General features: G+C 45.6%; 45 protein-coding genes, 1 pseudogene and 1 riboswitch (2 of these 47 running past the window's edge). Of the genes and pseudogenes, 32 read left to right on the top strand and 14 right to left on the bottom strand.

Going from position 1 to position 57671, the window contains the following annotated elements:
* Positions 1–438, bottom strand: the 5' portion of a protein-coding gene (gene mqnE / locus MKY19_RS25465) for an aminofutalosine synthase MqnE (protein ID WP_076285245.1). The gene continues 669 nt to the left of window position 1, outside the view; only the first 438 of its 1107 coding nucleotides appear in the window; its start codon is at positions 436–438; the stop codon falls past the left edge of the window.
* 371 nt (positions 439–809) lie between these two features.
* Between mqnE and MKY19_RS25460 the strand changes: the two genes are divergently transcribed.
* Both MKY19_RS25460 and MKY19_RS25455 read left to right on the top strand, forming a co-directional pair.
* Complete coding sequence (locus MKY19_RS25460) at positions 810–1169, top strand: iron-sulfur cluster assembly accessory protein (RefSeq protein ID WP_042191575.1); 360 nt, start codon at positions 810–812, stop codon at positions 1167–1169.
* A 101-nt stretch (positions 1170–1270) separates the two neighbouring features.
* Positions 1271–1723 carry a GNAT family N-acetyltransferase gene (locus tag MKY19_RS25455; RefSeq protein WP_076285244.1) on the top strand — a complete coding sequence of 151 codons (453 nt, stop codon included), beginning with the start codon at positions 1271–1273 and terminating at the stop codon, positions 1721–1723.
* 67 nt (positions 1724–1790) lie between these two features.
* Here the strand turns inward: MKY19_RS25455 and MKY19_RS25450 are convergent, their stop codons facing one another.
* Positions 1791–2000 (bottom strand): hypothetical protein, encoded by a 210-nt coding sequence (locus MKY19_RS25450; protein ID WP_042191571.1) that lies wholly within the window; start codon positions 1998–2000, stop codon positions 1791–1793.
* A gap of 330 nt (positions 2001–2330) precedes the next feature.
* Here MKY19_RS25450 and MKY19_RS25445 point away from each other — a divergent pair, with 330 nt between their 5' ends.
* Together MKY19_RS25445 and sda are read left to right on the top strand one after the other, a co-directional pair.
* Positions 2331–2993 carry a YheC/YheD family protein gene (locus MKY19_RS25445; RefSeq protein WP_042191569.1) on the top strand — a complete coding sequence of 221 codons (663 nt, stop codon included), beginning with the start codon at positions 2331–2333 and terminating at the stop codon, positions 2991–2993.
* Between the two features lie 314 nt (positions 2994–3307).
* A complete protein-coding gene (sda, locus tag MKY19_RS25440; RefSeq protein WP_036685584.1) occupies positions 3308–3451 on the top strand; it encodes a sporulation histidine kinase inhibitor Sda in 144 nt (47 codons plus the stop codon).
* 131 nt (positions 3452–3582) lie between these two features.
* Here the strand turns inward: sda and MKY19_RS25435 are convergent, their stop codons facing one another.
* A complete protein-coding gene (locus tag MKY19_RS25435) occupies positions 3583–4584 on the bottom strand; it encodes an NAD(P)/FAD-dependent oxidoreductase (RefSeq protein WP_042130891.1) in 1002 nt (333 codons plus the stop codon).
* 304 nt (positions 4585–4888) lie between these two features.
* Between MKY19_RS25435 and MKY19_RS25430 the strand changes: the two genes are divergently transcribed.
* Together MKY19_RS25430 and MKY19_RS25425 are read left to right on the top strand one after the other, a co-directional pair.
* A complete protein-coding gene (locus MKY19_RS25430; RefSeq protein ID WP_042130890.1) occupies positions 4889–6082 on the top strand; it encodes an NAD(P)/FAD-dependent oxidoreductase in 1194 nt (397 codons plus the stop codon).
* A gap of 1 nt (position 6083) precedes the next feature.
* Entirely contained in the window at positions 6084–6362 is a 279-nt protein-coding gene (locus MKY19_RS25425; RefSeq protein ID WP_042191567.1) for a hypothetical protein, read from the top strand.
* Between the two features lie 59 nt (positions 6363–6421).
* Here MKY19_RS25425 and hemQ read toward each other — a convergent pair whose 3' ends face one another.
* Positions 6422–7174 carry a hydrogen peroxide-dependent heme synthase gene (gene hemQ, locus MKY19_RS25420; protein WP_042191564.1) on the bottom strand — a complete coding sequence of 251 codons (753 nt, stop codon included), beginning with the start codon at positions 7172–7174 and terminating at the stop codon, positions 6422–6424.
* Positions 7175–7589: 415 nt separating this feature from the next.
* Between hemQ and MKY19_RS25415 the strand changes: the two genes are divergently transcribed.
* The 3 genes from MKY19_RS25415 (at position 7590) to dnaI (ending at position 10692) form a co-directional block, all read left to right on the top strand.
* Entirely contained in the window at positions 7590–7886 is a 297-nt protein-coding gene (locus tag MKY19_RS25415) for a YuiB family protein (RefSeq protein WP_042130887.1), read from the top strand.
* Between the two features lie 292 nt (positions 7887–8178).
* Entirely contained in the window at positions 8179–9717 is a 1539-nt protein-coding gene (locus tag MKY19_RS25410; RefSeq protein WP_042191562.1) for a DnaD domain protein, read from the top strand.
* Positions 9718–9735: 18 nt separating this feature from the next.
* Positions 9736–10692: a primosomal protein DnaI gene (gene dnaI, locus MKY19_RS25405; protein WP_042191560.1), complete on the top strand. Its 957-nt coding sequence runs from the start codon at positions 9736–9738 to the stop codon at positions 10690–10692.
* A gap of 165 nt (positions 10693–10857) precedes the next feature.
* Here dnaI and MKY19_RS25400 read toward each other — a convergent pair whose 3' ends face one another.
* Positions 10858–11013, bottom strand: a complete 156-nt coding sequence (locus tag MKY19_RS25400; RefSeq protein WP_143759540.1) for a YqzM family protein — start codon at positions 11011–11013, stop codon at positions 10858–10860.
* A 358-nt stretch (positions 11014–11371) separates the two neighbouring features.
* On the opposite strand from MKY19_RS25400, the gene trxA reads away from it, so the two are divergent.
* Positions 11372–11689 carry a thioredoxin gene (gene trxA, locus MKY19_RS25395; protein ID WP_042130884.1) on the top strand — a complete coding sequence of 106 codons (318 nt, stop codon included), beginning with the start codon at positions 11372–11374 and terminating at the stop codon, positions 11687–11689.
* A gap of 121 nt (positions 11690–11810) precedes the next feature.
* Positions 11811–13763, top strand: coding sequence for an excinuclease ABC subunit UvrC (gene uvrC, locus MKY19_RS25390; RefSeq protein WP_339798486.1), 1953 nt, complete (start codon positions 11811–11813; stop codon positions 13761–13763).
* 106 nt (positions 13764–13869) lie between these two features.
* On the opposite strand, the gene MKY19_RS25385 is transcribed toward uvrC, so the two are convergent.
* Complete coding sequence (locus MKY19_RS25385; RefSeq protein ID WP_339798483.1) at positions 13870–15555, bottom strand: CPBP family intramembrane glutamic endopeptidase; 1686 nt, start codon at positions 15553–15555, stop codon at positions 13870–13872.
* A 314-nt stretch (positions 15556–15869) separates the two neighbouring features.
* A riboswitch (cyclic di-AMP (ydaO/yuaA leader) is annotated at positions 15870–16049 on the top strand.
* Positions 16050–16185: 136 nt separating this feature from the next.
* Here MKY19_RS25385 and MKY19_RS25380 point away from each other — a divergent pair.
* The gene (locus tag MKY19_RS25380) at positions 16186–17481 is read left to right on the top strand and encodes a TrkH family potassium uptake protein (RefSeq protein ID WP_339271789.1); all 1296 of its coding nucleotides are present in this window, start codon (positions 16186–16188) and stop codon (positions 17479–17481) included.
* Positions 17482–17494: 13 nt separating this feature from the next.
* Entirely contained in the window at positions 17495–18163 is a 669-nt protein-coding gene (locus MKY19_RS25375; RefSeq protein WP_042191554.1) for a TrkA family potassium uptake protein, read from the top strand.
* Between the two features lie 71 nt (positions 18164–18234).
* On the opposite strand, the gene MKY19_RS25370 is transcribed toward MKY19_RS25375, so the two are convergent.
* Positions 18235–19137 (bottom strand): LysR family transcriptional regulator, encoded by a 903-nt coding sequence (locus MKY19_RS25370; RefSeq protein ID WP_042191552.1) that lies wholly within the window; start codon positions 19135–19137, stop codon positions 18235–18237.
* 401 nt (positions 19138–19538) lie between these two features.
* On the opposite strand from MKY19_RS25370, the gene MKY19_RS25365 reads away from it, so the two are divergent.
* The 7 genes from MKY19_RS25365 (at position 19539) to MKY19_RS25335 (ending at position 27047) form a co-directional block, all read left to right on the top strand.
* Positions 19539–20204: a succinate dehydrogenase cytochrome b558 subunit gene (locus MKY19_RS25365; RefSeq protein ID WP_042130879.1), complete on the top strand. Its 666-nt coding sequence runs from the start codon at positions 19539–19541 to the stop codon at positions 20202–20204.
* A gap of 68 nt (positions 20205–20272) precedes the next feature.
* Entirely contained in the window at positions 20273–22015 is a 1743-nt protein-coding gene (gene sdhA / locus MKY19_RS25360) for a succinate dehydrogenase flavoprotein subunit (RefSeq protein WP_339798481.1), read from the top strand.
* Between the two features lie 75 nt (positions 22016–22090).
* Entirely contained in the window at positions 22091–22855 is a 765-nt protein-coding gene (gene sdhB, locus MKY19_RS25355) for a succinate dehydrogenase iron-sulfur subunit (RefSeq protein ID WP_042130877.1), read from the top strand.
* Positions 22856–23043: 188 nt separating this feature from the next.
* Positions 23044–23835 carry a DUF3891 family protein gene (locus MKY19_RS25350; RefSeq protein ID WP_339798478.1) on the top strand — a complete coding sequence of 264 codons (792 nt, stop codon included), beginning with the start codon at positions 23044–23046 and terminating at the stop codon, positions 23833–23835.
* A gap of 19 nt (positions 23836–23854) precedes the next feature.
* Positions 23855–24799 carry a metallophosphoesterase gene (locus tag MKY19_RS25345; RefSeq protein WP_339798477.1) on the top strand — a complete coding sequence of 315 codons (945 nt, stop codon included), beginning with the start codon at positions 23855–23857 and terminating at the stop codon, positions 24797–24799.
* Between the two features lie 31 nt (positions 24800–24830).
* Entirely contained in the window at positions 24831–25373 is a 543-nt protein-coding gene (locus MKY19_RS25340; RefSeq protein WP_339798475.1) for a GNAT family N-acetyltransferase, read from the top strand.
* Between the two features lie 933 nt (positions 25374–26306).
* Positions 26307–27047, top strand: coding sequence for an NADPH-dependent oxidoreductase (locus tag MKY19_RS25335; RefSeq protein ID WP_339798473.1), 741 nt, complete (start codon positions 26307–26309; stop codon positions 27045–27047).
* 99 nt (positions 27048–27146) lie between these two features.
* Here the strand turns inward: MKY19_RS25335 and MKY19_RS25330 are convergent, their stop codons facing one another.
* Together MKY19_RS25330 and MKY19_RS25325 are read right to left on the bottom strand one after the other, a co-directional pair.
* Positions 27147–27956 carry a histidinol-phosphatase gene (locus tag MKY19_RS25330; protein WP_076300334.1) on the bottom strand — a complete coding sequence of 270 codons (810 nt, stop codon included), beginning with the start codon at positions 27954–27956 and terminating at the stop codon, positions 27147–27149.
* 69 nt (positions 27957–28025) lie between these two features.
* A complete protein-coding gene (locus tag MKY19_RS25325) occupies positions 28026–28928 on the bottom strand; it encodes a LysR family transcriptional regulator (RefSeq protein ID WP_042191539.1) in 903 nt (300 codons plus the stop codon).
* A gap of 253 nt (positions 28929–29181) precedes the next feature.
* Between MKY19_RS25325 and MKY19_RS25320 the strand changes: the two genes are divergently transcribed.
* From MKY19_RS25320 to MKY19_RS25295, 6 genes and pseudogenes are all read left to right on the top strand, one after another.
* The gene (locus MKY19_RS25320; protein WP_042130872.1) at positions 29182–29637 is read left to right on the top strand and encodes a chemotaxis protein CheX; all 456 of its coding nucleotides are present in this window, start codon (positions 29182–29184) and stop codon (positions 29635–29637) included.
* Between the two features lie 28 nt (positions 29638–29665).
* Complete coding sequence (locus tag MKY19_RS25315) at positions 29666–30442, top strand: SDR family oxidoreductase (protein WP_076300333.1); 777 nt, start codon at positions 29666–29668, stop codon at positions 30440–30442.
* 97 nt (positions 30443–30539) lie between these two features.
* Positions 30540–32042 carry a DEAD/DEAH box helicase gene (locus MKY19_RS25310; RefSeq protein WP_339798471.1) on the top strand — a complete coding sequence of 501 codons (1503 nt, stop codon included), beginning with the start codon at positions 30540–30542 and terminating at the stop codon, positions 32040–32042.
* Positions 32039–32785: an ABC transporter ATP-binding protein gene (locus MKY19_RS25305; RefSeq protein WP_339798469.1), complete on the top strand. Its 747-nt coding sequence runs from the start codon at positions 32039–32041 to the stop codon at positions 32783–32785. The genes MKY19_RS25310 and MKY19_RS25305 overlap by 4 nt, the downstream gene beginning before the upstream one ends.
* 1 nt (position 32786) lies before the next feature.
* Positions 32787–34007 (top strand): ABC transporter permease, encoded by a 1221-nt coding sequence (locus MKY19_RS25300; RefSeq protein ID WP_339798467.1) that lies wholly within the window; start codon positions 32787–32789, stop codon positions 34005–34007.
* A 125-nt stretch (positions 34008–34132) separates the two neighbouring features.
* Positions 34133–35280, top strand: a pseudogene (locus MKY19_RS25295) (IS3 family transposase).
* Positions 35281–35423: 143 nt separating this feature from the next.
* On the opposite strand, the gene MKY19_RS25290 reads toward MKY19_RS25295, so the two are convergent.
* From MKY19_RS25290 to MKY19_RS25280, 3 genes are all read right to left on the bottom strand, one after another.
* Positions 35424–35543, bottom strand: a complete 120-nt coding sequence (locus tag MKY19_RS25290) for a YjcZ family sporulation protein (RefSeq protein WP_212567871.1) — start codon at positions 35541–35543, stop codon at positions 35424–35426.
* A 148-nt stretch (positions 35544–35691) separates the two neighbouring features.
* Complete coding sequence (locus MKY19_RS25285; RefSeq protein WP_339798465.1) at positions 35692–36993, bottom strand: aminotransferase class I/II-fold pyridoxal phosphate-dependent enzyme; 1302 nt, start codon at positions 36991–36993, stop codon at positions 35692–35694.
* A gap of 178 nt (positions 36994–37171) precedes the next feature.
* Positions 37172–37789, bottom strand: coding sequence for a pyridoxamine 5'-phosphate oxidase family protein (locus tag MKY19_RS25280; protein ID WP_042191524.1), 618 nt, complete (start codon positions 37787–37789; stop codon positions 37172–37174).
* Positions 37790–37932: 143 nt separating this feature from the next.
* On the opposite strand from MKY19_RS25280, the gene MKY19_RS25275 reads away from it, so the two are divergent.
* The 5 genes from MKY19_RS25275 (at position 37933) to MKY19_RS25255 (ending at position 50284) form a co-directional block, all read left to right on the top strand.
* Complete coding sequence (locus MKY19_RS25275; protein ID WP_339798463.1) at positions 37933–39438, top strand: PLP-dependent aminotransferase family protein; 1506 nt, start codon at positions 37933–37935, stop codon at positions 39436–39438.
* A gap of 110 nt (positions 39439–39548) precedes the next feature.
* Positions 39549–40334 carry an AraC family transcriptional regulator gene (locus MKY19_RS25270; RefSeq protein WP_042191520.1) on the top strand — a complete coding sequence of 262 codons (786 nt, stop codon included), beginning with the start codon at positions 39549–39551 and terminating at the stop codon, positions 40332–40334.
* Positions 40335–40805: 471 nt separating this feature from the next.
* Positions 40806–41549: a 2,3-diphosphoglycerate-dependent phosphoglycerate mutase gene (gene gpmA, locus MKY19_RS25265; protein ID WP_042191518.1), complete on the top strand. Its 744-nt coding sequence runs from the start codon at positions 40806–40808 to the stop codon at positions 41547–41549.
* 170 nt (positions 41550–41719) lie between these two features.
* Positions 41720–42763 (top strand): ABC transporter substrate-binding protein, encoded by a 1044-nt coding sequence (locus MKY19_RS25260; protein ID WP_339798461.1) that lies wholly within the window; start codon positions 41720–41722, stop codon positions 42761–42763.
* A 684-nt stretch (positions 42764–43447) separates the two neighbouring features.
* Positions 43448–50284 carry a glycoside hydrolase family 3 N-terminal domain-containing protein gene (locus MKY19_RS25255; protein ID WP_339798459.1) on the top strand — a complete coding sequence of 2279 codons (6837 nt, stop codon included), beginning with the start codon at positions 43448–43450 and terminating at the stop codon, positions 50282–50284.
* Between the two features lie 73 nt (positions 50285–50357).
* On the opposite strand, the gene asd is transcribed toward MKY19_RS25255, so the two are convergent.
* On the bottom strand, positions 50358–51149 hold the full coding sequence (gene asd, locus MKY19_RS25250; RefSeq protein ID WP_339798457.1) for an archaetidylserine decarboxylase: 792 nt from the start codon (positions 51147–51149) through the stop codon (positions 50358–50360).
* A gap of 86 nt (positions 51150–51235) precedes the next feature.
* Positions 51236–52330 (bottom strand): YheC/YheD family protein, encoded by a 1095-nt coding sequence (locus MKY19_RS25245; RefSeq protein WP_339798455.1) that lies wholly within the window; start codon positions 52328–52330, stop codon positions 51236–51238.
* A 239-nt stretch (positions 52331–52569) separates the two neighbouring features.
* On the opposite strand from MKY19_RS25245, the gene MKY19_RS25240 reads away from it, so the two are divergent.
* Positions 52570–57671: the 5' portion of a WIAG-tail domain gene (locus MKY19_RS25240; RefSeq protein ID WP_339798453.1), read on the top strand. It continues 322 nt past the right edge of the window; only the first 5102 of its 5424 coding nucleotides appear in the window; the start codon lies at positions 52570–52572; its stop codon lies off the right edge, out of view.

Raw genomic sequence — 57671 nt, 5'->3', positions numbered from 1 at the left:
TTTTAAGGTTACCTCAGGGAAACGTTCATTCAAGGCTTTTAAAGAATCCACGTAATACTGGAAAGGAACCTTGTCATTATGACCGCCTACGATATGGAATTCGCGCACACCTGGATGAATATGCTGTTCGACATATTGCACCATTTCCTGACCGGAAAGGGTATAAGCACCCTCTTCTCCATCATCTTTGCGGAAATTGCAGAATGCACAGTGAGATTCGCAAACATTGGTGAAATATAGACTCATGTTTTCGATAAAATATACCCTGTTGTTGTTCTTTGCAAGATTGACTTCATTTGCTAATTGGCCAATCGTAAGTAGGTCGTTACTCTGATATAAATAAACGCCATCTTCTAAATTCAATCTTTCGCCGCCGCGAACTTTTTCAATAATGTTCATCATTCGGGCGTCTGTTTGGGGGGTGAAAAGAGTAGACATATAATAAATTCCTCCTGAAAGTTTTACGGGGTCCATTGCCCGCAGATAATTCCCAGACTTACCCAGACGGTAGCTGTTCATTCATGAAAATAAAGCGGAGGGTTAGCCTCCGTGACAAATTTCCGAATTTTTACTTATGTTTGCCTTCCTTATTATAAACCTCTCTTATAAGGGGATCAACAGCTGGATATGGATGGTTTATTTTGGTGCGGCAGGTCAGGCATAAGGCAGTTGTGACTTGAGGGTAATGGAATAGTCGGTTATACTGAGTTTATTAAGTATATATTTTTAAGAAAGTAATTTTTGACCGGAAGGTCCCTTAAACATAAGTTTTTCTGTTGAAGTAAGTTAATTTATAGGAGGATATGATCATGATTAATATTAGCGAAAAGGCAGCAGAACAATTAAAGGCGATGCTTGCTGAACAAGAAGTGCCGAACATGTTCCTCCGTATTGGAGTAACGCCCGGCGGTTGCAGTGGATTCTCTTACGCTATGGGCTTTGATGATAATGAAACCGATCAGGACGTATATATGGACATCCAAGAAATGAAGGTTGTCGTGGAGAAAGAAAATCTTCGTTACCTTGATGGTCTCGAAATTGATTTTGAAGAATCCGGCATGACAGGTGGCTTCACCATTAATAACCCGAACGCTACTGCAACCTGTGGCTGTGGCTCAAGCTTCCGTACAGCTACGGATGCAGGAAAACCGAACGAAGAGCCTTGCTAATCGCGACGTTACGCCTTCAAGCCCCATGTTGAGTTCTACAACACGGGCTTGGAGGCTTTTTTTATTCTCAATGACAAAAGTCATCACAAGGAGCTCTAAGCATGCTAATTAGGAAATTAAACGCAGAAGAACAACCACCCTTACATTTGTTGTTATTAGCCGATCCTTCCCTAAGTCTTGTTGAAGCGTATTTAAAAAGAGGGCAATGTTTTGTAGCTGAAGTGGAGAATTGCATTATAGGTGTCTATGTTTTGCTACAAACGAGACCTGAGACAGTGGAGCTAGTAAATATAGCCGTTGATGAGAATCAGCAAAGTAAAGGGATAGGAAAGCAGTTGGTCTATCATGCGATTCAGAATGCGAGATTACTTGGTGCGAAGACGATTGAAGTGGGTACGGGGAATTCTAGTGTAGGACAACTGGCTCTTTATCAGAAATGTGGATTTAGAATTACCGGAATCGATAGAGATTTTTTTATCAGACATTACAGTGAAGAGATTGTTGAAAATGGGATCAAGGTAGTGGATATGATCCGTCTTACGCTAGATATATGAGTGACATACAAACAAAAGCCCTCCGATGGAATTCCTCGAGAGGGCTTTTGTTTGTTCCTGCGTACAATTAGGCTGGAATAATAAACTTGTAATTAATCATAAACACGATGAGCCCTGCGGCTCCAAGGGAAAAGGCAATACAGCCAGCACCCAGTGCTCTGCGCCTGTCTTTAATGAATTTAAAGCCAATAGCGCAGATCAGTATAGTCGTTCCAGCCAATACGATGGACATCCCAAGCATGGCCACCCAATATAATACCTCGAAAAACTGAGCCATTCCGAGCCCTCCCCGCGCTGTTTTTTAGCGAGCCTCTAATTCATTATTATATAGTAGGAATTGAAAATGTAACCGCTATTAATAATACAACGATTTTGAAGATTATTCTAGTTATAGTGAACTCATCCATTGCGATTTAGATGTCGAATGTTCAGAAATGAGGTTCTACAAAATCTGCAATCTAACCTGCGAGGTTGAGAATGTTGTCGATACAAGCTCTAAGCCCTTTTTGCTAAGAGCTTCCTCCTACACGGACAATCATACAAGAGGGTGGGGCCTTTTCTGAGTAATGTATAGGGTAGGCTGGAATGTGAAAGGAGGGAAAGGACGATGTCGGGAAGACAATTGGCTAGCAAATGGTTGAAGACAGAAGCATTGCTCAGTGACGCGAGGGTTTCTCATTATATACCAATGACGAGGGTGTATTCGGCTGACTCACTGTTAGCCATGCTCCGGAGATACGGAAATGTTGTTATTAAACCAATAGTTGGCGGTGGAGGATACGGTGTAATTAAAGTGTTTCGGGATAGTCGAGGTTATGGATTTACTTATATGGACAGAACTCGAATTTACAAGGACTTTAGATCCATGAGACGAGCGCTTCATTTCGTCAAGGTTAGACGTAAATATTTGATTCAACAGGGGATTTCTCTCGCCAGAATTGGTGGGCGTCCTATTGATTATCGGGTCAAAGTAGTGAGAAATGGCGGTGTTTGGGAGTTTCGCTCTATGGTGGGAAGATTGGCCCGGCCTGGCCTGTTTGTAACTAATTTATGTAAAGGAGGCACGATGCTTTCTTGTCGAGAAGGACTTCGCAGATCCTTGCCTCGAATTAAAGCCTCAGCGAAGAAAGCAGAAATGCGCAGGCTAACGCTCGTATGTATCGAACTGATGGAGCGGCATTTCCCTGGAATAGGCGAACTGGGTTTTGATTACGCCGTGGATTATTCAGGTAAAATATGGATTCTGGAGGTTAATACAAGACCTCAGTAAATTAACAAAAATTTTAGAATTGACGATAATAGAGTAGTAAGATAAAATTGCGTTTAGTTGCGTTCTTTTGGGGTAAATTATATTGTAATTTATTTACAATAAAAATATATTTTTAGCTGTATACAAGTGGTTCAGTCCTGTGTATAACTATTATCCCCATATTCCACTGTGCAGTTATCACCTTTGTAACGCTTACGCACATATTATACACAGGATTTCCACATGTACTTGTGGATAACACGAACGCTTGTTCGAAAAATGATAGTTTGATATGATAGATTCAGATCCAAATACAGGAAAGGTAGATGAACGTTATGGTTGAATTGTCCGATGAGATGCTTCTAGACTCTTACCATAGAGCGATAGAACTGCAACTAGAGCATGATTTCATCGCTCTTCTACTCGTTGAGATTCGCAAACGAAACTTACACTCTCCAGTTCATGCGGTTCTTCATTAAAAGAGCGCAAAGTATACCTTTGTAGCTGGCTACATATAAATAAACCGCGAGTCACAAACATAAAAGGGTATCCTGATAGGCTAGTATTGATAGGCCTGTCAGAATACCCTTTTTTATTGTGGTAGATAGAATTAAAGTTTCATATTACTACTGTGTCCTGGTGAAAGCTTGGCTTCCGGATCGATGTAGACTTTTGCATTATTCACAGCCGTTGGGGCTTCGCCGAATCCTACAGCAATTAGCTTCAGCTTACCTGGATATGTGGTGATATCGCCGGCTGCAAAGATTCCCGGAATACTCGTTTCCATACGTGAGTCAACGACAATGGAGTTCCCTTCAATATCGATACCCCACTCTGCAATGGGTCCCAGAGAGGAAACAAATCCGAAATTGACGATTACACTGTCGACTTCGATTTCTTGTGTTTCCTTGGTCTTGATATGAGATAAGGTAACCTTAGTAATAAACTCGTCACCATGCAGTTCTGTAATTTCAGTAGGTGTAATTACGTTAACTTTGGAAGCCATCAGATTCTCTACGCTGTGCTCATGCGCACGGAATTTATCCCGGCGGTGAATCAGGGTTACTTGCTCCGCGATCGGTTCCAGCATTAGTGCCCAGTCTACTGCGGAATCTCCACCACCGCTAATCAGAACTTTTTTATCTTTAAAGGCATTTAAATCATTTACAAAATAATGAAGGTTGGCTTTTTCAAACCGTCCTGCGTCTGGCAGTTCTAAACGACGAGGTTCAAAAGCGCCTACACCAGCTGTAATGATAATAGCTTTACTGTGATATTCTGCTACATCAGTTGTAACAACAAAATGGCGTTCGTCCCGTTTCTGAACAGAAATTACTTTCTCCTCCAGCCGGATATTCGATTGGAACATATCCATTTGCCGTGTCAGGTTGTCAACCAATTCTTGTGCAGTTACTTTTGGAAAACCTGCTACATCATAAATGTATTTTTCAGGATAAAGTGCAGCAAGTTGTCCTCCCAATTGGGGCATACTTTCAATAAGTGTTACTGATGCCTGACGCATCCCACCGTAAAATGCGGCAAACATGCCAGCTGGACCGCCACCTATGATTAAAAGGTCGCTCATAGGAACGCCGGATTGCTCTTGTGTCACGGGATATTACACCTCCGAGTTGATATATTCATTTTGCCATACTTGTATTCTTTCTTATTATAAACATTGTGACACATACCTGCAAAGAAAGACTTTAGAACACAATAAGAATGTGACGTTTTTTAGTATTTTAATGTTTGATTAATAGTACACTAAGGTTTACAATGGATATGGTCAATTTAGAAATCCTTTAAGTTTGATTGGAATTTCTTCTAAATATAAGTGTATAAATTCACAAAAAGGACCGTACATTGTTTCAATAAAAAATACAAAGACAGATTTACCTCTTGGAAGGAGCCGGAACATGAGTAGTATTCCCAAAATCGTAATCTTAGGCGCGGGCTATGGGGGTATTTTGACCGCACAGCGCTTACAGAAGGCTTTGAACTATAATGAAGCGGATGTCACGCTCGTAAACCGTCACGAGTACCACTATTTTACTACCCATCTACATATGCCTGCCGCGGGTACAGACAGTATTGAACACACTCGGGTGTCTATTTCTAAACTAATCGATGAATTCAAGATCGATCTCGTTAAGTCATCTGTTCAGGAAATTCGTACCCAGCAGAAAAAGATTATTTTGGAGGATGGTACTCTTTCGTATGACTATCTCGTCATTGCTTTGGGCGGAGAGCCTGAAACATTCGGTATTCCAGGACTTGATAAATACGCACTGACGATCCGGAGCATCAACTCCGTTCGTTTGATTCGTGAACATATTGAGTATCAATTTGCCAAATATAAGAACGAGAACAATGCACAGGAGCATATCAATTTCGTAGTCGGTGGTGCCGGCTTTAGCGGAATTGAATTTGTGGCCGAATTAGCCGACCGCATCCCTGGGTTGTGCAAAGAATTTGACGTTGATCCAAGCATGGTAAATATATATAACATAGAAGCTGCTCCAACAGCTCTGCCTGGATTTGCTCCTGAACTTGTTGAGTATGCGATGAACTTGCTCACTAAGAAGGGTGTTACATTCAAGATGGGCGTTGCGATCAAGGAATGTCTACCAAACGGTGTAATTCTGGCATCAGGCGAAGAGATTAAGGCTTCTACAATTGTCTGGACAGGCGGAATTCGAGGAAACCGTCTGATTGAAGCTGCAGGATTTGAAGCTATGCGTGGACGTGTGAAAGTAGATGAATATTTACGTGCACCAGGCCAAGACAATATCTTCATTATTGGAGACGGCTCCTTGATGATTAACCCAGAAGGGCGTCCTTATCCGCCAACGGCACAAATTGCTATGCAACAGGGAGAGTGCTGTGCACATAATTTGGTGGCTGCGATCCGTAATCAACAACCCAAGAAATTTGCATTCAGCAATAAAGGAACAGTAGCTTCTCTAGGTAAGGGTCAAGGGATTGCTGTAGTTGGCAGCAAAACTTACAAGGGCTGGACTGCAGCTCAATTGAAAAAAGTTGTAGATATGCGCTATTTGTTCATTATCGGTGGGATTCCGCTGGTTCTGAAAAAAGGAAGATTCTTATAAGATGCGTCACTGCAGCGTGCAGGTGCGTGGATTGCTGACCCGAGAAGAATTGGACCGATATAACGGACTGATTGAGGTTGGATCTTATCTGGAGGATCAGAATCAGTACGATCTAGCGTATGTTGTTCAAAAGGAAATTGATCTGCTCATTCTCCCTGGCATTGAACGCTTAAAGGAAAAAGGGCGAGCACGTGACAGGGCTACGGCTGAATATTTGGAAAGTCTGCGTGATGATGAAGATGACAGCGAAGAGGATGAGGAAGCAGGAACTTCGTTATAGCATTTAAAAAGGGTGAGTCTCCATAAAGATCTGGAGACTCACCCTTTTTGTTATTACAATTACAATTTAAGCATTTCTTCAAAAGAATCCTCAGTCAGCAGGTTGCCGACATAGAAAGGTCCGAATTCGCCGTAGCGAGCACTGACTTCGTCAAAGCGCATTTCGTAAACCAGCTTCTTGAATTGTAGCGGATCTTCAGCGAACAGGGTTACGCCCCATTCCCAATCATCAAAACCTACGGAGCCGGTGATAATTTGTTTCACCTTACCCGCATAACCACGTCCGATTAATCCGTGAGAAGCCATCAGCTCCCGACGTTTATCCATATCAAGCATATACCAGTTATCGGCGAGCTCACGTTTCTTGTTCATTGGATAGAAGCAAATATGCTTCGCTTGCGGCAAAACAGGTTTTAGACGTGCGATAACATGCGGATTCTGCATAGGATCACTACCATCGCTGCCCCCCGCAAGGTAATTGCTTAATTCAACAATACTTACGTAGGAATAGGCTTTAGTTGTATATTGAGCAAAAGCGATTTTGTTAAAGGCCGTCTCAAGCTGGTTCAAATCTTCCAAGCTTTCGCGCAAGAACATCATTACGAAATCGGCCTTCTGGCCAACGATGGAATATACCGCTGAGCTGCCTTGTTTGGCTTCTTCGACAGGACTCCATTCTTGCATAAAAGCATGTAATTCTTCCAGAGCAACGGCACGTTCTTCATCATCTGCTGCCGTCCATGCGGTCCAGTTCAGTGAGCGGAAGTCATGCAATGCATACCAGCCTTCCAGTGTCATAGCGGCTTCGTTCATGATCTCACTCCTTAAAAGTTTTACGAAGCATAGGCTCCGCTTGAATAACGTCGCGTAAAACTTGCATCGGAAGCATACGCTTTGTTTTACGAAGCATAGGCTCCGCTTGAAATAACATCGCGTAAAACTTGCATCGGAAGCATACGCTTAGTTTTACGAAGCATAGGCTCCGCTTGAAATAACGTCGCGTAAAACTAGCTACGAAGCTCCTGCATCATAGACTATGTATGATTTATTAATCTATATGCATTGTATCGCAATCAAGTTGCTTAGAGCAAATGATGACATTCCGTTGTAAGAGTATTAGACCTAATTTTGAATAAAGTTCATTGCTTCGTGACATTTTTTCTAGTAAACTTACTACTAGCTCGTATAAGATGTGCGCTTCTTTATAGAAAGGGGTAGTGACGGTAAGATGGGGTTTATTCCAGTGTTTATCCTAACCGTTTTATTCTTTGTGATGATGTTTGGTATTGGATTTATTCTTAACATGTTAATGAAGACAACCTGGTTTCCCGCTTATCTATTCGTACTTATTATTCTACCCGTCGTAGTCTATTCCATTTGGGATAGAAGCGCGATGTCGCTCTGGGAGCATCTCTCCAGTTTCCACTTTGTTGATTACTTAACTGGTGTCGCTGGTCTTGCAGGTGCTATATTGAGTGGATGGACCATTCAAAAACTGCGCTTTGGCGGTTACAAGATGTTTTAAAGATTTAATCGGAAGACCTGCGGCTCTGATGTGAGAGTCGTTTTTTTGAACATATAAGCTTTTAGTTCTACGCTAAGAATCAATTTTGAAATTCAGCGAGAAACGGAACCTTCCTCTTCCAGAGGACAGTGAAGCCGTTTCTTCTTGTTTAATAGAGGTAGATAATCGTATGAAAAAGCTGATTATATAGCGAAAAGAGTCGGAATTGGTAGTTTATTTACATTTCCGGCGACGTTTTTTATGATAGAATAGAATCCTGTATGAATTCGTGAAAACAAGGGGGTATCCGTAGATGCGCATGAGTAACTTACATCATTTCACCGAACATCATCGGTACTGCGTTTCCCGCGAATTTGGTCTTAGTGTTATAGATGGACGTATGCTTAGCTCTGTGTATCAGCCTATGGTAGGAGCTTTTGCAATCAGTTTCTATCGCTTGCTGGTTGAACATGTACCAGCAGATAGCATTGGCTATTCTGGAGTGGAGCAACAGCGCAGATTATTTATGACGCTAGGCGTTGAACCAAATGAGAAAGGCCGCAAATATTTAATAGATCAGGCTTCCCGTTTAGAAGCGGTAGGTCTGCTACAGACCTGTCGAATCTATGTGCCGGAAACCGATGATTACTTATATGAATATGAGCTTATGCCGCCGCTATCGCCAGCTGACTTTTTTGCCACTCAGCATTTGACGTTGCTGTTACGCGATAAAATCGGCAAATTTGCTGTGCTGTCCTTACGGGAACAGTTCTGGAATCGAGAGCCAGAAGAATGGAGTCGCAGATCCATAGGCAAAGAGAATATCTCCGTGCCTTTTTATGATATTTTTCAACTTAATACACATGTCATTGATTATGAGCTGGAGCAGGCACTTGCAGAAGTAGCCACTGTGCGTCAGCCTGGTATGCGTGAATCTGGAGAACAAGCGATTGGATATAGTGATATTATATTGCGTTTTCCAAGGGAATCCGTGAACCGGGCTCATGTAGAAAAACTGCGTTTTGACCATACTCAAATGGGTGTTATTAACTATGTAGCTCATAAGTACGAACTCAGTCCGCAGGATTTATGTCGTCTGCTGGATGAAGATGGCGTGTTCTCACCGGATGGCGAGGTTATTCTGGATGCACTGCAATATAAAGCGAGCCAGCATTTCAGGCAGGATATGAAACGACAAGAAAAGCGTGAAGTTGCTGCTGCTAAGGTTGTTTCCATCCGTTCCAGTGCCTCTGAAGAGAATGATGATTCTATAGCACCACCGGAGCAATCCGTAGAGATGGAGTATTATGTAGAAGTACCACCACAATTTTTGTCCAAATGTGACATCCACCAATATAATATGATGCTGCGGAACGAACCTTATACGCGGCTGCTTCAAACTTTTTTCCCAGGTGCAGTACCCAGTCATTTGATGGATATGTTCGAGAAAATAGATTTGAACTATAAGCTAAGCGGAGAAGTAATCAATGTACTTATTCATTACTTAATGACTATGGTAGCCTCAGGTGGAGAACAGCGAATGAACCGCAATTTTGTGGAGGCTATCGCTTCCAATATGCTGGTTAAACAGGTGAACACCTACGAAAAGGCTGTAAAATATATCAGGGATCAGTCCAAAGTGAAAGGCAAGGGAGCTACAACTAACACGGCGGCAGGATCTCGATCACGTTCATATGCTAAAAATACAGGTCGATCCGCTAAACCGGAAATTCCGATTGTGCTGGACGATGGAAGTGCCGGAACGGTATCGGAAGAGGAATTCGCGGCGATGATGAAGAAAGCTGCAGAAATTAAAGCCAACAAGAAAAAAGGCGTTTCCCAAGCGCCGTAATGAAAGAGAGGTGGAACTATGGAGTCTATGGGCGATGTGCTTCGTTCGATTAACAATCCAACTCTACGGCAGCGTCAACGCGATCTTGAACAGGAGTTATTCAATCATCCGCTTGTGAAGGCATTACAGTCTGAACATCCTGAGTTAGATGATTCGCGACTGCGGCTTCATATGAGCCGCCTGTATCAATATGTAGAGGAAAGCCGCCACTGTGCGAACTGTCCGGGTCTGGAGAAATGTCCGAATGATTTCCCTGGTCACTTTAGCAAACTTACGGTCGAGAGCGTGAATGGTTCGGCGGACTTATATGAGCGCAAGACGGCATGCCGGCTTAAAGTGGCACAGGATAATCAGGATAGCATCCGCAAACGTATCCGTAGCTTTTATGTGGACGAGCGTGTGCTCAATGGCGGTTATGATGAAATAGATATTATGGGCAAGGATCCACGCCGGGTCTCTGCTGTTAATAAAATATTTGATTATATCACGAGCGTTAAAGAAGAGGGTCTGACCTCGCGCGGGATTTATTTACATGGGACTTTCGGAACAGGCAAAACATTTCTGATGTGTTACTTGCTTCATGAGCTTGCTGTTGCCGGCTATACTGGAGTTATCGTATATATGCCAGATTTTATCGAAGATTTGAAGTCGATCATGATGGACGGCCAGAAGATGAAGGAAACCGTAGATACGTTGAAAAATTGCGATTTACTTATTTTTGATGATATTGGTGCGGAGAACTTGAATCCATGGGCGCGTGATCATGTGCTTGGTGCGATTCTGAATTATCGGATGAACCGTAAGCCAACCTTCTATACCTCAAATTATCCGCTCGATGGTTTGGAGAAACATCTTAGCTTTACGAGCAAGGATGGCGAGGAGATTTATAAAGGTCAACGTTTGATGGATCGTATTGCTCCTTTTGTGGATGTTATTCCACTGCATGGGGAGAATCAACGGGGGACGATTAGATAAACTCGAAATATTCATAACCGTAACATTCAAAAGAGCAGCGATTCTCCTTTTATTAGAGGATCGTTGCTCTCTGTTTTTTCTTATTTACTCTCAAAAAAAGAAGCCGCCCCCTAAGTAGCATTCACTACTTTTGAGACGGCCTCTGTTTATATTGCGATGATTCCCTTACTCCGAAATGAACTTAATGATAACCATGCCGAAAAAGACAACGGTCATAAATGCAGTCATTCCGAAAAATCCATTCATTAAATCGCCTAGATCATTGCGGGGTTCTTCGTTGATATGTTCTCGTGGGTCCCGTGCTTGCGCGTTGACATCCATAGCTTCTGCCTCCTTACAGGGACAATGCCTGTATTGTTAAGATGCAAATTGAGTTGACCATTATGAAATAAGTCATTGACATTTAATGCGCTTTCTTAGAGTATACCGAAAGGCTGGGGAGATTGTAAAGAAAAGAGTAACATAAATAAAATTAGTTTGAGAGCAATATAATTGTATGTGATATATAACATATCCCTTAAAGATATGTTATACTGGAATTGTGTCGGTAAGTGGTAATTTGGTTATCATATTACATGAAACAATTTATTAACTTATATTTTCGGAGCAGCTTCCATAAACTAAGCTTTGGTTTAGAGTGGAGTAATGTTTCGTAAAACTTTAGAGGAGGAACAATATCATGGCTATCGTGAACGTGTCTGACCAAACCTTCAGTAACGAAGTGGAAGGTCAAGGTACTGTAGTAGTAGACTTCTGGGCTCCTTGGTGTGGTCCTTGTAAGATGATTGCTCCAATCTTGGACGAATTGTCCGCAGAACTGGGAGACAGCGTGAAGATTGCAAAATTGAATGTGGATGAGAATCCGGAAACGGCTTCCCGTTTTGGCGTGATGAGTATCCCAACCTTGATCTTCTTCAAAGACGGTCAACCGGTAGATAAAGTTGTGGGATTGAACTCCAAAGAATCCCTGAAAAATATCGTAGCTAAACATCAATAATTGTTAAATGCTACTGTTCGGGCCTCGGCCCTGCCGCTCAGCGCCTTCGGTTCATTCCGGAGGCGTTTTGTGTGCTGAATGCCAATTAATTATGGGTCCAATTTAGCTGGAGGGGATCATTTTGGACAATATCCGCAACAAACTGGCTCTATTACCCGACCTGCCCGGGTGCTATCTGATGAAGAATGAAGAGGGCACCATTATTTATGTGGGTAAGGCGAAGGTGCTTAAGAACCGGGTTCGCTCTTATTTTACAGGCAGTCATAATGGTAAAACTCAGCGGCTTGTCGCTAACATTGCTGATTTCGAATATATTGTTACGTCCAGTAACATGGAAGCGCTCATTCTCGAGTGCAATCTGATTAAGAAGCATATGCCGCGTTATAACGTACTTCTGAAGGACGATAAGACATTTCCTTATATCAAAATAACGAATGAAACTCACCCTCGGCTTGAAGTCACACGCCGGGTGATTAAAGATAAAGCAAAATATTTCGGCCCTTATCCTAATGGTTATGCTGCACAGCAAACGAAAAAGCTTCTCGATCGTATGTATCCGCTCCGTAAATGTGGCGTAATGCCAAAGGAAGTCTGTCTTTACTATCACATGGGCCAATGCTTGGCGCCGTGTGAGAAGGAAGTGCAGAAGTCCGAGTATGAGCAGATTACGCAAGATATCGCTGCTTTTCTGAGCGGAGGTCACGATGCGGTTAAGAAGGATCTACAGCAGAAGATGCAGGAAGCTGCTGAGGAATTATATTTTGAACGGGCGAAGGAACTGCGGGATCAGATTATCCATATTGATGCATTGATGGAGAAACAAAAGATTAACACCACAGATACTAAGGATCGTGATGTATTTGGTTATGCGGTAGACAAGGGATGGATGTGTGTACAGATTCTGTACATGAGACAAGGGAAGATGATTCAGCGCCACTCTTCTGTCTTTCCGTTCTATGGGGAAGCCTACAGTGACTTTATGTCTTATGTGACGCAGTATTACAGTGATAATCCTGCTCTGCCGCAGGAGATTCTTCTGCCGGATGTGCTTGACGAGGAAGCAGTGGTTGATAAAGAAGCTAAACCGGCGATTGTCATTGCTGCTCCAGCCGAAGAAGATCTACAAAAGGGGGAAGATACCCCCGAATCGCCTGAAGAAGTTGAGGCCCGTGAAATGGCCGCTGCGGAAGCATCAGCAGCAGGTGTCGTTGATGCTGCAGGTGGCGCCTCTATTCTACAGGAGTGGCTCGGCACCAAAGTGCTAGTGCCACAGCGTGGCCTCAAGAAGCAGATGGTCGGTATGGCCTGCCAAAATGCTACAGTCGCAATCGACGAGAAGTTCCGGCTTATTGAACGAGATGAAGTACGTACCTCTGGTGCTGCAATGAGCTTAGGCGAGAGCTTGGGGCTCGAACGCTTAAGCCGGATCGAGGCGTTCGATAACTCGAATATTCAAGGGACTAATCCGGTTTCTGCGATGGTTGTCTTCATTGATGGCAAGCCCGCACGAAAAGAGTATCGTAAATATAAGGTTCGTACGGTGGTGGGTGCGGATGATTATGGAACGATGCGCGAGGTCATCCGGCGGCGGTATGAACGGGTGCTGAAAGAGAACCTGCCGATACCAGATCTTATCGTAGTCGATGGTGGTAAAGGGCAGATATCCTCAGCTATTGATATTCTGGAGAACGAGCTGGGGTTATTCATTCCGGTCTGTGGTCTCGTCAAGGATGATAAGCATAAGACGGCTCAGCTTTTGGTTGGAGATCCGCCAGAACCTGTCGCTTTGGCTCGGGATAGTCAGGAATTTTATCTGTTGCAACGGATTCAGGATGAGGTGCATAGATTCGCCATCACCTTCCACCGTGAACAACGTGGGAAGTCCATGGTTACTTCTAAACTGGACTCCATACCAGGTATAGGCGAGAAGCGGCGCAAGGCGCTGCTTAAGCATTTCGGATCACTAAAGAAAATTAAAGAAGCCTCCATAGAGGATTTTATATCACTTTCTATTGGCGAAAAGCTGGCTAGTCAAATTCTTGAGGCGCTCAAGGATGAAGAGCCAGCGACATAGGCATTCGAAATACTGGAATGATGTATACGTTAATATAAAAAAGGTGTCACAGCAGTTTTCTGCTGTGACACCTTTTTTTATTATAGGTTATCCACCCGTTACTTCTTTAAATTACAGATGTAGGTTCAACCGGCTTAGGTTCTGATTTCTGCGGTGGATTAAACCGATAGACGATGTAGGCGACTATGAACGGCATTATAATCGCGAAGATACCAGCCCCTACATTCACGCTTTCCTTCATAAAGATCAGCGTAGCGCCCATCAGAATGCTGTCAAACACGACGTGACTGAACATGACGGCAATAAATCCGTAACGAAGGAAAATATAGCTAAAGAGCAAACCAATCACGGTCAGCTCAATAGGACGGGAACTGATGGGGTAGATCGGATACAGCGTATGGCCAAACGCCCAAACCAGCGTGGTGATCAGGCAAGCAATGAACGTGCTTCGGAATACTTTTTTCAACATAGGAATTCCGAAAAAACGATAAATGGCTTCCTCGGATAAACCAGCGAGCCATGCAACGATGGGCAGCAGCCAAGCATATCTCATGTTGTAAGGAGATTGAGTAGCGTCAGTAGTGGACCAGTTCTGCAAGGTAAGTGATAATACAATGAACATAAGGGTCTGCACCCCTAGCAGCACGAATGCCCAGACGTATCCAGCCCGGATACTATCCAGAACATATTTTCCATAGCCAGGCTCTTTAGCACGAGGCCATGGGTTCATCCCCTCTTCTTTTTTCCATAGGCCGTCCCCTCCAACTAAAGAAAAATAGAGCAGGGAGGACATTAGGAGGCTATATAAGGCATAAATGATGAACATTATGACGGAAGTTATCTGAGCCTCGAGTCCTTCGCCTGAGGATTCAGGGAGCATATTATAGGTGCTGATCATCATGATTACAAAATAAGCTGAGCTTAGGAATATTCCACGCTTAAAGGAGGTATGTTCTCTTCTAAGTATGCTGTAGATGAGTGCCAGAATTCCTAAAGCTAAAGTAGGCAAACCGTAGCCGAATAAAGTAAACTTTTCCGCGAGAGAGGTCTGGTCCTTTACATAGGAGGTATGCCAGGCTGGAGCGGTGAATCCTGCTTTAAAGCTGGATACCTGTTCGCCAGTGAAATCGAAATAATAGTGTAGTAAGGATTCGCCGATCTGAACGGAACGATCTGTATACACGAGCCCGTAGTTTCCCGTATTCGATTCAATTTGCAGCTTGGCGGCATTTACATCCCATTCCTGAAGCCAGGGACGGGCAAGATTTTCTTTTTGTGCAAGTGATAAGGTAGTACCCTTGTCCTCTTCTTTTGCACTGGTGGATACATTGTTTGGTAATCCGGTACCTGATCCTTCTGCACCTTGTGTGAAAGCGACAACTCCACCAGTATACATATTGAGGTCAACAGAGATCAGTGGCTCTTGTTCCGCTGAAGGACTAAGTGTTACACGAAAGATGTCAAAAGGATATCGTTGATCCAATTTCTTTTTTGTATAGTCCTCCAAAAGCTTCTCGCGGGACATATAACCATAAAAGGAAGAGTCCGTATCGTACAGTACATTCCACTGATCGGTTGGTGCTTTGGTGTAGTTCAGCTTTTGTTCTGCGAATGATATGGCTTTGTCGCGGGCTTCCGCCTTACTGATGACAGTAGTATCTTCCCCGGCAGGGCTATTTAGCACCGAGGGAGCAATTTGAAACATAATAAATAGAATAAGACCGATAATGCCCGAGATGATGAGCCTCTTGGAGAGGGCACGTTGCTGTAAGGGCTGGCCAACGGGATTCATGTAACGCCTCCTTGTAAACTGACAATGTTATGTTCCATTATAGTATTAGTGCCATGATAGTTACAAAAATCATCGTATATTCTTTTTATGGGTAATAGAGATATTATAGAATAGGTAACTGAATATATACCATGAATTTAAGGTGATTCTTTCTTCATTTTTCATGAAAATCGATGCAATTGCAGGGAAAACACGGAAAAGTGATGAGAAAAGGCACTCTTAGTGGTACATCCTCTCCAAACCGCATTTTTCATATGAATCACCATTAATAGTGTCTTTGTGATTTATCGAAATAACATATATAATTTGTATGCAATTGTATATAGCCGAATTTCAGGTGAAAACGGGGGAACCATAAGAAGTAATGAAAAGATGAGTATACGCCATAGGCGTTGTCTTTATTCATCAGGGGTGAATTTCGTTCTAGGAACGAATAGGGCAGCCTGCACAGTCCGAATCCGTCAGCTAACCTCGTAGGCTAATTTACTGCAGGAACCAAGGGTAGCATTGGTTTTCCAGTGCTTTTTTTGTTGGAATTCTTTAAATTTTGATAAGAGGGTGAGCGTAGTGGCTTCACAGTTTCGCAGGGTTTCTGAATCAAAGTTCCTGAAGCTCTCTCCGCCTCAGATTATGGTGCTTGGTTTTGCATCGATCATTCTGATTGGAGCCTTGCTGCTAATGCTTCCCATTTCGAGTACCAGCGGGAATGCTGTTAGTTTTATTGATGCGTTGTTTACTGCAACATCGGCCACCTGTGTGACGGGACTTGTGGTGCTGGACACCGGGACGACATTCACCATTTTTGGGAAAACCGTAATTATGGTGCTTATCCAGGTGGGCGGCTTAGGGTTTATGACAATGGCGACCTTATTTGCCATGATGATGAAACGCAAAATTTCCTTGCGGGACAGACTGATCCTTCAGGAAGCAATGAACCAAGGCTCAATGGAGGGGATTGTTCGACTGATCCGGAGAGTACTTATTTATTCCTTGGTCATCGAAGGCTGTGCAGCGGTGCTTCTGTCCTTACGCTGGGCGTTTGATATGCCACTGGGAAAGGCCATTTATTTTGGAATATTTCATGCGGTGTCTATGTTTAATAATGCTGGATTTGATATTTTCGGGGATTTCCGGAGTTTAACCGATTATGTATATGACCCGCTAGTGAACATCGTGGTGATGTTTCTGATTGTCTCTGGCGGTATTGGTTTTATTGTCATGTCGGATCTGGTGGAGTTTCGTGTCAAACGTAAATTATCTTTGCATAGCAAAGTTGTACTCTCCACCACTGCAGGGCTTATTCTTATCGGCGCTTTGGTTATTTTTATATTTGAATTTACGAATCAGCGCACACTGGGGAATTTAAATTTCGGCGGCAAAATATTATCGGCATTCTTTCAGTCGGTATCGCCCCGAACCGCTGGCGCCAATACGGTGGATATTGCCGGACTGCGGCAAGCCTCACAGTTCTTTATGGTTATTCTTATGTTTATTGGTGCATCTCCAGGATCAACAGGTGGCGGGGTCAAGACTACAACCTTTACGATTATGATTGGTGCAGTAATCGCGATGCTGCGCGGACGTGAAGATGTTGTACTGTTCCGTTACCGATTGGCGCAGGAGCGTATCTATAAAGCGTTGACGTTAACATTACTCGCTTTGCTATTGGTCCTCACGGTGTCGATGTTACTGTCCACAACAGAGGATAGTAATTTCTTAGCGATATTATTTGAGACGACCTCAGCTTTTGCCACGGTGGGACTAACCATGGGGCTGACACCTGAACTGTCTATCTTCGGCAAGATTCTGATCTGTCTGACCATGTTTGCAGGTCGGCTAGGTCCATTAACATTAGTGTATGCGCTTGGACCTAAACAGGGTAAACCATTGTATAAGCACCCAGAAGGTAAAATAATTATTGGATAGGAGTTAATCCGAAATGAAAGCACAGCAATTTGTAGTAATCGGTTTAGGCCGCTTTGGCTCAAGCCTTGCACTTGAGCTGATGGAAATGGGCTACGAGGTGCTCGGCATTGATCACCATGAGGAGCGTGTGGAGGAAATGAGCGATCACCTGACGCATGCGGTAGTGGCTGATGCTACAGATGAAGGAATTATGCGCTCGCTTGGCGTACGGAACTTTGACTGTGGGATTGTTGCGATTGGCGACAATATGGAACGAAGTATTCTGGCGGCGATTTTGTTAAAAGAGATTGGAGTCAAGCAAGTAGTAGCCAAGGCGATCTCGATCCTTCATGGTCGTGCGTTGTCCAGGCTGGGCGTGGACCGGGTTATTTTTCCGGAGCGGGATATGGGCATTCGTGTGGCACATCAGCTCGTGACACCCAATTTGCTGGATTATATTGAACTGTCCAAGGATTATAAAATCGTCGAGCTAACCGTTCCGTCTTGCATGAACGGGAAAAGCTTGTCAGATTTAAATACAAGAGCGAAATATGGCTGCAGTATTGTTGCCCTGAACCGGGAAAGTGGAATTATAGTGGCTCCAACGGCACATGATCATTTGAGTGAGGGCGACGTTATGGTACTCATTGGTTCTAATGAAAGTATTGATCGATTTGAGGATGAAGTTGTAAACCAAGATTAAATAGATAAGCCCTCCGTCCTTTACATGGGACGGAGGGCTTTTTAAATTAAGGCTGCACGCAGAGGTATGTACTATTTCTCTCGTTCCGTCAGAAACATCTCTTCTGTGACCTGCACGAGGCTGCGGGCCGCTGTGCTCAGGCTCCCATCGTCACGGTAAATCAGACAGGTAGTTCGCTGAGTCTGCTCTAGCTCCTTAATATGCAGAGAGACCAGCCCACCGCCGTTTAACAGCTGCGGACGCAGATAAGACTTGGGCAGTAACGCTGCCACATTGACTGTCGGCAGCAGCCGCACGATGGCTTCGAAGGAGTCAATCTCCATCCGAACGTCTGGATCAATTCCACAGCGCTGGAACAGATCGTCTGTTAGACGGCGGTACCAGGTGCCTTTGGAGAACAGGATCATAGGCAGTCGGGACAGATCATCCATGGTTAGCTTGGTAGATTGATTCAGAGGATGATGCTCAGAAACAACCAGTCGAAGCTGATCCTCAAACAGAGAAATACAGCGCAGTCCAGGTTCTTGAATAGAGGAAGCGATCAGACCTATATCTGACTTTCCTTCACTGACAGAGGAGACAATTTCATGTGTTCGGCCTGTGATTAGCTTCAGCTCCGCAGTTGGGTATTTCTCCATATATGCGTTAACTAGTGGAGGCAGAGTGGTCTGCAGTGAGGTAAGTGACGCCCCTAAGGTGACGAGCTTAGGCTCGCCTTCTTTGTATTTAGACAAAGCCTCCAGAAATTTAGAGCGCTGCTGCCGTTGTTCAAGTGCGTAGGAATAAGTAAGACGCCCAACCTCGGTTAACTCCAGTCGCTTGCCATAACGATTAAATAGCGCGACACCCAGTCGTTCTTCCAGCTTGGAGATTTTACGAGATAGGGCAGGTTGGGACAGATTGAGCTGGCGGGAAGCCCGATTCAAGCTGGAGTGCTCCACAACCGCTGCAAAAACATCTAAATCGTCAAACATATTTATGTTCCTCTCGTAGTGCAATCTATAAACAGTAGTGACGAAATTCATAGCCATGAAGACAATACTTCTTGCTCCATAAGGAAATAAAAGATTTGTCGGAAAATGTTGTTTCTCTAAATGAGAATTATTATCATATAAAATCTATTCTTATGCGTTTATTGTATAACGTTTAATAATTAGATTGCAATTCCCTTATAAGGGAAAAAGGAGTAACATGAAAAGTGACACAAGATATTCACATTTTGTGAAAAAGAAAACAAAGTCCGGGAAACCAAGGATAGCGGTAAATATAGACGTTTTGTCATGACATAGTCTACGTTATCCTGTGTCAAATGTAGTTCCGGCGGTGAATACACAATAATGAAAACGCTGTTTTAATCGGAAAGGGGTTACTTTGTATGAAAGGATTTTATTCCAGAAAGATTCATTCCTTGCTAGGCGTTATCCCGCTTGGAGCTTTCTTCATTGAGCACATGATGACGAATTTTGCGGCTGTAGAGGGTGGCGCTTCCGGTTTCACTGACAGCGTGATATGGCTGAACAGCCTGCCGCTTGTCTTCTTCCTGGAATTGTTCGGTATATGGCTACCTCTGCTGTACCATGGCGTATATGGACTGTATATTGCCTATCAATCCAAGCCGAACTTGAACCGTTTCAACATTGAAAGAAACTGGCGTTATACGCTGCAACGCATTACAGGAATTATTACCTTTATCTTTATAGTCTGGCATTTGTTCCAAACCCGGGTTCAGGTGGCAGTTGGTAGTGTAGAGCATGAAGAGCTGGGCGGTCTGATGCATGATATCGTGACTCAACCACTGATGTTGACACTGTACATTATCGGTATCGTTGCAGCATGCTTTCACTTCTCAAACGGCCTATGGTCTTTCTTGATCAGCTGGGGAATCACGGTAGGACCTCGTTCACAGCGGGTATCCTCTTACCTTTGTCTCGGTATATTTGTTCTTGTAACGTTTATGTTCCTCATTTCGCTAGTCACTTTCCGTGATGCTGAATTTCAAACCGCAGCTTCCATAGCTCAGTCCATAAAGACTTTCATCTAAGTAATTATCCTCTCAGGACTAGATTCCAGAATCCTTTCTGATATTTTCAATAAAGGGAGTGAACTATCATGGCAACAGCAAATATCATTATCGTGGGTGGCGGTCTGGCCGGCCTGATGGCTACCATCAAGGCAGCGGAGTCCGGTGCGCATGTTCAATTATTCTCATTAGTGCCTGTAAAAAGATCACACTCCGTTTGTGCGCAAGGCGGCATCAACGGCGCGGTAAATACGAAAGGGGAGGGCGACTCTCCTTGGGAGCACTTCGACGATACCGTTTACGGCGGTGACTTCCTGGCGAATCAGCCACCGGTCAAGGCGATGTGTGAAGCAGCACCGGGTATCATCCACCTTATGGACCGGATGGGCGTAATGTTCAACCGCACACCTGAGGGATTACTCGACTTCCGTCGTTTCGGCGGAACGAAGCGTCACCGCACTGCATTTGCTGGCGCAACGACAGGCCAACAGCTTTTGTATGCGCTGGATGAGCAAGTGCGCCGCTGGGAGTCCGAAGGTCTTGTAACGAAACGTGAGAACTGGGAGTTCCTCTCGGCCATCGTCGACGACGAAGGTGTATGCCGCGGCATAAGTGCCCAGAATCTCAAGACGATGGAGATTGAGACTTTTCCTGCAGACGCTGTTATTTTGGCTAGCGGCGGGCCTGGTATTATTTTTGGTAAAACAACGAACTCCGTAATTAATACGGGCACAGCAGCAAGTGCGGTGTACCAACAGGGCGTACATTATGCCAACGGAGAATTTATACAGATTCACCCAACGGCTATTCCAGGAGATGACAAGCTCCGCTTAATGTCGGAATCAGCACGTGGTGAAGGCGGCCGCATCTGGACTTATAAAGATGGAAAGCCGTGGTATTTCCTTGAAGAGAAATATCCAGCCTATGGTAACTTGGTGCCGCGCGATATTGCTACACGTGAGATTTTTAATGTGTGTGTGGATCAAGGGCTGGGCATTAACGGTGAGAACATGGTGTATTTGGATCTCTCTCACAAGGACCCGAAAGAGCTGGACGTGAAGCTTGGCGGGATTATTGAAATTTACGAAAAATTCATGGGGGATGACCCGCGTAAAATACCGATGAAAATCTTCCCGGCTGTGCACTATTCCATGGGCGGTATGTGGGTTGATTACAACCAAATGACAAACATTCCTGGTCTGTTTGCGGCAGGCGAATGTGAATACCAATATCATGGAGCGAATCGTCTAGGCGCTAACTCTCTGGTATCTGCCATTTACGGTGGTATGGTTGCTGGACCAAAGGCTGTTGAATACATCAAAGGTCTGAAGAAATCGTCACAAGATATCTCTTCTTCTGTCTATGATAGCTTCCACAAAAAGCAGACGGACAAATATGAGTCTCTGCTAGCGATGTCAGGTACAGAGAATGCTTATGTGATTCACAAGGAACTGGGCGAATGGATGACCGCCAATATGACGGTTGTACGGCACAATCCGAAGCTGGAAGCGACCATTGGCAAAATCAAAGAGCTTAAAGAACGCTATCGCAATATCAATATGAACGATACGTCACGCTGGAATAACCAAGGTGTAGCTTTCACCCGTCAGCTATGGAACATGCTGGAGCTGTCCGAAGCGATGACACTGGGAGCGCTTATGCGCAATGAGAGCCGCGGCGCTCATTACAAGCCGGAATTCCCGGATCGTAATGATGAGGAATTCTTGAAGACCACGAAAGCAGCTTGGACTGCAGACGGTCCGCAAATCACTTACGACGAAGTCGATGTCTCACTGATCCCTCCACGGGTCCGTGATTATTCGAAGGATTAATCTTTCCCAGCAGTGAAACAGCTTGCGAGGCAAGCTTAATGAAATAAAATTAGGCAATTTGAGGAGGGAACCATTATGGCGGAAACTGCTACAGCTCCCAAAAACGTAAAGTTTATCATCACCCGCCAGGACGATCCACAAAGCTCATCTTATGTTGAGGAATTTGAGCTCCCTTATCGTCCGGGTATGAATGTAATCAGTGCTTTGATGGAAATTCAGCGTAACCCTGTGAATGCCAAAGGTGACAGCACCGTTCCGGTATGCTGGGATTCCAACTGTCTAGAAGAAGTATGCGGAGCTTGCTCGATGGTGATCAACGGCAAACCTCGCCAAGCCTGCGCAGCGCTTATAGACAATCTGGAACAACCTGTACGCATTGAGCCAATGAAGACATTTCCGGTGGTGCGTGACTTAGTGATTGACCGTACCCGGATGTTCAACGCACTTAAACGAGTAAAGGCCTGGATTCCAATCGATGGTACGTATGACCTTGGGCCGGGACCACGTATGCCGGAGAAGAAACGGCAGTGGGCTTATGAATTATCTAAGTGTATGACTTGCGGCGTATGCTTGGAAGCTTGTCCGAATGTCAACGAGAAGACGGATTTCATCGGACCCGCAGCCATCTCTCAAGTACGCCTGTTCAATGCTCATCCTACGGGTGAAATGAATGCGGATGAAAGATTGGACGCATTGATGGAAGATGGCGGTATTGACGGTTGTGGTAACTCACAGAACTGTGTGCGCGCTTGTCCAAAAGGTATTCCTCTTACCACCTCCATTGCAGAAATTAATAAGCAGACGACAAAACATATGTTCAAACGCTGGTTAGGTGTGTAATAAGTAGTACCGCCGGATCTTTAATATTGAGCTATCCTCAATGGTGGATTTATATTCGCTGAGGATAGCTTTTTTGTTTATAATTGGTAGGGAATAGGAAATTCGTCTAGCTCAGAAGAATGAATAGCATATGCTATAATATCCATTGTTAACGTACGTTAGGTGTGGAACAACAGGGAGGAATAATCGTGATTTGTCGGGAGCATGATGGAGCAATTGTAATGGTTAAACAGCATGATCACGGGAAGTTAGCTGGAGAGCTTGCCATTTGGTTTAAGGAAGAGCATGTGCCAGAAGAAGGACGCCGGGATGAGGTGCTTTGGGCGGTAGCTGAACATGACCGGGGCTGGATTGATCTGGATGAGACGCCCTTTTGGAACGATGCGGAACACGCGCCTTACAGCTTTATTGATTTTCCTGTAGTGCCGAAGCTGACCTTTTATAAGCGAGGACTTGATGAGATCGAAGCGCGGACACCTTACGGAGCGCTTTTGTGCAGCTTGCATTTTGAACGACTCATTAAGATTTCGGGACTGGATTATCCAGAACTGACTTTATATCAAGAGCATGAAGAGGAACGTAGATCCCGTATTCACCGAGAACTGGAAGTATCCAAACCGATTGGTGAAGATGAGCTGTATTATGATGCCCGTCTTTTGGAATTCTGCGATGACTTATCTCTATATTTGGCTTTAAATGAACCGGGTAGCCCGAAATCTGAGGAGCATCCATGGTGGCGTGAAGGATTCTCTGGCAGTGAAGATTTCAGTTTTACTTCAGGTCGTACGATAACCGTGGAGTGGAAAGATAAGTCAACGTTAGTGCTGGATCCTTTTCCCTTTCAGAAGACGGTGGAAGTAGCCTTTATGCTGAAACGAGTCCAACAATCAGAAATTGCTAAGAGAGGCATCGCACCCGCATACCGTGATACGCCAGAGGAAGAATGTCGAATTATACTGACGGCTCTAAACGAAAGCTGAAGGGAAGGAGAAACTCCGTATGAAGATACAATCGTCTGGGGCTTCTCCCAATAAGAAAAATAATCATTCAGGTAAAGACATCCACTCTAGCGCCTCTGGACGTCAATCTAAGGGCAAGACAACAATGACCCGCCGGCAATTCCTGGTTCGAGGTGCGGCTACTGTAATCGGCGCAGGCTTGCTCACAAGTGGTTACGCTTGGCAAGGGGAGCCCAACTGGATTCAGGTTACTAAGCTGAAGTTGTCCTTTAAAGATATTCCCTCTGCTTTTTCAGGCATGAAGGTTGTCCATTTCAGTGATACTCACCTTGGGTTTAATAAGGATGCCCGTGATCTGGCTCGACTTGCAGAGCGTATCGCTAAGGAGGAACCGGATCTTATATGCTTTACAGGCGACATCGTGGACAGCAACCCTGAGGATCTTGTAGATGCCATACCTGTATTGGCAGAGCTGAATGCTCCACTAGGAAAATATGCGGTGCTAGGCAACCATGATTTCAAGAATACGAAGCGGATTATCGAGTTGTTTACATCTGCTGGGTTCCGGGTGCTAAGGAATGAAACCTATCTTCTAAAAAGAGGCGGGGCAGTTATGGCTGTGACCGGACTGGATGATCTGCTGCATGGCGAGCCTGACCCTGTGAAGGCACTCAAGGGTGTGCCTGCAGGAACCTTTACCGTTCTGATGATGCATGAACCGGATTATGCTGATATAGCACAGGCTCATTCCTTTCACCTACAGCTATCCGGGCACAGCCATGGAGGACAGATTCGCCTGCCGTTTGTAGGTGCGCCATTCACCCCTTATGGGTCTCAAAAGTACATAAATGGATTGTATTATACAGATACCAAGCGCATGCCAGTGTATGTGAATAGAGGTTTTGGCGAAACAGTCATGCCTTTTCGTTTTCTATGTAGGCCTGAATTAACGGTGCTGACATTGCACCATTCATCGGATGAATAGGCTGATATTTTAGCTGCATGGAGGAGAGAGTATGAGCACTTATGAGGCAGTATCGTTCCAGACGCAACAAGGTGTGGCGGTTGACCTTAGGATGATTCCGCCCGAGGATGCCCGTCATTTGCAGCAACTGCTCTCCCACCCAGAAGTGCAGGCTCATATTCAAATACGCACCGGAGCTGGATCAGAACTTGCTCAGGTGGAGAAGCTGGTGAACCGGATGTTATTCGCATTCGATCCTTGCGCATTACATGCGGGTATCTATTTGAAGGAGCGGCAGAAGTTGATCGGTATTGTTGCTTTACAGCATTGGAACCGCCGTGAGGGCAAGGCCACTTTAGGATATATGCTAGACCCGGCGTACTGGGGAGGCGGATTGGCGACAGAGGCGGTTGGCTTATTTTTAAATTACAGTGTTCATACGCTTGGAATCACACGGATCGAAGGGCGCTGCCGAGGAGATAATATTAGATCCGAACGTGTGATGCTTAAGAACGGCATGATGCTGGAGCGAGTGATGCCCAGAGTAGGCTCCTTGGACGATGTAATGAAAGTATTCAGTTTATTGCACGAATGATAATTTTGCAATTGCAAGAATTTACTAGTTGGGATAAGCTGTAGTTAGTCGCAGTTGGAGATTCCCAGGTGCTTCCCATGGCATAGGGGATTACGGAGAGGTGACTGATCATCGTCACCGGGCTTGACCCGGGCTGATTCTTCCCTTTTTCGCGCTGCTGATCCGGCAGGGCGGGGGAGGACGAAGGAGTTATCGTGGGTTAGTCAATAAAGGTCAGTAATGGTCAAACTTTGATCAAAGAAAAATCGAAAGAATGCAGACGGGGCGCGGTGTTGCTCCACCCCCTCACCTTACTATCAGAGGGGGTTCAAAAACCAAAAGTGCCTCTTTCCGGTTCCGTTTTCCTTGATTTTAGGGGTAACGGAATTTTTGATTTTAGGTGTAGGAATAATATTGTTGTTTACAAATTATTGGTCAGTATGCTATATTTTGCTTGTCTTGGCGGACTAGCAAAAAATCTGCCGTTGTCCTGCGTTTCTTCCTTGGTAACGTCAAACTAGTGGAAGAGGCTAACTAGCAGGAAATCGTCTATCTTCCTAGAGGTACCCGACGGGGTGTCAAATGAGCGGAGTAGTTATTCTTAGACGGTTGCAGATTAAGCATTGAGAGTGCCTTATGGGCGCTCTTTTTGCTTTATGAGGGATTAGAGGCGGCGGACAGTGCCTTCGGGTGGTGCCTTGGCTAAGGAGGGGCCTGACGGTGCTGTTCGCCGCCTTGGTCCGGCATGTAGTAAAAGTATTCACATTGTTACACAAATGAAATAATGCCGTTATGAAACTCTAACAGTGTCCGGTTAAACTAAGTACATGACCCCCTTTTAAAAATATACTGCTTTGGGACCCGATGATTCGGGTCCATTTTTTTTGTCAGGACCTAATCCGATCGTTTATGATTAACAAACAGTCGAATGAATTGAGAAGGAGGCGTAACATTTTGAATGATGTAATACAGACGTTAATGAATCACCGTTCTTTCCGGCAGTATTCTGATCTACAAGTGGAGCCGGATAAGCTAAAGATAATGATCGAATCGGCCCAAGCAGCGCCCTCATGGGTTCATGGACAGCAGGTCTCCATTATAGCTATCAAGGATCCTGCACGTAAGCAGCAGCTTTCGGTCTTGTGCGGCAATCAGAAGCATGTAGCAGCAGCCCCCATCTTTCTGGTGTTCTGCATGGACTTCTATAGAGCGAAATTAGCAAGTAAAATGGAAGGCAAGTCTTTTGAAGCGGTAAAAGATGTAGATGCTCTGCTCGTTGGAGCTACAGATGTTGGTATCTCAGTGGCTAACGCGATTGCAGCGGCAGAATCCATGGGACTTGGGATCATCCCTATTGGGGGTGTCCGGCGCAATACAGCAGGCGTTATTGATCTGTTGAAGCTGCCGGAGTACGTATTTCCTATCGTCGGGCTCTGTGTTGGATATCCAGCCGAAGAGACCGCACAGAAGCCGCGGCTGCCGCTGGAAGCGGTGTTTCATGAGGAACAATACAATCCGGCTGTGGAAGGCCTCCTGGAGGCGTATAATCAAACCCACCATGAATATTTGCAGCAGCAGGGATTAACGGAGAGAGATTGGACGAGCACGATTGCTCATTTTTACGATATCAACCCGGAATATGGGGATGCGAAGCGCACACTGAAGCAGCAAGGGTTTACCTGCGACAACCTATAAATAAACGACAATGCACCAAGCGGAGATTGGTTTAACGGAGGGTAACCCTACCCCTAAACCAATAACGCTTGGTGCATTTGTTCGAAATATAAGAAATCTTTATAGTGAAACTTTAATTTTCTCGCGCTGCTTGTAATAAACCCAATGTGTAAAACCTATCGCTTTTAGCTGTGCAGCTACCGCATCTAGGTCTTCTGCGACTCGGGACGGCTTATGCGCATCCGAACCGAAAGTAACCTCAACGCCAAAATGATGTGCACGCTCCAGTATATCTTCTGAGGGATACCAACCGCCAACCAGCTTGGTTCCGCCTGAGGTATTAATTTCGATCGCCACGCCGCATTCACTAATTACTTGCAGACAGTCATCAATTGGCTTTGGAGCAGGGATTTCTGAAAAAGCAGGATAATTTCCCTTCATCGCATCAATGTGTCCGAGAATTTGAAACATGCCACTGCGGGCGGAATCAGCAATCAATCGATAATAATCAGACTTCACACGAATCTGTTCATTTTTGCTAAGCCCTTTCCAGCGACCCTTGTTAAAGATACTGACGCCACCAACACTATGTACCGATCCAATCACATAATCAAAAGGGTAGGCGGATAATGTTTTGCGGTAAAGCTCGGCATGCTCAGGGAAGTAGTCTGATTCAATACCTAGCAGAACGTCGATTACACCTTCGTATTCTTTTTTGAGGGAGAGGACTTCCTCAACATAGTTTGAGAATTCGGACTTACCCATAGCAATTAGAGGAAAAGCTTGCTCGGAAGGGCTTCCGAAATATGGGGTGTGATCAGAAATGCCTATTACCCCTAAACCTGCTGAAATTCCGGCTTCGATATAATCTCTAATCGTTCCATTAGCATGGCCACAGCGAAAATGATGTGTATGCAGGTCAAATTTCATCAAGATCAACTCCTTTAAACAAGGTTATGCAATTAGCTCAGAAGTATCGATTCCACTATTGGGTGTTTTTTATTCAGACCCAATAAATTGTGTCTCCGGCATACCTTTGAGATCACTGAGAAACTGTCTCATGGCTGAGTTCACGTATTTTCCAGACTTCGTTATGACGCCAACAGGATGTGTGACTTCCAATTCAATAATAGGCACAATTTTGAGGGAACCGGCTCGTACCTCAGCGGTCACTGACTGCTTGGAAATAATGGCTGCACCTAAATCGAGTTCTACCATCCGTTTCACTTCCTCGCTGCTGGTCAGTTCCATAATTACCTGTGGCTCTATGCCATGCTTGGAGAATACCTCGTCGGCAAATTTACGGCCCACTGTATCCGGTGAGAGCAGAATTAGCGGGGTTTTGTTTAGGGCTTCTATTCCTGCAGTCTTAACTTGAGCTAGGGGGTGTCTAGGTGAGACCACCAACTCGAATGTATCATAATAAAGAATGGAAGTAGTCATACTAGGACTTCGTCCGATCAAATAGCCAATGCCGACATCGACAATGCCATTCTCGACATGTTGATAAATTTGAGACGAGGACATAGAGGAAATAGATGTTTTGATATGAGGGAACTGGTCTTTAAAATAGGACAAAATACGCGGCAAAATTTGAATGGCGATAGAGGTAGTAGTGCCGAGAATAATATGTCCTTGGGGATTATCTTCAAGGTCCGCAAGTCTCTGTTTAAGCTCCTCGACAATCGTCACAATTTGTTCCGCATGCTCCAGAAATACAGTTCCTCGATCGGTTAACGTAACAGGCTGGTTCCGGTCAACCAGCTGTGTTTTGAACTCTTCTTCAAGGCTCTTGATTTGTGCTGAAACCGCTGGTTGGGTCAAGTTAAGCAGTTCTCCGGCCTTGCGAAAGCTCATCGTTTTGGAGATCGTTATTAGTGTCTCCAGCTGGCTGATGTTCATGGAATACCTCCTTTGGACAAGCAAATATGAAAGTGATGGGGTGAAAAATTACGTTCCATGTTGGCATTTGATTTAAATTATAGGAGATAATACCCGACAGAGCAATGTTGCAACATAAACAAACTTGGGTTCGAATTCGACATGTACATTAATTTTTGCTGAATTGTGCCGATATATAAAGTATAATAAATTCATATTACTTGGGACTTTTGGTATATGACTAAAGCACGATAAAGGGGGAGACAGGACTTTCATGAAAGCAGAAGTAATTAATCCGTTTTTAGAATCTGCACGGACAGTTATAGAACAAGTGATTCAGGTCTCGCCTTCCACTGGGAATTTAGGCATCAAAGAAATTGAACTGATCGATAATCATATATGGATTCAAGTGGGAATGACAGGCCAGCTGAGCGGAAATATTATATTTGGTATCGCAGAGCAGGTAGCCTTGCGAATGGTATCGATTATGATGGGCGGCTATGTGATTACGGAGATGGATGAGATGGGTCAGAGTGCAATTTCAGAGCTGGGCAATATGATCAGTGGGAATGCTAGTACGATTCTATATAATCAGGGGGTTTCAGTGGATATAAGCCCTCCCCAAATTATGAAGCTTGAGAGCATGTCCTTTTTGCCTCGCAGAGCACTTAGTATTCCATTGTTGATGGATGGGGTTGGAGAGATGGATATTCAGGTGATGATCTCTTAGGCAAGAGTTAGGAGCTGAAATACTTTTTATGGTACTTAAAGATAAGGTTGTTGTGATTACAGGAGCATCCAGCGGTATTGGTGCATTAACCGCACAAATGCTTAGTAAGCAAGGTGCGATTCCGATCCTTTTGGCACGTTCCGAAGCGAAGTTGAAAGAAACGGCGGCCGGTATTCCGGGCGTTTTTGGACTGTATACATGCGATGTAACAGATGCCGACGGTGTACAAGAGACCTTTGCTCAAATTTTGGCGACTTACGGCAGAATTGATATTTTGCTAAATAATGCTGGGTACGGTAAATTCGCCGCTTTTACAGAGATGGAGCCTCATGAGTTTGATGATATGATGGATGTTAACTATATGGGGATTGTTCGCTGTACGAAGGCTGTTGTTCCACATATGTTAGAACGGGGAAGTGGCCAGATCGTAAATGTGGCTTCTATGGCAGGGAAGATCGGTACAGCCAAATCGGTAGCCTATACAGCCACCAAGCATGCTGTTCTTGGATTCACGAATGCACTCCGTCAGGAGCTGCGGAAGAGCGGAATCATCGTCTCGGCTGTGAACCCTGGTCCCATTGCCACTGATTTTTTCAAAACGGCTGATCCTTCCGGCAATTATGAAAAGAGCGTAGCTCGGATGATGATGACACCGGAACATGTCTCTTCCAAGATCGTAAAGGTCATGGAAACTGGCAAAGAAGAGATTGATCTTCCGGGTCTGGCAGGGTTTGGTATTCGGCTTTATGGTCTGTTTCCTCGCCTGGCGGACAAGCTTACTTATAATGCGATGAACAGAAAATAGAGCCTGCCGTCAGCATTATTGGCCTTCCATTTGGTGGAGAGGCCTTTTTGGCATATAATGAAGATATTATCTCAAGCGAAAAGGATGAATTACACTTATGAATAAAGCTTCTTTTGCGGCTATCGGCATTCAGGAAGACCTAGTTGCCCGATTGTCGGAATTCGGTATTAACGCTCCATCCCCTGTACAAGAGCAGACGATTCCACTTCTGCTGGAGGGAAGAGATGTTATTGCTGCTTCCCAGACTGGAACGGGTAAGACCTTGGCCTATCTGTTGCCTCTGCTTCAAACGATCAACCCGGAGCAGAAGGTGGTCCAAAAGCTGGTGCTCGCCCCTACACAGGAGCTGGCGATGCAAATCTTACGTGAGGCGGAACGTTATGGCGAACACCGTGGGATTCGAGTAATGGGTCTTATTGGCGGGGCAGCCATCAAACGCCAGATTGACAAACTGCGTGAGCATCCACAGCTTGTTGTGGGAACCCCTGGCCGGATTCGTGAATTGATTGGTCTTCGCAAGTTAAAGATGCATGAAGTCAGCACGATTGTTCTAGATGAAGCGGACCAAATGTTTCAGCTAAGCGGGGCCGGAGAGGTAACGAAAATTGTTAGCAGCGCACTGCGTTCACGCCAGCTCGTTATGCTGTCTGCAACCATTGGTCCGGAGACGAAAGCCTTGGCAAATCGTGAAATGAAGAACCCGGCAGAGGTTGGAATTGCTCCTGGTGTCATGACAGCAGAGAGTCTAGAGCATCATTACGTTGTAACGGAAGAACGCAACAAAATAGACATGCTGCGTCGGGTCATTCGTCATTACAATCCAGATAAGGCGATTGTGTTCGTGAATGCGACTGATGATATTGCAGAGGTAGAGGCTAAGCTAAACCATCTTGGACTGACCGCAGCCGCACTTTACGGTGATGCTGATAAAGTAACGCGCAGTAATGTACTGTCACGTTTCCGCGAAGGGAAATTCCGTGTGCTTGTTGCCAGTGATGTAGCTGCCAGAGGATTGGATATTGAGAATTTGTCACTGGTAGTTAGCTTCGATCCTGCCTTTGATTCCGAGCATTATGTACACCGTGCGGGTCGTACGGGTCGGATGGGAAAACGCGGATTATCCGTAACGATTGTGACAGAGCAGCAAACCTTTATTATGCGTAAATTTGCGCGTGAACTGGATATTGCCCTTGAAGAGCGGGAAATGGTCGGTGGCAAGGTGCTAGCAGCAGATGAAGCGCGCAACGCTTTGAATAGTGGACGGGGACGAAATGAGAGCAGCGGACAACGCCGCGATACTTCTTCTCCGCGCAGCAGTAAGCCACAGGCGCGAACATCTGGGAATGCAGGAACTCAGCCATCTACAACCAGCACAGAGCAGCAACCTGTTAAAAGACTGGCTACGATCCAGACAAGTGAGGCAAGCGTAGAACCACAGCGCGATTCTCAGCGCAGTGTGAACCCTTCTGCAGGCGCGCGTGGAGGTGCTACTCCTGCACGAAGCAAACGCAGCAGCAATGCGGAACGTGAGAAGAACCGTAAGAATAAAGGAGCACCAAAGTGGTTGAAAGACAAAACTCCGAGAGGTGACGGTCAATGAATAATTCTCCCGTATTGCAAATTACGGGCCTCAGTGGTGGATACAGCCTGAATAAGCCGGTGCTGCATGATATTGCACTTCAGGTGCAGCCTGGCGAGATGGTTGGTTTAATTGGTTTAAATGGAGCAGGAAAAAGTACGACCATGAAGCATATTCTAGGATTGATGTCGCCCCATAAGGGCGATATCACAGTAAAGGGTAAGACTCGTGCTGAAGATCCCATCGGATATCACAATGCTTTGAGTTTTGTACCTGAATCGCCTCTTCTGTATGATGAAATGACAGTACGTGAGCATGTTGAATTTACAGCAAGAGCATATGGGGTAGAACAAAGTGACTACGAAACTCGCACCTTACATCTAGCCAAGCTGTTCCATATGGAAGATAAGATGGACACGTTGTCGACTCATCTATCCAAAGGGATGAAGCAGAAGGTCATGATCATGTGCGCTTTCGTGGCACGCCCTGCGTTATATGTGATCGATGAGCCCTTTTTAGGACTGGATCCGCTCGGGATTCGCTCTCTGCTTGATTTCATGATGGATCTGAAAAGATCAGGCTCCTCTATTCTGCTTAGCTCTCATATTCTTTCTACCATTGAGAATTATTGCGACCGCTTTATTGTGCTGCATAGAGGTAAGGTGATTGCTCAGGGAACGCTGGCAGAAATTGCGGCAACCACTGGACTACAGGGGCTGACTTTGGAGCAGCTGTTCTACGAGCTGGTTCAGGGAGGGAAATAATATGGATTTGAAAGAGCTGCGGCGCACGCGGCGAGGTCGATTCATGGGAAGTATGCTTCCTTATGTGGGATATATCATTCAAAGCGGCGTAGCTATGGTCTTCCTCTTTGTATTGATTGTCTTCTCTGCTTGGTATACATCGTTGTTACAGAATGTGCCAGAAGGCATTCCCATCCGCTGGATTATGCTTGCAATACTGCTGCCTGCAGCAGTAAATAGCAGCTTCCGCACCTATTTGCAGACTCCGGATACGATCTTTCTATTGCCTCAAGGACATCGAATGAAGGAATATTTCGCACCTTCGTGGGTGAGTGGGAACGTATGGAAGATTGTTCGATTGTTATTTGTTCTCATTACCCTTTGGCCGTTGTACATACGTACAGATGACTCGCCTAAGCGGCTGTTATTTACAATATTGATTCTGATTGCTGTGAAGCTAATCGCGAGTTACGGCTTATGGAAAGAGATAGCTATGCTGTCGCGTCCGATGGCAGGCATATTCACTTTCTTACGCTGGGCAGTAGGAGGATTAATTATTGCTGCTTGGTTGTGGCAGCCTGCCGGTAGAAGCCTGATATTTATGGCGCTATTAGCAGCAGCCTATCTTGTTGCACTATCCGTACCTGGACGCCACGCCGTACCTTGGGAAAGACTAATCGCCATGGAAAAAAATCAAGGTGGACGCGCCCTGATGGTTCTGGGTTGGTTCGTGGATGTACCGGGCCGTGAGCAACGGGTATATCCTCGTCGTTATCTTTCCAAATGGGGGACTCGGCTGCCTTGGCGTAAGGATACGGCTTACCGCTATCTGCTGACCAAAAGCTTCGCCCGAGGAGATATCTTCGGAATCATTATGCGGATTTCGGTATTGGCTTTGCTGCTGAATTGGTTGAACCATGACAGTTACTTCGGTACAGCCATCTATTTGTTCTTCCTGTTCATTATTGGTGTACAATTGTCGGCACTCCGCAAATTGCATAGTGAGTCTTTTTGGTTGACAGTGTATCCCTTTCCTGAAGGCAGTAAGGCGGATAACACAACGCAATTCGTATTCCGCGCGCATCTGGTAGTGGCACTGATTCTTGGTTTACCTTTCTTAGCCTCTATAGGCGACCGCCTACTACCAGTGATTGGTACCTTTGCAGCAGGGATTCTGGTATCCTTTCTGTTTAAGGGATACTTGTCCCGCAAAGCAGCACGGATGGTTGACGAGGATTTGTAAGAGATTATTTCAAAATAAAAAAGGCTTTCTCAAAAGTAGAGGTGGTATTATCCCCTCATGGTTGACAGTGAAAAAAGAGCACATGGTATCATGTGTTTAACACAGTCGACCGGAGGGGATTTTTCATGGCTAAAAAAGGGCAGACGTTTACGAAGTATTCAGAAGAGTTGAAGAACGAGGCGGTTCGACTTCACTTAGAGGAGCATATGAGCTATTCACAAATTCTAGAAAAACTCAACATCAAGAGCGATGCTCAGTTGGTGAGGTGGATACGTAAATTTAAAAGTGGGGAGACCTTTGAGGACCGACGCGGAAAAGGTGGAAGGAAACATTTTGATAGTAAAGACGAAGAAATCGCGTATTTGAAGGCACAGGTCGAATACTTAAAAAAGCTCAATCCCAATCTACATGGGGAGGGAAGTTGGATACAAATACCCGGTGCCAATCCATTCAAGAAATGAGCGAGCGATACCCGATTGTTTGGCTGTGCAAACTGGCTGAACTGTCCCGGGCTGCATACTACAAATGGAAAAAGACCTCTGACCTGCGGGAAGCACGCCAAGAGAAGGATGCGAACCTTAAGGAACATATCTTAGCCATTCATCAGCTACGTCCTACCTATGGCTATAAGCGAATGCGTACAGCGCTTCGCAAAGAGGGATTTCCCGTAAACCATAAGAAAGTTCGCAGGTTGATGAGAGAGCTAGGCATCCAATCAGTGATTCGCAAGAAACGCCCGTTTGCCGGGCGTAAGCCTTCTGTCTTATTTCCAAACGTACTCAACCAGAAATTCACAGCCCACGCTCTTCAGCAAAAGTTAGTCACGGATATTACCTATATCCGTACAGGCCACGAGTTTGTCTACTTATCTGTAGTGATGGATCTGTACAACAACGAGGTTGTGGCTTGGAGAATCTCTGTCCGTAATGACTTGAAGCTAGTGGTAGATACTGTGAAATCTCTCCAAGACTCAAAGGCTCTCCTGCACTCTGACCAGGGCTTTCAGTACACGACTCGGACGTATGCCCAGGTTTTAGAGGACAAGGGTTTGGTCGGTAGCCACTCCCGCCGGGGGAATTGCTACGACAATGCTTGTATAGAGTCATTCTTCTCTCACCTAAAGACCGAAAAATTGTATTTGGAGAAACCCAAGAATCTTGAAGATGCTGAACATTTGGTTAAGGAGTACATCCTTTATTACAACAAGGAACGCTTCCAGAAAAAACTCGGCGACCTGTCTCCGGAAGAGTACCGGAACCAGATCGCCGCTTAAAAGGCTTCTTTTTTACTGTCTACTTGACGGGGCTATGACCAAGGATTCTACGGATGAGGAAGCCTTTTTTTGTGTGGGGAATGAGGTGTACCACTGGAAAAGGGAAAGAGCTCAAGGCTCTCTCCCGAGACTGTCATCTTTAGTTAGACAAAGAGTGAACGGCTGATGATTACCAGCAGGATAAAGAGAACCAGAATCGCGCCAGTGCTTGTGAATCCACCGCCACAACAACCGTTAAATCCGCCTCTTACTTCTTCGCTCATGTTCATTCCCCTTTCGGTGTGTGTTGTATTTGAGTACATCGTATTGTATGTGCGGAGAGAGAAGCATGTATAGGCCAATGCCGGAGGAGTCCAGAAAAAAATCAGCCCCGTAGAAACGGAGCTGATTGGAAGGAATATGAAAGATTTGTTAAGCTTTTTCCAGATCACGAACGCCTGCGTATACAAGATCAAACAGATCTTCGAGCTGTTCTTCTTCGATACAAGAGAAAGCAATCCGCAGATCTGTTTCACCGAGAGCGATAGTGCCCAGTCCGTAATTATGAATCAGGTGAAGCCGAAGAGCTTCAGCAGAAACAGTATGCAGCTTCAGACACATGAAGTAGCCGGAGTTAAAAGGATAATACGTCCATACATCATCGCCGTATTTGCCGCTATCGAGCAGCGCTTTTACTTTATTCGCACGGCCCTTCATGATTTGGAACTTCTCTTCCTTCTGTTCTTCGAATTGTGGAGATTTCAATGCATCCAATACGAAGGTCTGTGATGGGTGTGCACCGCTGGAAATAGTGGCGCGAATGATGCCTAATGTTTTTTGCTCCAATGCAGCCAGCAAATCCTTGTCTTCCGAGGCATAAGTGATGAAGCCAACACGGAAGCCCCAGACGAATTCTTCTTTAGTTGCACCGTCAATTTTGATTGGAAGCACACGTGGGTGCAGATGAGCAAGCTTACCGAATAATGATTCCTTTAGTGAGTCTTCAAAGAACAGTCCGAAGTAGGCATCATCACTTACGACAACCACGTTAATGCCTTCCTCAGCCGCACGAAGGATAGCTGCGACGATTTCATCGCCTTCCTTAATCCCTGGAGTATATCCTGTAGGATTGTTAGGGAAGTTCAGCAGAACGATCGCTTTTCCGCGTTCTTTTTGAGCCAGTAGCGCTTCTTCAAGACCCGTACTGTTAAAGGTCATTTCTTCTGTAAAAAGCGGATAGTTAACGGTCTCCCCATGGCGGCGAATTCCGAAGGTTAGTTCATAGTTTTCCCAATTCTTATCTGGGTAGATGATAGCGTCACCTGGCTCAGCGAAGAGGTCAGCGACAATGCTAAGCCCATGAGTCAGGGCGTTGGTTACAACAGGATTGCTGATGGTTTTACCTTCTAGCGATGGATTTTCGCGCAGCATCTTTTCACGCCATACAGTACGCAGTTCTGGTTTACCTGCTGGAGGAGCGTAACTATACAGATCCTTAGGGCTGTAAGCGGAAAGCTTATCCTGAATGACACCGAGGTGCATAGGTACACCGCCTTCGGTAGCAATACCGATGGTTGCGTTGTATTTCTTGGCGTGAGCTCCTGCTTCAGCAGATTGACTCAGGATACCCTCCTTAGGGAAGTAAATTTCTTTGCCAAGCGTAGAGAGCATATCATATACATGTTCATTTCCTGCTTTGATACTTTCGTTTAATTGTCCAGCTAGTGGATTCATCAGTTTCATCCTTCCAGGGTTCTTTGGGGATACATACTGTTAACATTGCCTAACATTATATCACCGCCACTTGCAACCGTCACTTGGAAAGATACGTTTTTTTAAAATTTAAGGAAGTTTAAGTTTTACACTATACGTAGCGCTTATTTTGAACGAGAAACTGGTTTATCCGTATCTATTATTCGGAGTGATAGGGGCAGTATTTTTTCATCATTTCAATGGTTTCTTCATCACGTGGATGATTTCTTTCAGATAGGCCGGAAATGACCCCAGAACGTCCTTCTTCTTTTAGATTTTGCCCAAACTTAAACTTCGCCGTGATCTCATCTGGGGTAATGCGCACTACCGCGACGCCCTTTAGACGGGGACGGTATTTAGGGTCCTCTGCATCTATCTGATTATAGCCGCCCTCGGGCTGGAGTTTTTTCATAAATAAGGAGAGTACGATGGCTTTTTCGCTAATGTCTTCGACGGGCTCGGCTATGCCGTAGGCGGTAACACTTTTAAAATATGCGGTTGCTGGGCAGGCCATCTCTGGATCGCTAAAATAAGACGGAATCAGTGCATACTCATCCGCTACGGTAAAGCAGACCTTCTGCTGATTGCGGATCGCCTTCATTTTGCCGCCAGCATGACTACCGTGGAAATAGAAACACCCATCTGTATATACAAAATTCAGCGGTGTCACCCGCGGTAGCCCCTGTTCATCGCTTGTACCGAGAAAACCGAAGCTCATTCCGTCTAGAAAAGAGATTAATTCTTCCTCCTGATCTACTTGAAATTCTTTTCTGCGCATAGGGTTCACGTCCTTATTCTTAATAGAGTAGAGCATTTGCTCCGATGTAGATGTTCCTTCAAGAATAGTAGAGTAGTTGACAATTAAAAAGGACCAATTAAGATAGTTTTTAATGGACCACTTGCTGGCCAAGGAGGGAAACAATGAATATTACGCTGGCATTCGATCAATATCTGGCGATACACCGCTACAAATATTTAGCGTTATATCATGCACTTCGCGCTGGAATATTGGAGGGAATTCTCCCGGGTGGCACTCAGCTGCCGTCTACACGAAGTCTGGCTATGCACTATGACTTGTCGCGCGGATCGGTCTCGCAGGTGTATGAAATGTTGCTCGCTGATGGTTATGTAAGGACGGTGACTGGACGGGGGACATTCGTATCAAAAGATAGCTTTGTTTCAGCTTCTGGAGATAATAAGCGTGAAAATGTGACTTTGGGTGAGGTGGCAGATGCTGCTGGGGGAGGCTCTGCATCTGAGAGAACGATCCCACTTTCGGCATGGGGAGAACGACTGCTCACGCGCCCGACACCCTTGTATGAGCAGCGTAGCAAGAATGTTGTAAGCTTCCTTAGCGGCGGTATGCGGATGGAGCACTTTCCTTACGCCGAATGGCGCAGTGCGCTAACGTATGCTGGAGGGAAAGAAGGCGGTATGCTGCAAAGCACTTGTCCCCCCGAAGGAGATGAAGGGCTTCGCAAAGCTATCGCTGCGCATCTGCGGATTACCCGCGGGATTCGTGCGGATGTAGAGCATATCGTATTGTTTAGCGGTTCGATGCAAGGCATCGTTATTTTGACCCAGCTGCTGCTGGATGCAGGGGGCGAAGCGGTTGTCGAGGATCCGGGTTTCCATGGGATTCGCCGAGCGGTAGAGATCAATGGGGGACGATTGCTGGTAGGAAAGCTGGATGATAGCGGTCTAATTCCGGAGGATTGGGATGCGCGTCTGTTGTTTGTTACACCAAGTCGCCAATTTCCTACAGGTGTGGTGCTCCCTTTGGAACGGAGGCGTATCTTGCTGGAATGGGCGCAGCGACATGAAGCGGTAATCATTGAAGATGATTATGACAGTGAGTTTCGGTGGTCAGGACGTCCAATCGAGCCATTAAAAGCGCTAGATCGCGGAGAACGGGTCGTGTATATTGGCTCCTTCTCAAACACGATGTTCTCTGGCCTTCGGCTTGGCTTTGCAGTGCTTCCACCCTCTCTGGTAAAACCGACGATCGCCGCCAAGGCGCTATATGAGCCTTTACCAGTCGGACTGCTGGAACAGCGGGCATTGGCACGGTTTATGAATACCGGCGGCTATGGCCGTCATCTGCGTCGGATGACCCGCATTTATGGTGAACGCGGTCGCATCCTTAGGACGATGCTGTCGGAACAGCTTAATGTGCTGTTTGAGCTGCTACCTGGCGATGCGGGGCTGCAAGTATATGCGCGGTGGCTACGCAGTAGAGAAGAGTTCGTGGCATTCCGGGCGGCAGCGCACAGGCGCGGCACGGATTTCAGAGATGTGGCGTTATATCAAGTTTCGCTGGGGGAGCCAGCCGCATGTTTTGCTTTTGCCCATCTGAATGCTGTGGAGCTGGAGGAAGGAATAAAGCGCCTGCTTTTGGCGTGGGAAGATGTACAAACTGCAACATGACAAGGTATGATGGTGGGGATGGGAAGCAAAACGAAGTGAATGCTAACGATGCAAGTTTTGCGGAGTAACTCAAGTAGATTATGCTAACAAAACTTTTAGGAGGGAACGTTATGCTGCACGCATCGCCATCCTCTTTTGTTATATTACCTGCCTTGGCGAAGATTGTGTGCGAACCAAGCTGGAAATGGCAAAAAAGAGAGAAGTCGCTGCAAAATTATGATTTATTCTATGTATGGAGCGGGGAAGGGACGGTTATACGTAACGGGGAACCCTTCCAAGTGGGCAAGGGGAGCTGCTTCTTGTTCCGTCCGGGTGACCATACAAGCGCTACTCATAATCCGCAAAGACCACTTGTCCTTACATATATTCATTTTGATGTCACCGGAGAGGTGACGGATGTTCCGCTGCCCTATCGGGTACTTGCAGAAACCGTTGAATTTGAGCATCTGCTTGCTCGTTACGTCCGGCTGTTCCTAGTGGATACGTACGCGGCTGAGGAAGAAGGGCAGCTTGTTCTAAAGCAACTAATGATTCATCTGCTTAGGGAGGACCGAGTGAAGCCTGTAGAACGTTATGCTAGCAACCATTTAACAGAGATTATTCATGAAATAGCGAACTATGTGAGCCAACATCCCGGGATTTCGCATCGCGTAGAGGATCTTGCTGCACGTGCAGGGCTGTCGCCGCGGTATTTTTCAATTAAGTTTAAGGAGCTTACTGGCTCTTCCGTTCAATCTTATGTCATTCGAGCTCGGATTGAGCGTGCTCAGCATTTGCTCCTCTACGCTGGAATGAATGTTACTGAGGTAGCGGATGCACTTGGATACCGTGACATTTTCTTTTTCAGCCGCCAGTTCAAGCAGTATACCGGAAAAAGTCCATCTGAGATCCGCTGATTTGCATTCGTTGTTTCAGTTATTTCATCCAAGGGTAAATACTTTGCAGTTTAGTTTACAGAGAATTTACATAACTTCTTGGAAGGGGAGACGCATGGGATGATGATCAGACGCCGAATCTGCAACACCGATTGTAAAAGTGGAGGCGCAGGGCTTTTTAGAAACCGTTTGAGAAGATTAAAACAATCGAGTGCTTTTGCCATAGATAGCTGGTTCTAAACTGAGCAGGTATACAATCGCTGGATATGACCAAAGACTTTAAATAACCGGGGCCAACAGGCTTCCGGTTTTTTTGAAATATAAGAATGTATATTTGATACAATAGAATAAATCTCCTGTGAGGGTAATTTTGCATTCTGTTGCATATCTTACATTCAATTGCCCAAAAAACGCCCATACTAGAGATTATCACGGTGATCTATTGCATGATGTAACAGAGTTCCAGAGCATATAGGTGGGAGGAGAGATAAAATGTACGAAATCGTACTGATACGTCATGGTGAAAGCCAGTACAATGTGCAGAATTTGTTTACGGGTTGGAGTGATCCGGATTTAACCGAAAAGGGTATTCAAGAGGCTAAGGCTGCTGGCAAGCTTTTGAAGGATGAAGGGTATACATTTGATCTAGCTTTTGCATCGGTACTCAAACGATCGATCAAAACACTCAACTATGTTCTCGATGAAATGGATCTGCTGTGGATTCCTGTGCAAAAGTCCTGGAAGCTGAATGAACGGCATTATGGTGCACTTCAGGGACTTAGTAAAAGTGAAACGGCGATAAAATACGGTGAAGAACAATTGCATCTCTGGCGACGGAGTTTATCGGTTCGGCCTCCACTGCTTGAGCTTAATGATCCTCGGTATGCCAGAAATGATATTCGATATAGCAGTATTCGTCCGGAGGATATTCCGCGAGGCGAGAGTCTGGAAGATACTGTTCATCGTGTAGGTGATTTCTGGAGAAACCGCATCGTTCCCCTTGTACGTAAAAAGGAACGGGTGCTCATTTCAGCCCATGGCAATACACTGCGAGCGTTGATCAAATTTATGGAGGATATTGATGAGGCAGCACTGCTGGAGCTCAATATTCCTACAGGAGTACCACTCGTGTACAAACTGGATGAGGACATTAATCCAATCAGCCGCTTTTATTTAGGAGATCCGGAACAGGTTGCGGCCAAGGCGCGTGATGTTGCTAAGCAAGGACATGTGTAATAGGCGTAACAGATATAAAGAGCATATAATGACTTGAAAAGATTAAGGGACAGCCATGGGGCTGTCCTTTTATTTTTAGTGTGTAGTAGGTGTCCAAAAGGTACATGCAGTAGATGTTAACGCATTCTCCATTGCCAAGATTAGAATAATATTATATAGTTGAATTGATAATGATTATCAATATCATTGTATATTATGTCGATTGGAGTGAATTTATTTTGTTTAAATCTCCAAAAACTTATCTATTGCTTGTGTTTACTTTGGTTATAACGTTACTGCTAGCAGCTTGCGGACAAGCAGTTGAGCATACTACCTCCTCAGTAGACGGGACAGAGAGTGCCGTATCTTCATCAAACAGCAATGACTCATCCAGCGAAGTGGACATGGTTACATATCAAGCAAGTAACGGGGATATTCAAGTACCCAGACATCCGAAACGGATTGTCGATTTAACCTCCTTCGACACAGGATACTTCTTGGCGTTAGGAATCAAACCGGTTGGTGTTATGAATGGTGTCTTAAACAGTCCCTACTTTGAAGGAATGCTGGAAGGCGTTCAAGGCCTTGGAGATGAACCATCTCTTGAACACATTTTAGAGCTGAACCCTGATCTTATTGTTGTATTCTCCGGAATGGAAGGACTCGACAAGCTGGCCGAAATAGCGCCAGTAGTAGCCATTCAATACGGTGCAAAAACTATCAGAGATCAAATGCTTGATTTCGGTACATTAACGGGGAAAGAAGCCGAAGCTAAAGCTTGGGTGGAACAATGGAACAAAAAAATCAAAGAATTGAAGCCTCAGGTGTTAGCAGCTGTAGGTGACAAAACAGTTTCGATCCTAAATCCGTTTTCCGGTGGTCTATTCGTATTCGGTCACAGCTACGGGCGTGGTGGAGAAATTATTTATAATGAATTTGGTCTGAAAGCACCTCCTGAAGCGCAGAAAGAAGCTATAGACAGTGGCACTGGTTGGGCAACAATCTCCCTTGAGAAGCTGCCTCAATTTGCTGGAGATATTGTATTCACATGCCCGTGGGCTGGCGATACGAGTGATCCGAAAATCGTCTATGACAACCCCTTATGGAAGCATCTTCCTGCCGTAAAAACAGGCAACGTATTCCAACTGGACCCAACCGCTGATACATATAGTGATCCCGTTACGCTTGAAGCGCAGTTAAATTACATTACTGAGAGTCTTTTATCTGCAAAATAATTCTACTTCAACGAAAGTCCACGAGCTTGCATTTGGTTTTTATAGCAGGGAAAATCGGCATTAATCGATGCTGATTCTCCCTGCTATTTTTAATGTAACTGTTTTATAATGGGCCCATCTTAACTTCGGTTTATAAGTTTAGCTATCGGCCGAGTGAGTCTTTTTAGTTATTTTGAAAAACTTGAATTCTGTGATACATGAGTATATTCAATAAATCTATGAGGATTTTCTATGTTAGGATGATATTTCTGATGATAGTATTCAATGTAAGTTTAAAAAGTAAAGGAGGAATTAATGAACATTTTCGCACGTTTTAATTTGTAAGTATGAGTTAGGAGAATTATGCGAAAAATCTAAACCGGTTTAGATTTAATCAGTAACACACTTGATGCTTACTCCACAGCGGCTAGCGCTCTTAGAGAATAACTCCTTCCTGAAAGTAAAATCATCCTATCGGTTTATGAATCGAACGTTTATGCATTAGAAATTTTTAATTGAAAACTCGCTCTTTACGATGACCCATTATCCTAAGCTGTACCTTAATCGAAAGGAATGGTGATAAGTATGAGGAAAAATTGTAATCGCTTACTTAAAATATTATTCTGCTGCATTCTGATAACCTCAATCATAACGCCTAGTACCAGTTCTCCCGTTTTGGCTAAGGTTCTCCCGGGATTAGCGGATGTGTCCAGAGAAGTGGCCGCTGAAGGTATTGTGTTGCTGCAAAATCCGGAGTATAAACCAGCAGGATCACAAGTAAATGAGAATGAACAAGTGCTCCCTATCAAGATGAGTGAAAATGTATCGGTATTTGGCCGCATACAAGCGCATTATTACAAGTCAGGCACAGGATCTGGCGGTGCGGTAAGAGTAGATTATGTGAATGGGATTCTGGAAGGTCTTCGGAACAATCCCAGTCTCAAGTTAAATGAAGATCTGGCGAAGGTTTATGCCGAATGGATCAAAAAGAATCCTTTCAACAATGGCGGTGGTGGCTGGGCAGCAGAGCCATGGTCACAGGCAGAAATGCCTTTAACCGATGAAATTGTGGATGCAGCAAAAGCAAAAACGGATACAGCTGTGGTCATCATCGGCAGAACAGCCGGTGAAGATAAGGATAATACGGACGTCAAGGGTGCCTATAAGCTGACAGACCTTGAAGTTGATATGCTTAACCGGGTCTATGCCAAATTCGACCGAGTGGCCATCGTATTGAACGTAGCCAACGTTATCGATATGTCATGGGCTAAATACTATCCCAAAGCTGCTATTTTGTATACATGGCAAGGGGGGATGGAAGGGGGAAGTGCAGTAGCCGATGTGCTGACCGGAGACGTTACGCCAAGCGGTAAATTGAGCGATACGATTGCAGCTACACTTGCTGACTATCCTTCTACTGCACATTTTGGCAGCAAAACTGAGAATTCTTATAGTGAGGATATTTATGTGGGTTATCGGTATTTTGAGACCTTTGCTCCAGATAAGGTGCTCTATCCATTTGGTTACGGGCTGTCCTATACCAATTTCAAGATCACTACTGACAATGTCACTGCTGGTGAGAATGAGGTTGCGGTGACTGTAACTGTTCAGAATACAGGTAAGGTGGAAGGCAAAGAAGTTGTACAGATTTATTACGGTGCACCACAAGGTAAACTTGGTAAACCGGCCAAGGAGCTTGCTGCTTTTGCTAAGACCCGGCTGTTACAGCCTGGGGAATCACAGTCGATCACCATCACATATGACACCAAAGATATGGCCTCATATGATGATAGTGGAATTACAGGTCATGATTCATCTTATGTTCTAGAAGCTGGTGACTATAATATTTACGTAGGCAACAGTGTAAGTGACAGCGAAAAGCAAGGAGTATACAGTCTTAATGCTTTGAAGGTTGTAGAAACCTTGCAGGAAGCGCTCGCGCCAACTAAGGAATTTGATCGTATCAAACCAGGACAACCGAATGAAAATGGTACTTTTACCACTGTCACTGAAAAGGTACCGACACGGATTACCGACTTGGATGAAAGAATCAAGCAAAATCTCCCTGCGTCCATTCCACAAACTGGGGACAAGGGTTATACCTTATTGGATGTATACAATCAGAAAGTGACTATGGATCAGTTCATTGCACAATTGTCTAACAACGATCTGGGGGCCATTATTTTAGGGGAAGGGATGTCCAGCCCTAAAGTTACTGCCGGAACCGCTGCGGCTTTTGGTGGTGTCACTAAAAATCTGCTGAAATTCGGACTCCCTATCGACAGTGCTGCCGACGGTCCTTCAGGAATCCGGATGGAGACCAATGCAGAGAAGGCAACCAGTATCCCGAACGGGACGATGCTTGCCTGTACGTGGAACACGGAGCTCAATGAAAGATTATTCGATCTTCTCGGCAAAGAAATGTTGATTAACAATATTGATACGCTGCTAGGACCGGGAATCAATATCCACAGAAGTCCCCTGAACGGGAGAAACTTCGAGTATTTTTCGGAGGATCCGTTACTGACAGGTATCATGGCTGCTGCACAGACAAGGGGTCTTCAGAAGAACGGTACGGCACCAACGATTAAGCATTTCGCTGCGAACAATCAGGAAACGGATAGACATCTTGTGAATGCACTTGTCTCTGAAAGAGCGCTACGCGAGATTTATTTGAAAGGTTATGAAATGGCTGTGAAGAGTGGAAAGGCGCGTTCAGTGATGACGTCCTATGGTCCGGTAAACGGAACTTGGGCTTCCAGTAACTATGATCTGAATACGACCATCCTCCGCGGAGAATGGGGCTTTGACGGGATTGTCATGACAGACTGGTGGGCGAAGATGAGTGAGGATCAGGGCTTCTATGCCACTACCAATCGTTATGATGAAACCAACGGCAAAGCCATGGTCCGTGCCCAAAATGACCTTTACATGGTAATTCCGAACGATTATGCAGAAACGCATAAGAATCGGAATAACAGTACCTTTAATACGATGACATCGCTTGCTAACGGCAGTCTGACCTTAGGAGAATTGCAGCGTTCTGCTAAAAATATCACGAGCTTCTTGATGCAATCTCCAGCCTTTGCAAGAACGGCAAAGATTGACTACGTAGTCAATTACACGCCGGGAAAAGATTGGTTCCGGGTGAATACGGACAAATCGGGTGATCCGCAGCTCTCCGAGATTACGGTAGGCGGCAAAAAGATCAAAATATTTAATCCATTGAAACTCGACTATAAGGCCTTTGGGGAAACGACTGAAAAAAGCAGTTACCCTGAAGTCAGAGCTACGGCGACAGCCGGTGTAGAGGTAAGTGTACGACAAGCCGATAAAGATAGACCGGCTGCTGTAATTACTGCTTCGGCCGGAGGAGAGAAACGGATCTACAAGGTTATTTTCTCTTCGGAGGAAGGCTTGGAACCGATTTTTGAGAATCCGACCTATGCTTATTTAAAGAATATCTCTATTGATGGTAAGCCGCTTGAGGGGTTTGCACAGACTAGGTTCAGTTATGATGTAGGTCTCAGTAACGGGGCTACTTTACCTGAAGTTACGTTTGAAACGAATGATGGTGTAAAAGCAACGGCCAACGTAGATCTCATCAATAAAAGAGTGACGATCAAATGTATCAGCTCCGATCAGGCGAATTCCTATGTGATACAGTTTGGTACGACACCACAGAGCGATGAGTTCGATAGTACAAATCTAAGCAACTTCTGGACGATTAATAAAGAGACTGCTACCAATACAGAAAATAACAAAAACTGGTCTTTGAGCACTGCTCTCGGCAATTTGAGAATCATCGCTGAAAGAGGCGACTTCTGGAGTGATCATGCAGATTTGAAGAACTATTTCCAGCAGGAGGCCTTCGGCAACTGGGAAGCAACCGTAAAAATTAATATGAGCAAAGCGCCAAATCAAAATTATAACGGCGTCGGCATCACGGCTTCACAGGATAACAATAACTATATCTGGGTGAAGTATGAATACAGTAGCGGCAAGATCATTGGCATGACTAAAGAAACCGGAGGCACGGAGCCTGTTACCATCGGACAACTGTCTGCCAGTCAGCTCACCAGTATTTTTGGAGAAAAGAAAGAGCTGTATTTACGGCTGAAAAAAATAGGTAACAGCTATTCCGGTTATGTCAGCGCTGACGGCAAGGAATATATTTCACTAGGCAGTACAACTGCGAATTATGCCAATCCGAAGTTTGGGTTACTTGCATCCAACGGAAGTCAGACTCTTACAGATCCATTTATTGTTGATTTTGATTATGTCAGAATCAATAGTGATGTAGCTTTGGCAGTAAAGAAGATAGGGAAAAATACTAAATTGAAGGTAGCTGAAACGGAATTTGCCTCCATTACTCCAATAATCACGCCGGTAAGCAGTAATGATGTAGACGGCGGATTATGCTACACCAACACAAGCAAAGGTGAAGCCATTTCCTATAAGGTAAATGTGGAGAAAGAAGGCATGTACAAAGTCACATCACGAATTCGTTCCAGTCAATCGGATGTCGCCCAAATGTCCTTTGGCGTCTATGATGGCGATAAGCTAATGGGAACCTTTGACCTCACCACGACTAAAGGGGTATGGAAAACCTTCAGAATCCCTGATATTCAGCTGTCGGCGGGTGAGCATACCCTTAGAATTGTATTTGAGAGTGCTGGTATTGACCTGAACTGGTTAACCTTCCAGCTGAAGCAGGACAATGTAGACACATCGGCGTTAGAAGCGGATATCAAGGCTGCTCAAAATATCGATATGAATGCATACACAGCTTACAAAAAGCTCAAATTCAACGCTGTGCTGGATGAGGTTAAGGCTGTTCTTGCTGAGCCGATTAACGATGAGGTTGTTGCAGAAGCCATAGCTTCCTTGAAAGCGGCTATAACAGATTTGAGCATATCGTCTATGCCAATCAATATTGCTCCGAGAGAAACACTGAAAGTAGAGAGCGGTATTAGAATTTATCCTTATAATGCACCATGGATTTATGCAACGAATACCCAGTTCAGATTCGAAAGTGGTACGGACGCCATGAGTTATGTCAATTCTAATGACCTTGTTTATTTCGGTCAGGTTGACTTGACTAATCTTGTGGAAGTAAGAGTGCAGTATGCCCGTGAAGGCGGATCGTCTCCATATTTTAAATTCTATACAGAGGCTGACAATACGGGTAAACCAGTTAAAAGAGCTATTACACAAGGAAGAGCATACGCTGATGCTTACAGCGGCGGAGGTTCTTTTGAACTTGGTAATGAATTTGCAAGTATTAGTTTTGCACAGAAAGCAGGCGCTGCTTGGGGGAATTATGGCATGGCAAGCACCAAACAAACGCCTGGAAATTCTTACATTGATCATTATTTGACAGCGGAAACCTTCCTAGACAGAACCAAAGTGACTGGAAAACAAAATGTGTATATGATTTTTAACGGATTAAATGCAAATTTACAATATGTTGAACTCATTTATGCTGATCCGATTGAAGTCACCTTCGATCAGAATTATCTGGACTCACCGGCTCCTACCAAAGTAACCGCATTTAAAGGTGAAGCAATAAGCACCTTACCTCGGGTACCGGAACGTGAAGGCTACATTTTTGCTGGCTGGTTTGATAATAAAGAAGGGACCGGTAATGCATTAACCGTAGACACGGTAATGAACATAAGCACGGTGTATTATGCCAAATGGACAGAAGATACCCATGCTAAAGAAATTATATCGATTGTTCAGCCGCAACTGCTGAGTGTGCCGTTCGGAACTGCTGCAGGAGAATTGAATTTACCCGCTACAGTGGAAGCTACATTGGGCAACAAAAGGGTAATTCACTTGCCTGTACAATGGGATAGTAAAGATTTCAACGGTGGAAAAGCGGGGAGTTATACGCTGGCAGGTAGCTTTGAGCTTCCTGAGGGGGTATTGAATAGTACCCATCAAACTGTTTCTATTACAGTGGTTGTACTGCCAGAAGGCACTAAACCTATCCAGATTACTAAAGTTGAGAAGCTGGAGGGCAAAAATGTTGAATTTGGCACCGCTTTTGATAAGTTGGAATTGCCGTCTTCAGCTACAGTAACGCTTGATACGTATGAGCAGAAGGAACTTGTTGTTAAATGGAGCCCTGCTGGTTATAACGGCAATGTGGAAGGATCATACGTGCTGATCGGTACTATGGTATTAGAAGAAGGAATGATCAACCCTAATGATCTGAAAGCTTACATCACCATTCAGGTAATGCCCGAAGTGATTCGTGTCGCTGAGATTGTCACAGTGCAGGATTTGGAAAGTAAGAGCGTTCCATTCGGCACTCCATTTAATGGATTGAAGCTACCATCATCGGTCATAGCTACTTTGAACAACGGTGAGACAAAGGCGATATCCATCGATTGGAATAGTGAAGGCTACAATAGCGATAAGCAAGGAGCTTATACCCTGAAAGGAGCGCTAGTACCTCTGGAAGGTGTCAGCAATCCCAAAGACCTGAAGGCATCCATTACGATCGAAGTACTACCGGAGGTCATTACGATACCAGAAATCACGGCAGTGCAAGCACTAGCAAGTAAAAGCGTTGCTTATGGTACCAGTTTTGACGCACTGGAGCTACCAGCTTCAGTATCAGTAACCCTGAATACCGGGATGAATAAGGTCGTTTCTGTTCAGTGGAACAAGGAAGGCTATAACGGTAATACGGAAGGAACGTACACCATCAAGGGGGATCTTGTCTTCCCTGAGGGTATAGCTAATCCACTTGGCCTGAAGGTACAGATCTCTGTGATCGTTAAACCTTACAGCGGTGGAGCTGGTGGTCAACCAAGTACACCAACACCGACTACCCCAGCGGTACCTTCAGTACCATCGATTCCTGGAGAAGTCGTAAAACCTGGAGAACAGCAGCCTCAGTCTCCGATAACAGATGGAAAAACGAAGACACCGGAGCTAATCAGACAAGAGCTTAAGAATAAGTTTAAAGATGCTACTCTAATTCCTAGCTGGGCAGAATCTGCGATTGCAGCGCTGGTGGAGAGAAATATTATCGGCGGACGCACAGACGGAAGCTTTGATCCAAGTGGGAAGGTAAACCGTGCCGAGTTTGTTGCCATGGTAGTAAAAAGCTTCAACTTCAGCATGGGCGAGAATCAAAAGCAGTTTACTGACGTTCTGAAAGATGCTTGGTATCAAAACTATGTTGAGATTGGGACTTCTAATCAACTGATCAATGGTATCGGTAATGGTATGTTTGCTCCTAATAGCAGCATTAGCCGTCAGGACCTGTGTGTAATTCTATTTAATGCATTGAAGAAACTGAATGTTGAATTGCCGCAAGCGACTAACCATGACTTCCCAGATGATGCTTCTATTGCGGGTTATGCTAAAGAAGCGGTCTATGCCTTCAAAGATCTTGGTATAGTAAATGGAGGCAGCGGTGGAAAAATGGATCCGACAGCTTCGGCCTCAAGAGCTGAAGCAGCTGTGATCATCAACAATGTACTGGATTACTATGCTAGCGTAACAAGCTCTAAAGTGAAATAAACAAAACAAGGGTATCCCGGCGCCGATTTTCAATCGGTTAAGGATACCCTTATTTTGTTATATCGTAGCTTTACTAAAGCGGCCGATGTAGCGTCCCCAGCAATTCCCCCATCTTTACCTTCGTGTTGACCTCAAGCTTGGGTCTCGGGGTAAAAGTACCGCTCTCCATAAGCAGTACTACAGTGGAGCCGAACTCGAAATAGGCTAGATCATCGCCGATTTGCCACTCGGTAGCGTTAGCATCCGTATACCCGATGCTGCTGACGTTCATCGCGCCTACCTTTACTATTGCGGTTTCTCCGTAGTCTCCGGCGATATACGTGATAAGACGTTCATTGCGATTCAGTACGCCCTTCATATGCCGCATGCCGAAATCGTTGACAGGATAGGCTCGTCCACGAATATGATCACTCTCAACCTTATGTCCAGTAAGGGGAGAGTGAATCCGGTGATAATCCGTAGGACTTAGATAAAGGACGAAGAAAAAACCTCTCTTGTATAGCTCCAGATGCGGAGAATGATTTAGTAGATCCTCGATCTTATAATCCTGCCCTTTTACATTCATAATCGTACCAGAGGAAATGTCACCCATAGCAGTAATCATTGCATCTACGGGACTAACTAAAGCGTCAGCATCGGTTGCAATAGGCCGCATGCCAGGCTTCAGCCGGCGGCTGAAAAACTCATTAAGAGTGAGATATTCTCCAGGATTCTTCTCCGCTTGGGCGGAGGGGATTTGATAAGTCTTAATAAATACCGGGATTAGAAAACGGCTGAGTCTACTATGAGAAAAAGACCCCATTAACCGTGAAAGCCATCGGTGCGAGGATAGCTCGGTCATTAGCCGCAGCAATTGTTTTACCATGCCCATCTCCCTTCCATAATACAGCAGTACGGTCGTATGTGGCCGCCTTCTGCTCTGCATTATATTGACATAGAATAGGAGACAAATCAATAACTGTTATATATGAGGCTGTTCTTTTCTAGTAAAAAACGTGCGTATCCCATAGGTCTTCGGTAACTCTCCTTCCAAATCTCCGTAAGGCCGGCTTTGTGAAATCCATAGCGTTGGTCGCGGCCATTGCATTCTATGAAGAAGATGCGACCATCCTTTGTAATGCCTATATCCAGTCCGATATCGGCCAGCCCTGGAAGGTCTTGTTCGAGACAACGAGCTATAACAAGGCTAAGTGTTTCGACAGCCATACGGATATGGGCCGCTATTCCTCTAGAGAAGGCTTTTTCCAGCGCAAAGGAAGAGCTTAACGCTTCTCCTCCACGGGCTATATTAGAGACAAACCCCCCAGGGGGTGCTAGTTTAGCAAAGAGACCGGTAACCTGCCAATCGCCTCCCCAGCCGCGTTGAACGGTGACGCGTAAATCAAAGGGACGTCCTCCAATCTCAGCAAGGGGAATACGCTCCTGCACGAGATAAGGGACAGAGGCAAGGCGTGCCCGGAGCATTTTTGGCAGCGCCCCCTGATATACGGGAGTGCTTATCCAGCGCCGCATGGAGGGGGAGAGATAATTTAAGCTCCAGCGCTGAGGCCCTTTACGAACCAGTCGCATGACCCCATTCCCAATGCTTCCACGGCAAGGTTTAAGAATAAGATCGGGGTAACGATTCATCATTTGTTTGAGTCCAGATACGCCAGTTGTTGCTGGCAAAACCTCACGCAGCTCTTCATGCTGCTCAAGCAGTTCATGGATCTCATCCTTGCCGTATCGATTACAAGTATTGTACACCAAAGGATGGTTCCGCAGCAGACGTTGCATTCCTGGGCTATTCTGGCTGTATATGGCTCGGTTATGGATGACAGTTGGCGTAGGAACTACTACGCTTTTATATCCATGAGATCCCTTTATATAGGCGGCGCTGAAGCCTGAGTCTGTATCGATGTCCGCGAGCTTCAGAAAGCAGGGAACTAGGCCGTATGCAGCGGCCGCCTCTTCATAGTTGGATAGAGACTCCTGTCCTGTTTTTAGCCGGGGAACGCCCCGGTGCATATCGGCATTTAGTAGTATTCCAACGAGCTTATGCCCCATGTTTGTTCCTCCTGTTTCTTCGGTCACGTGATTCCCGCTTTTACTACTCTTGTCATTGTATGTTTGTACCCGCATGTCAGGGTGGACGAATGCGCGGCGGCAGAAGCCTTTTTTTAAATATAAGAAAGTATAAATTTCATCAGAATCTTATTAAGGGCTTATCGCAAAAGGGTGTCATCAGCCCATACCGCTGCATATGATGCCTAGGAGAAACAATAGATGGAAGGAGGAGACTGCTTGTGAGGGGTTCCAAAAAAAAGCAGCCGCGCAGTCCACAAAAACGACTCTACTATGTAGATAATCCCAATATAAAGGAACTGAGCATGCTGGAAAGCAAAGGCAGTTCTAAGGATTCGGGGAGCAGCAATGACGGAGTCAGTAAAGCAGAGCTCGCTGATGTTCAGGTAAGTGGAGGAGCAATCGCTGAAGTCGTTCAAGAGGAATCAATTTTCGTACCAGTTCTGCAACCAGAGCCAGAGCCAGAGCCAGAGCCAGAGCCTATAGTGGAAGAGCAGCTTCAGAAACAGGCAGATAATCTTCCTGAGACGATTTGGTTCGCTCCTGAAAAAGAGCGGTTCCAGCCCGTTTATACAGATGATCTATCGGATGCAGCAGTTACAGGAGCTAAAATCGCTCCACGTACCATTGACGGTTCTAAGCTGAAGTTCGGCATTATTGGTACACCATGGTTGCAAGATTACGCTGTACAGAGCATAAATATCGCGGACAAGGCAGTTACTTCTTCGAAAATCGCGCCTGAATCCATTGTGGGTGAACATTTAGCTGAAGGAAGCGTAAGTGGCGGTAAACTGCTGGATCATTCCATCAGTGGAGAGAAGCTGAAGAACGGTAGTATTAGTCCAGAGAAGCTGGCTGATCGGATTATCGGCGGCGGTCAAATTGCGGATAAATCAATTGAGAGCCGTCATTTGAGCGATCTGATTATTACGGCTGATCTACTGGAAGATGGAGCGGTTACTGGTGAGAAAATAGGAAGCAGCAGCATCACAGGCCGCCACATCGCAAACGGGAGTATAGACCGTTCCAAGCTAGCTGATGCAGCGGTATCTGGCGATATAATAGCCGATGGTGAAATCAGCAGCTCCAAACTGGCTGATGCTGTGATTGAGGGTCGCCATCTTAGCGATGCTTTGATAACCGCTAGACATTTGGCTCCGGGAGCGATCGGACCAGGGCAGCTTGCCAGCAAGCTGATCGGCAAGGAGCAGCTCCAGTCGGGTGTAATCGAAGGCGCACATGTAGCGGATGGTGCTATTGGTTCCAAGCAGCTAGGTGCAGAAGTAGTGAGAAGCATCCATCTAAGTGCAGAAAGCGTACACGGTTCCCATATCAGCGACGGGGAAATAACGAGTCGCCATCTAGCTGACCGAAGTATCTCCTTTTTAAAGCTAACAGAGGGTGCGGTAGGTACTGCACAGCTGGTTGAGCAAGCGGTCACCTCATCGAAAATCGCTGATCAAAGCATACTCGCACATAAGCTAGCAGATGAAGCTGTAACCACCAGACATATTGCCAAATCCGCCATACGCGGACCGCAAATTGCTATGCAAGCTGTTTCTTCTAATCATCTGGAACGTGAGGCTGTGAACCACTCCCATTTAGCTTCGGAAGCGGTAGGCTCGGAGCAGCTTATGGATGAAGCTGTTCATACGGAACATCTATCCTCTGGTGCTGTTACTGGAGAAAAGCTGGCCTCAGAGTCTGTGGGTGCGGAGCACCTGCGTCCACAGAGCGTTACTTCCGCCAAGTTAGCGGACGGAGTGGTGAGCTCGGCTAAACTAGCAGCAGGATCGGTCATTGGAAGTACGATTGCTCGTGAAGTGGTAAGTGGTGAGCATATCGCTTTTTGTGCAGTGGAGGAGAAACATCTAGCAGATGCCAGCGTGAGCGGTCGCGCCTTGCAGGATGCTGTAGTGGATAAAGATCATCTTGCCACTGGAGCTGTGGAACGGAGACATCTCGGAGAAAATAGTGTGACTACTGCTGCGATTCAGTCCGGCTCGGTTTCGGGAGATAAGCTGGCTTCTGCTGCGGTGAGAGAGATTCATTTGGCCGCTGGGGCAGTGCAGCCACATCATCTGGCAGATCATGTGGTGACATCGTTAAAGCTGTCCCCGGAAAGTGTATCGACGGATAAGATTAGTGATTTATCGGTCACATCGGCTAAGCTTGCTGATGGAAGTGTGGATTCCAGTAAATTAGCAGTGTCGGCAGTTCAGGCAGAGCATTTATCTGTGAATGCAGTTCATTCAAAATCCATTAGCGATAGTGCGGTTCAGAGCAGACATATGAATCCGGGAAGTATCGGCGGGGCGCATATCCGGCCGTTGTCCATCGGAAATGGTCATATCATTCCTAATTCCATCTCTTCGATTCAAATACAGGAGGGCAGCATTAGCGGGTCTAAGCTGGCCAAAGGGGCTGTGGATTCCCAGCATCTTTCACCGGGCAGTGTAGACGGAAGCCATCTATGCATGGATACGATTGAAGGACGTCATATCGGGCATGGTGAGATCAAGCTGGCTCATCTAGCTGAAGATGCACGTAGCTCCGACTTGCTGCCAGAGGGCAGTATTACCGGGGAGAAGCTGGCGGAAGAATCCGTAGATTCTATTCATCTTGTACCTGCAAGTGTAGACGGAACTCATCTGAGACTGGGTGCAGTAGAAGGTCGTCACATTCAGCATGGTGAGATCACACTAGCTCATTTGGCAGAAGAAACGTTTAGCTCTGAGCTACTGCCTAACGGTAGTATTACCGGCGAGAAGCTCGCTGAGGAATCCGTAGGTTCTATTCATCTCATGGCCGGAAGCGTAGATGGCAGTCATCTGAGCTCGGATACAGTGAAGGGACGTCATATTGGGCACAGTGAAATCACCTTAGCTCATCTAGCCAAAGATGCACGTAGCGCAGACTTGCTCCCAGATGGCAGTATTACCCGAGAAAAGCTGGCGGAAGAATCTGTGAACTCAAATCATCTTATACCTGGAAGTGTGAATGGCAGCCATCTGAGCCCGGATACAGTAGAAGGCCGCCATATCGGGTACGGTGAAATCACCTTAGCTCATCTAGCCAAAGATGCACGTAGCGCAGACTTGCTTCCAGATGGCAGTATTACCAGAGAAAAGCTGGCGAGAGAATCTGTAAATTCAAATCATTTAATACCTGGAAGTGTGGATGGCAGTCATCTGAGTCCGGATGCAGTGGAAGGCCGTCATATCCGAAATGGTGAGATTACGTTAGATCATTTGGCAAAAGAAACGCGCAGCTCTGATTTGTTACCCGACGGTAGTATCACCAGTGAGAAGCTGGCAGTAGAATCCGTAGATTCAAATCATCTAATACCAGGAAGTGTAGATGGCAGTCATTTGAGTCCGGACGCAGTGGAAGGCCGTCATATCCGAAATGGTGAGATTACGTTAGCTCATTTGGCAAAAGAAACACGTAGCTCTGAATTGCTGCCGGACGGCAGCATTACCGGTGAGAAGCTTGCAGAAGAATCCGTTAGTTCTATTCATCTTGAACCTGGAAGTGTAGGGAGTAGTCATCTGAGTTCGGGTGCAGTAGAAGGCCATCATATTGGGTATGGTGAAATTACAATGGCTCATCTAGCACCAGAGACACGCAGCTCAGAATTACTGCCGGACGGTAGCATTACCGGTGAGAAGCTGGCAGAAGAATCCGTTAGTTCTATTCATCTTGAACCTGGAAGTGTAGGGAGTAGTCATCTGAGTTCGGGTGCAGTAGAAGGCCATCATATCGGGTATGGTGAGATTACAATGGCTCATCTAGCACCAGAGACACGCAGCTCAGAATTACTGCCGGACGGCAGCATTACCGGTGAGAAGCTGGCAGAAGAATCCGTAGATTCAAACCATCTGGCACCAGGAAGTGTAGATGGCAGTCATTTGAGCTCAGGTGCAGTAGAACGACGTCATATCGGGTACGGTGAGATTACCCTGGCTCATCTAGCACCAGAAACACGCAGCTCCGATTTCCTGCCGGATGGTAGCATTACCGGTGAGAAGCTAGCAGAAGAATCCGTAGATTCAAACCATCTGGCACCAGGAAGTGTAGAGGGCAGTCATTTGAGCTCAGGTGCAGTAGAACGACGTCATATCGGGTACGGTGAGATTACCCTGGCTCATCTAGCACCAGAAACACGCAGCTCCGATTTCCTGCCAGATGGTAGCATTACGGGTGAGAAGCTGGCAGAAGCATCCGTAGATTCAGTTCATCTTGTACCAGAAAGTGTGGATGGTAGTCATCTGAGCCCGGGTACAGTAGAAGGACGTCATATCGCATACGGTGAAATTACCCTAGCTCATCTGTCAGAAGAGGTTCGTAGTTCTGATCTGCTGCCGGACGGCAGCCTTACCGGAGAGAAGTTGGCAAAAGCATCCGTAGATTCAAATCATCTTGTGCCTGGAAGTGTAAATGGAAGTCACCTGAGTCCAAGTACAGTAAAAGGCCGTCATATCCGGCACGGAGAGATTACTCTGGCTCATCTGTCAGAAGAGGTTCGTAGTTCTGATCTGCTGCCAGATGGTAGCATTCCTGGTAAGAAGCTGGAGGGTGGATCCATTCATGCTTTCCATCTGGCCCCAGGCAGCGTGTATGGGGGGCATTTAGCGGGGGATACGATAGATAGCCGTCATCTGCGATCTGGGTGTATCACCTTGAAGCATCTGTCAGAAGAGGTGCACAGCTCCGATCTGTTGCCGGATGGCAGCATAACAGGTGGAAAGATTGAAGGCGGAACTATCCAATCATTCCATTTGGCCCCAGGTAGCGTCTTTGGTGGGCATTTGGTAGAGGAAGCGGTGGATGGTCACCACATTCGATCAGACAGCATCACCTTGAAGCATTTGTCAGAAGAGGTCCGCAGTTCCGATCTATTGCCGCAAGGCAGTATTACTGAAGAAAAGTTAGCCGAAGGCTCAGTGAATGCTTTACATTTGCAGTCGTGGAGTGTGTACGGAGAGCATCTGGCTGACAAAATCGTAGAGGATCGGCACTTGCAGCCTGGTATCATCAAATTGGAGCATCTCGCAGATGAAACTCGCACCTCAGCGCTGCTTCCGGATGCAAGCATCGATGGAGCCAAGCTGAAGGCAGACAGTATTGATTCCGTTCATCTGATTGAGGGTAGTGTAGGCACGAAAGAGCTGCAGGACGAAGCGGTGGTTGCTTCGAAGATCTCTTCATTTTCTATTCAAGCGCGTCATCTAGAGGAAGAGAGCGTTCAAGATTATCATATTGCCCCCGGCGCAGTAAATGGGTTCCATTTGGCACCGAGTTCTGTGAATGCTGAGCATCT

Source organism: Paenibacillus sp. FSL R5-0744 (assembly GCF_037972555.1).
Taxonomy (GTDB): Bacteria; Bacillota; Bacilli; order Paenibacillales; family Paenibacillaceae; genus Paenibacillus_AQ.
Note: the sequence above shows the minus strand (reverse complement) of the source record. Positions and strands in the feature narration are given on the sequence as shown.

Excerpts from the sequence above, each read along its gene's own strand:
- MKY19_RS25430 (WP_042130890.1), top strand. The coding sequence starts at position 4,889 with ATGAGTAGTATTCCCAAAATCGTAATCTTAGGCGCGGGCTATGGGGGT.
- MKY19_RS25330 (WP_076300334.1), bottom strand. The coding sequence starts at position 27,956 with ATGAAATTTGACCTGCATACACATCATTTTCGCTGTGGCCATGCTAAT.
- dnaI (WP_042191560.1), top strand. The coding sequence starts at position 9,736 with ATGGAGTCTATGGGCGATGTGCTTCGTTCGATTAACAATCCAACTCTA.
- MKY19_RS25305 (WP_339798469.1), top strand. The coding sequence starts at position 32,039 with ATGAATAATTCTCCCGTATTGCAAATTACGGGCCTCAGTGGTGGATAC.
- MKY19_RS25290 (WP_212567871.1), bottom strand. The coding sequence starts at position 35,543 with ATGAGCGAAGAAGTAAGAGGCGGATTTAACGGTTGTTGTGGCGGTGGA.
- sdhA (WP_339798481.1), top strand. The coding sequence starts at position 20,273 with ATGGCAACAGCAAATATCATTATCGTGGGTGGCGGTCTGGCCGGCCTG.
- MKY19_RS25455 (WP_076285244.1), top strand. The coding sequence starts at position 1,271 with ATGCTAATTAGGAAATTAAACGCAGAAGAACAACCACCCTTACATTTG.
- MKY19_RS25275 (WP_339798463.1), top strand. The coding sequence starts at position 37,933 with ATGAATATTACGCTGGCATTCGATCAATATCTGGCGATACACCGCTAC.
- MKY19_RS25320 (WP_042130872.1), top strand. The coding sequence starts at position 29,182 with ATGAAAGCAGAAGTAATTAATCCGTTTTTAGAATCTGCACGGACAGTT.
- MKY19_RS25315 (WP_076300333.1), top strand. The coding sequence starts at position 29,666 with ATGGTACTTAAAGATAAGGTTGTTGTGATTACAGGAGCATCCAGCGGT.
- MKY19_RS25280 (WP_042191524.1), bottom strand. The coding sequence starts at position 37,789 with ATGCGCAGAAAAGAATTTCAAGTAGATCAGGAGGAAGAATTAATCTCT.
- hemQ (WP_042191564.1), bottom strand. The coding sequence starts at position 7,174 with ATGAACGAAGCCGCTATGACACTGGAAGGCTGGTATGCATTGCATGAC.
- MKY19_RS25325 (WP_042191539.1), bottom strand. The coding sequence starts at position 28,928 with ATGAACATCAGCCAGCTGGAGACACTAATAACGATCTCCAAAACGATG.
- MKY19_RS25380 (WP_339271789.1), top strand. The coding sequence starts at position 16,186 with ATGGTGCTTGGTTTTGCATCGATCATTCTGATTGGAGCCTTGCTGCTA.
- MKY19_RS25410 (WP_042191562.1), top strand. The coding sequence starts at position 8,179 with ATGCGCATGAGTAACTTACATCATTTCACCGAACATCATCGGTACTGC.
- MKY19_RS25415 (WP_042130887.1), top strand. The coding sequence starts at position 7,590 with ATGGGGTTTATTCCAGTGTTTATCCTAACCGTTTTATTCTTTGTGATG.
- MKY19_RS25385 (WP_339798483.1), bottom strand. The coding sequence starts at position 15,555 with ATGAATCCCGTTGGCCAGCCCTTACAGCAACGTGCCCTCTCCAAGAGG.
- MKY19_RS25245 (WP_339798455.1), bottom strand. The coding sequence starts at position 52,330 with ATGGGGCATAAGCTCGTTGGAATACTACTAAATGCCGATATGCACCGG.
- trxA (WP_042130884.1), top strand. The coding sequence starts at position 11,372 with ATGGCTATCGTGAACGTGTCTGACCAAACCTTCAGTAACGAAGTGGAA.
- MKY19_RS25260 (WP_339798461.1), top strand. The coding sequence starts at position 41,720 with ATGATTATCAATATCATTGTATATTATGTCGATTGGAGTGAATTTATT.
- gpmA (WP_042191518.1), top strand. The coding sequence starts at position 40,806 with ATGTACGAAATCGTACTGATACGTCATGGTGAAAGCCAGTACAATGTG.
- asd (WP_339798457.1), bottom strand. The coding sequence starts at position 51,149 with ATGGTAAAACAATTGCTGCGGCTAATGACCGAGCTATCCTCGCACCGA.
- MKY19_RS25450 (WP_042191571.1), bottom strand. The coding sequence starts at position 2,000 with ATGGCTCAGTTTTTCGAGGTATTATATTGGGTGGCCATGCTTGGGATG.
- MKY19_RS25400 (WP_143759540.1), bottom strand. The coding sequence starts at position 11,013 with ATGGATGTCAACGCGCAAGCACGGGACCCACGAGAACATATCAACGAA.
- sda (WP_036685584.1), top strand. The coding sequence starts at position 3,308 with ATGGTTGAATTGTCCGATGAGATGCTTCTAGACTCTTACCATAGAGCG.
- MKY19_RS25345 (WP_339798477.1), top strand. The coding sequence starts at position 23,855 with ATGAAGATACAATCGTCTGGGGCTTCTCCCAATAAGAAAAATAATCAT.
- MKY19_RS25270 (WP_042191520.1), top strand. The coding sequence starts at position 39,549 with ATGCTGCACGCATCGCCATCCTCTTTTGTTATATTACCTGCCTTGGCG.
- MKY19_RS25310 (WP_339798471.1), top strand. The coding sequence starts at position 30,540 with ATGAATAAAGCTTCTTTTGCGGCTATCGGCATTCAGGAAGACCTAGTT.
- MKY19_RS25300 (WP_339798467.1), top strand. The coding sequence starts at position 32,787 with ATGGATTTGAAAGAGCTGCGGCGCACGCGGCGAGGTCGATTCATGGGA.
- sdhB (WP_042130877.1), top strand. The coding sequence starts at position 22,091 with ATGGCGGAAACTGCTACAGCTCCCAAAAACGTAAAGTTTATCATCACC.
- MKY19_RS25445 (WP_042191569.1), top strand. The coding sequence starts at position 2,331 with ATGTCGGGAAGACAATTGGCTAGCAAATGGTTGAAGACAGAAGCATTG.
- MKY19_RS25365 (WP_042130879.1), top strand. The coding sequence starts at position 19,539 with ATGAAAGGATTTTATTCCAGAAAGATTCATTCCTTGCTAGGCGTTATC.
- MKY19_RS25375 (WP_042191554.1), top strand. The coding sequence starts at position 17,495 with ATGAAAGCACAGCAATTTGTAGTAATCGGTTTAGGCCGCTTTGGCTCA.
- MKY19_RS25285 (WP_339798465.1), bottom strand. The coding sequence starts at position 36,993 with ATGAATCCACTAGCTGGACAATTAAACGAAAGTATCAAAGCAGGAAAT.
- MKY19_RS25370 (WP_042191552.1), bottom strand. The coding sequence starts at position 19,137 with ATGTTTGACGATTTAGATGTTTTTGCAGCGGTTGTGGAGCACTCCAGC.
- MKY19_RS25340 (WP_339798475.1), top strand. The coding sequence starts at position 24,831 with ATGAGCACTTATGAGGCAGTATCGTTCCAGACGCAACAAGGTGTGGCG.
- MKY19_RS25460 (WP_042191575.1), top strand. The coding sequence starts at position 810 with ATGATTAATATTAGCGAAAAGGCAGCAGAACAATTAAAGGCGATGCTT.
- MKY19_RS25425 (WP_042191567.1), top strand. The coding sequence starts at position 6,084 with ATGCGTCACTGCAGCGTGCAGGTGCGTGGATTGCTGACCCGAGAAGAA.